At 56.4% G+C, this 47,043-nt stretch carries 45 protein-coding genes, 1 tRNA gene and 2 pseudogenes; 26 read left to right on the top strand and 22 right to left on the bottom strand.

Annotated features, from left to right (window positions below):
• The 6 genes from ACIP66_RS19330 to ACIP66_RS19305 form a co-directional block, all read left to right on the top strand.
• On the top strand, window positions 1–766 hold a 766-nt coding region (locus ACIP66_RS19330; RefSeq protein ID WP_400650040.1), incomplete at its 5' end, for an ABC transporter ATP-binding protein.
• Between the two features lie 13 nt (window positions 767–779).
• Window positions 780–1,529, top strand: coding sequence for an ABC transporter substrate-binding protein (locus ACIP66_RS19325; protein ID WP_053116574.1), 750 nt, complete (start codon window positions 780–782; stop codon window positions 1,527–1,529).
• 78 nt (window positions 1,530–1,607) lie between these two features.
• Window positions 1,608–2,300, top strand: coding sequence for an ABC transporter permease (locus ACIP66_RS19320; RefSeq protein ID WP_007909165.1), 693 nt, complete (start codon window positions 1,608–1,610; stop codon window positions 2,298–2,300).
• Window positions 2,301–2,990, top strand: a complete 690-nt coding sequence (locus ACIP66_RS19315) for an ABC transporter permease (RefSeq protein ID WP_159815479.1) — start codon at window positions 2,301–2,303, stop codon at window positions 2,988–2,990.
• Window positions 2,971–4,206 (top strand): methyltransferase, encoded by a 1,236-nt coding sequence (locus ACIP66_RS19310; RefSeq protein ID WP_400650035.1) that lies wholly within the window; start codon window positions 2,971–2,973, stop codon window positions 4,204–4,206. Before ACIP66_RS19315 ends, ACIP66_RS19310 begins: the two co-directional genes overlap by 20 nt.
• A gap of 520 nt (window positions 4,207–4,726) precedes the next feature.
• Window positions 4,727–4,802 (top strand) — tRNA-Thr (locus tag ACIP66_RS19305).
• Between the two features lie 91 nt (window positions 4,803–4,893).
• Here the strand turns inward: ACIP66_RS19305 and ACIP66_RS19300 are convergent.
• Complete coding sequence (locus ACIP66_RS19300; protein WP_400650032.1) at window positions 4,894–5,466, bottom strand: hypothetical protein; 573 nt, start codon at window positions 5,464–5,466, stop codon at window positions 4,894–4,896.
• On the bottom strand, window positions 5,453–6,088 hold the full coding sequence (locus ACIP66_RS19295; protein ID WP_400650030.1) for a tyrosine-type recombinase/integrase: 636 nt from the start codon (window positions 6,086–6,088) through the stop codon (window positions 5,453–5,455). The genes ACIP66_RS19300 and ACIP66_RS19295 overlap by 14 nt, the downstream gene beginning before the upstream one ends.
• A 1,221-nt stretch (window positions 6,089–7,309) precedes the next feature.
• Between ACIP66_RS19295 and ACIP66_RS19290 the strand changes: the two genes are divergently transcribed.
• The 3 genes from ACIP66_RS19290 to ACIP66_RS19280 are packed head-to-tail and all read left to right on the top strand — an operon-like array spanning window position 7,310 to window position 10,791.
• A complete protein-coding gene (locus tag ACIP66_RS19290) occupies window positions 7,310–8,644 on the top strand; it encodes an ATP-binding protein (RefSeq protein WP_400650027.1) in 1,335 nt (444 codons plus the stop codon).
• Window positions 8,644–9,600, top strand: coding sequence for an O-methyltransferase (locus ACIP66_RS19285; RefSeq protein WP_400650025.1), 957 nt, complete (start codon window positions 8,644–8,646; stop codon window positions 9,598–9,600). The genes ACIP66_RS19290 and ACIP66_RS19285 overlap by 1 nt, the downstream gene beginning before the upstream one ends.
• 57 nt (window positions 9,601–9,657) lie before the next feature.
• Window positions 9,658–10,791, top strand: coding sequence for a DNA cytosine methyltransferase (locus tag ACIP66_RS19280; RefSeq protein ID WP_400650023.1), 1,134 nt, complete (start codon window positions 9,658–9,660; stop codon window positions 10,789–10,791).
• 467 nt (window positions 10,792–11,258) lie between these two features.
• Here the strand turns inward: ACIP66_RS19280 and ACIP66_RS19275 are convergent.
• Window positions 11,259–11,399, bottom strand: a pseudogene (locus ACIP66_RS19275) (transcriptional regulator); the annotation flags it as partial.
• Window positions 11,400–11,420: 21 nt separating this feature from the next.
• Here ACIP66_RS19275 and ACIP66_RS19270 point away from each other — a divergent pair.
• A pseudogene (locus tag ACIP66_RS19270) lies at window positions 11,421–11,624 on the top strand (DUF3077 domain-containing protein); the annotation flags it as partial.
• A 44-nt stretch (window positions 11,625–11,668) separates the two neighbouring features.
• On the opposite strand, the gene ACIP66_RS19265 reads toward ACIP66_RS19270, so the two are convergent.
• From ACIP66_RS19265 to ACIP66_RS19255, 3 genes are all read right to left on the bottom strand, one after another.
• Window positions 11,669–12,334: an RES family NAD+ phosphorylase gene (locus ACIP66_RS19265; RefSeq protein WP_400650044.1), complete on the bottom strand. Its 666-nt coding sequence runs from the start codon at window positions 12,332–12,334 to the stop codon at window positions 11,669–11,671.
• Between the two features lie 11 nt (window positions 12,335–12,345).
• Complete coding sequence (locus tag ACIP66_RS19260; RefSeq protein ID WP_400650020.1) at window positions 12,346–12,753, bottom strand: antitoxin Xre-like helix-turn-helix domain-containing protein; 408 nt, start codon at window positions 12,751–12,753, stop codon at window positions 12,346–12,348.
• A gap of 255 nt (window positions 12,754–13,008) precedes the next feature.
• Window positions 13,009–13,572, bottom strand: coding sequence for a PBECR2 nuclease fold domain-containing protein (locus ACIP66_RS19255; protein WP_172680062.1), 564 nt, complete (start codon window positions 13,570–13,572; stop codon window positions 13,009–13,011).
• Between the two features lie 449 nt (window positions 13,573–14,021).
• Between ACIP66_RS19255 and ACIP66_RS19250 the strand changes: the two genes are divergently transcribed.
• Entirely contained in the window at window positions 14,022–14,948 is a 927-nt protein-coding gene (locus ACIP66_RS19250) for a LysR family transcriptional regulator (protein WP_400650016.1), read from the top strand.
• Here ACIP66_RS19250 and ACIP66_RS19245 read toward each other — a convergent pair.
• The 5 genes from ACIP66_RS19245 to ACIP66_RS19225 form a co-directional block, all read right to left on the bottom strand.
• The gene (locus ACIP66_RS19245; RefSeq protein ID WP_053116560.1) at window positions 14,865–15,182 is read right to left on the bottom strand and encodes an AzlD domain-containing protein; all 318 of its coding nucleotides are present in this window, start codon (window positions 15,180–15,182) and stop codon (window positions 14,865–14,867) included. The genes ACIP66_RS19250 and ACIP66_RS19245 overlap by 84 nt on opposite strands.
• On the bottom strand, window positions 15,161–15,877 hold the full coding sequence (locus tag ACIP66_RS19240) for an AzlC family ABC transporter permease (RefSeq protein WP_282356686.1): 717 nt from the start codon (window positions 15,875–15,877) through the stop codon (window positions 15,161–15,163). The genes ACIP66_RS19245 and ACIP66_RS19240 overlap by 22 nt, the downstream gene beginning before the upstream one ends.
• Entirely contained in the window at window positions 15,874–16,251 is a 378-nt protein-coding gene (locus ACIP66_RS19235; protein WP_053116558.1) for a GNAT family N-acetyltransferase, read from the bottom strand. The genes ACIP66_RS19240 and ACIP66_RS19235 overlap by 4 nt, the downstream gene beginning before the upstream one ends.
• A 79-nt stretch (window positions 16,252–16,330) precedes the next feature.
• The gene (locus tag ACIP66_RS19230; RefSeq protein WP_053116557.1) at window positions 16,331–17,077 is read right to left on the bottom strand and encodes a 2OG-Fe dioxygenase family protein; all 747 of its coding nucleotides are present in this window, start codon (window positions 17,075–17,077) and stop codon (window positions 16,331–16,333) included.
• Between the two features lie 232 nt (window positions 17,078–17,309).
• Entirely contained in the window at window positions 17,310–18,596 is a 1,287-nt protein-coding gene (locus tag ACIP66_RS19225) for an OprD family porin (RefSeq protein ID WP_053116556.1), read from the bottom strand.
• A gap of 508 nt (window positions 18,597–19,104) precedes the next feature.
• On the opposite strand from ACIP66_RS19225, the gene ACIP66_RS19220 reads away from it, so the two are divergent.
• Together ACIP66_RS19220 and ACIP66_RS19215 are read left to right on the top strand one after the other, a co-directional pair.
• Window positions 19,105–21,201, top strand: coding sequence for a TonB-dependent receptor (locus ACIP66_RS19220; RefSeq protein WP_400650011.1), 2,097 nt, complete (start codon window positions 19,105–19,107; stop codon window positions 21,199–21,201).
• A gap of 129 nt (window positions 21,202–21,330) precedes the next feature.
• Complete coding sequence (locus ACIP66_RS19215) at window positions 21,331–21,672, top strand: hypothetical protein (protein ID WP_400650008.1); 342 nt, start codon at window positions 21,331–21,333, stop codon at window positions 21,670–21,672.
• 187 nt (window positions 21,673–21,859) lie between these two features.
• On the opposite strand, the gene ACIP66_RS19210 is transcribed toward ACIP66_RS19215, so the two are convergent.
• From ACIP66_RS19210 to ACIP66_RS19195, 4 genes are all read right to left on the bottom strand, one after another.
• Window positions 21,860–22,072 carry a hypothetical protein gene (locus ACIP66_RS19210; RefSeq protein WP_053116553.1) on the bottom strand — a complete coding sequence of 71 codons (213 nt, stop codon included), beginning with the start codon at window positions 22,070–22,072 and terminating at the stop codon, window positions 21,860–21,862.
• A 247-nt stretch (window positions 22,073–22,319) separates the two neighbouring features.
• A complete protein-coding gene (aguA, locus tag ACIP66_RS19205) occupies window positions 22,320–23,426 on the bottom strand; it encodes an agmatine deiminase (RefSeq protein WP_400650005.1) in 1,107 nt (368 codons plus the stop codon).
• Window positions 23,427–23,431: 5 nt separating this feature from the next.
• Window positions 23,432–24,310 carry an N-carbamoylputrescine amidase gene (aguB, locus tag ACIP66_RS19200; protein ID WP_400650002.1) on the bottom strand — a complete coding sequence of 293 codons (879 nt, stop codon included), beginning with the start codon at window positions 24,308–24,310 and terminating at the stop codon, window positions 23,432–23,434.
• Between the two features lie 292 nt (window positions 24,311–24,602).
• Entirely contained in the window at window positions 24,603–27,515 is a 2,913-nt protein-coding gene (locus tag ACIP66_RS19195; protein ID WP_400649999.1) for an aminotransferase, read from the bottom strand.
• Window positions 27,516–27,684: 169 nt separating this feature from the next.
• Here ACIP66_RS19195 and rfbC point away from each other — a divergent pair, with 169 nt between their 5' ends.
• The 4 genes from rfbC to ACIP66_RS19175 are packed head-to-tail and all read left to right on the top strand — an operon-like array spanning window position 27,685 to window position 31,914.
• Entirely contained in the window at window positions 27,685–28,230 is a 546-nt protein-coding gene (gene rfbC, locus ACIP66_RS19190) for a dTDP-4-dehydrorhamnose 3,5-epimerase (RefSeq protein WP_400649996.1), read from the top strand.
• Window positions 28,231–28,271: 41 nt separating this feature from the next.
• Window positions 28,272–30,080 carry an ATP-binding protein gene (locus tag ACIP66_RS19185; protein WP_159812021.1) on the top strand — a complete coding sequence of 603 codons (1,809 nt, stop codon included), beginning with the start codon at window positions 28,272–28,274 and terminating at the stop codon, window positions 30,078–30,080.
• On the top strand, window positions 30,077–31,462 hold the full coding sequence (locus ACIP66_RS19180; protein ID WP_212544770.1) for a sigma-54 dependent transcriptional regulator: 1,386 nt from the start codon (window positions 30,077–30,079) through the stop codon (window positions 31,460–31,462). The genes ACIP66_RS19185 and ACIP66_RS19180 overlap by 4 nt, the downstream gene beginning before the upstream one ends.
• Window positions 31,459–31,914, top strand: a complete 456-nt coding sequence (locus ACIP66_RS19175; RefSeq protein ID WP_400649991.1) for a YiiD C-terminal domain-containing protein — start codon at window positions 31,459–31,461, stop codon at window positions 31,912–31,914. The genes ACIP66_RS19180 and ACIP66_RS19175 overlap by 4 nt, the downstream gene beginning before the upstream one ends.
• A gap of 75 nt (window positions 31,915–31,989) precedes the next feature.
• On the opposite strand, the gene cysQ is transcribed toward ACIP66_RS19175, so the two are convergent.
• Both cysQ and nudE read right to left on the bottom strand, forming a co-directional pair.
• Entirely contained in the window at window positions 31,990–32,817 is an 828-nt protein-coding gene (gene cysQ / locus ACIP66_RS19170) for a 3'(2'),5'-bisphosphate nucleotidase CysQ (RefSeq protein ID WP_400649988.1), read from the bottom strand.
• An 11-nt stretch (window positions 32,818–32,828) separates the two neighbouring features.
• Window positions 32,829–33,395, bottom strand: a complete 567-nt coding sequence (gene nudE, locus ACIP66_RS19165; RefSeq protein WP_053116546.1) for an ADP compounds hydrolase NudE — start codon at window positions 33,393–33,395, stop codon at window positions 32,829–32,831.
• 88 nt (window positions 33,396–33,483) lie between these two features.
• Between nudE and yrfG the strand changes: the two genes are divergently transcribed.
• On the top strand, window positions 33,484–34,146 hold the full coding sequence (gene yrfG / locus ACIP66_RS19160; protein WP_400649985.1) for a GMP/IMP nucleotidase: 663 nt from the start codon (window positions 33,484–33,486) through the stop codon (window positions 34,144–34,146).
• 106 nt (window positions 34,147–34,252) lie between these two features.
• Here the strand turns inward: yrfG and lysM are convergent, their stop codons facing one another.
• Entirely contained in the window at window positions 34,253–34,693 is a 441-nt protein-coding gene (lysM, locus tag ACIP66_RS19155) for a peptidoglycan-binding protein LysM (protein WP_053116544.1), read from the bottom strand.
• A gap of 208 nt (window positions 34,694–34,901) precedes the next feature.
• Here lysM and fdhD point away from each other — a divergent pair, with 208 nt between their 5' ends.
• From fdhD to ACIP66_RS19140, 3 genes are all read left to right on the top strand, one after another.
• Window positions 34,902–35,741 (top strand): formate dehydrogenase accessory sulfurtransferase FdhD, encoded by an 840-nt coding sequence (gene fdhD / locus ACIP66_RS19150; RefSeq protein WP_212549976.1) that lies wholly within the window; start codon window positions 34,902–34,904, stop codon window positions 35,739–35,741.
• Window positions 35,738–38,086, top strand: a complete 2,349-nt coding sequence (locus ACIP66_RS19145) for an FdhF/YdeP family oxidoreductase (protein WP_400649982.1) — start codon at window positions 35,738–35,740, stop codon at window positions 38,084–38,086. The genes fdhD and ACIP66_RS19145 overlap by 4 nt, the downstream gene beginning before the upstream one ends.
• Before the next feature lie 291 nt (window positions 38,087–38,377).
• Window positions 38,378–38,860: a glycine zipper domain-containing protein gene (locus ACIP66_RS19140; protein ID WP_053116541.1), complete on the top strand. Its 483-nt coding sequence runs from the start codon at window positions 38,378–38,380 to the stop codon at window positions 38,858–38,860.
• A 96-nt stretch (window positions 38,861–38,956) separates the two neighbouring features.
• On the opposite strand, the gene ACIP66_RS19135 is transcribed toward ACIP66_RS19140, so the two are convergent.
• The 3 genes from ACIP66_RS19135 to ACIP66_RS19125 form a co-directional block, all read right to left on the bottom strand.
• Complete coding sequence (locus tag ACIP66_RS19135; protein ID WP_400649979.1) at window positions 38,957–39,391, bottom strand: acyl-CoA thioesterase; 435 nt, start codon at window positions 39,389–39,391, stop codon at window positions 38,957–38,959.
• Between the two features lie 144 nt (window positions 39,392–39,535).
• The gene (locus ACIP66_RS19130) at window positions 39,536–40,762 is read right to left on the bottom strand and encodes a 3-hydroxyacyl-CoA dehydrogenase NAD-binding domain-containing protein (protein WP_400649976.1); all 1,227 of its coding nucleotides are present in this window, start codon (window positions 40,760–40,762) and stop codon (window positions 39,536–39,538) included.
• Between the two features lie 205 nt (window positions 40,763–40,967).
• On the bottom strand, window positions 40,968–42,896 hold the full coding sequence (locus tag ACIP66_RS19125) for an ATP-dependent DNA helicase RecQ (protein ID WP_400649974.1): 1,929 nt from the start codon (window positions 42,894–42,896) through the stop codon (window positions 40,968–40,970).
• A gap of 438 nt (window positions 42,897–43,334) precedes the next feature.
• Between ACIP66_RS19125 and ACIP66_RS19120 the strand changes: the two genes are divergently transcribed.
• The 5 genes from ACIP66_RS19120 to ACIP66_RS19100 all read left to right on the top strand — a co-directional run bounded on the left by ACIP66_RS19120 (window position 43,335) and on the right by ACIP66_RS19100 (window position 46,328).
• Window positions 43,335–43,595 carry a hypothetical protein gene (locus ACIP66_RS19120; protein WP_053116537.1) on the top strand — a complete coding sequence of 87 codons (261 nt, stop codon included), beginning with the start codon at window positions 43,335–43,337 and terminating at the stop codon, window positions 43,593–43,595.
• A gap of 105 nt (window positions 43,596–43,700) precedes the next feature.
• Entirely contained in the window at window positions 43,701–44,843 is a 1,143-nt protein-coding gene (locus tag ACIP66_RS19115; protein ID WP_400649971.1) for a hypothetical protein, read from the top strand.
• 347 nt (window positions 44,844–45,190) lie between these two features.
• Window positions 45,191–45,490, top strand: a complete 300-nt coding sequence (locus tag ACIP66_RS19110) for a hypothetical protein (RefSeq protein WP_400649968.1) — start codon at window positions 45,191–45,193, stop codon at window positions 45,488–45,490.
• A 122-nt stretch (window positions 45,491–45,612) separates the two neighbouring features.
• Window positions 45,613–46,056, top strand: coding sequence for a hypothetical protein (locus ACIP66_RS19105; protein ID WP_400649965.1), 444 nt, complete (start codon window positions 45,613–45,615; stop codon window positions 46,054–46,056).
• The gene (locus ACIP66_RS19100) at window positions 46,056–46,328 is read left to right on the top strand and encodes a type II toxin-antitoxin system RelE/ParE family toxin (protein ID WP_400649963.1); all 273 of its coding nucleotides are present in this window, start codon (window positions 46,056–46,058) and stop codon (window positions 46,326–46,328) included. Before ACIP66_RS19105 ends, ACIP66_RS19100 begins: the two co-directional genes overlap by 1 nt.
• 319 nt (window positions 46,329–46,647) lie before the next feature.
• Here ACIP66_RS19100 and ACIP66_RS19095 read toward each other — a convergent pair.
• A partial coding sequence (locus ACIP66_RS19095; RefSeq protein WP_400649962.1) for a phosphoenolpyruvate carboxykinase (ATP) occupies window positions 46,648–47,043 on the bottom strand: 396 nt, incomplete at its 5' end.

The raw sequence follows: 47,043 nt of genomic DNA, 5'->3' as shown, positions 1-47,043 counted from the left end.
GGCCACGCGCGCGCTTGAAATCCGCAACCTGCACCAACGCTACGGACAGCTTGAGGTGCTCCATGGCATCTCGCTGACCGCGCGCGACGGCGATGTGATCTCGATCCTCGGTTCCTCCGGTTCCGGCAAGTCCACGTTCCTGCGTTGCATCAACCTGCTGGAAAACCCGCACCAGGGCCAGATTCTGGTGGCCGGTGAAGAACTCAAGCTCAAGGCCGCCAAGAATGGCGAACTGGTTGCCGCCGACGGCAAACAGATCAATCGCCTGCGCTCCGAGATTGGTTTTGTGTTTCAAAACTTTAATCTGTGGCCGCACATGAGCATCCTCGACAACATCATCGAGGCCCCGCGTCGCGTGCTCGGTCAGAGCAAAGCTGAAGCGATCGAAGTCGCCGAAGCGCTGCTGGCCAAGGTCGGCATCTCCGACAAACGCCATGCATACCCGGCGCAATTGTCCGGCGGTCAGCAACAACGCGCGGCGATTGCCCGCACGCTGGCGATGCAACCGAAGGTGATCCTGTTCGACGAGCCCACCTCGGCGCTTGACCCGGAAATGGTTCAGGAAGTACTTAGTGTCATCCGCGCATTGGCCGAAGAAGGCCGCACCATGCTGCTGGTGACCCACGAAATGGGCTTCGCCCGTCAGGTCTCCAGCGAAGTGGTGTTCCTTCACCAAGGCCTTATAGAAGAGCAAGGATCGCCACAGCAGGTGTTCGAAAACCCGCTTTCGGCGCGCTGCAAACAATTCATGTCCAGCAACCGCTAACGGAGCAACATGCATGCAGAACTATAAAAAGGTCTTCCTGGCCGCCGCCGTCACCCTCGCGTTCAGCGCCGGTGCCATGGCTGAAACCCTGAAGATGGGCATCGAAGCGGCATACCCGCCGTTCAACAACAAAGACGCCAGCGGCAACGTGGTCGGCTTCGACAAAGACATCGGCGACGCCCTGTGCGCGAAGATGAAAGTCGAATGCAGCGTGGTCACGTCCGACTGGGACGGCATCATTCCGGCCCTGAACGCGAAGAAGTTCGACTTCCTGATCTCCTCGCTGTCGATCACCGAAGAGCGCAAAGGCGCGGTCGACTTCACCGACCCGTACTACTCGAACAAGCTGCAGTTCATCGCACCGAAAAACGTCGACTTCAAAACCGACAAGGACTCGCTGAAAGGCAAGACCATCGGTACTCAGCGTGCAACCCTGGCCGGTACCTGGCTGGAAGACACCTACGCTGATGACATCAAAGTCAGCCTCTACGACACCCAGGAAAACGCCTACCTCGACCTGACCTCCGGTCGTGTCGACGCGATCCTCGCCGACAAGTACGCCAACTATGACTGGCTGAAAAGCGACGCGGGCAAGAACTACGAGTTCAAAGGTGACCCGGTCGTAGAAAGCGACAAGATCGGCATCGCTGTACGTAAAGGCGATCCACTGCGTGAGAAGTTGAACGCTGCCCTGAAGGAAATCGTCGCCGACGGTACCTACAAGAAGATCAACGACAAGTACTTCCCGTTCAGCATCTACTGATCCTGACCTGTGGGACTGGCGCCGTGATGCAACGGCGCCGGCTCCCGACTTTGCCTGCCGCAATTTGAACAGAATTCCATGATTATCGACCTCTACGGATTCGGCCCGGCCCTCGCTGCCGGCGCGCTGATGACCGTCCAACTGGCCCTCACGGCCCTGTGCCTGGGACTGGTGCTCGGTCTGCTCGGCGCCTTGGCCAAGACTTCCCCGTACAAGCCGCTGCAATGGCTTGGCGGCACTTATTCGACCCTCGTGCGTGGCGTCCCGGAATTGCTCTGGGTACTGTTGATCTACTTCGGTACGGTCAACCTGATGCGCGCCCTCGGTGAGTTCTTCGGCAACCCCGACCTGCAACTCAACGCCTTCGCCGCCGGTGTGATCGCTCTGGGCCTGTGCTTCGGCGCTTACGCCACGGAAGTGTTCCGTGGTGCAATCCTCGCCATTCCCAAAGGCCACCGTGAGGCCGGCCAGGCCCTGGGCCTGTCGAAATGGCGGATCTTCACCCGGCTGATCATGCCGCAGATGTGGCGCATCGCCCTTCCCGGTCTGGGCAATCTGTTCATGATCCTGATGAAAGACACCGCGCTGGTCTCGGTGATCGGCCTGGAAGAAATCATGCGTCACGCGCAAATCGGCGTGACCGTGTCGAAACAACCGTTCACCTTCTATATGGTCGCCGCGATCATGTACCTGGGCCTGACCGTGCTGGCGATGACCGGCATGCACTTCCTGGAAAAACGCGCCGCTCGCGGCTTTGCGAGGAGCGCTTAAATGAACTGGGAAGTCATTATCAAGTGGCTGCCGAAACTGGCGCAGGGCGCGACCCTGACCCTGGAACTGGTGGCCATCGCTGTCATCGCCGGTTTGCTGCTGGCGATTCCGCTAGGCATCGCCCGCTCCTCCAAGCTCTGGTACGTGCGCTCGTTGCCTTACGCCTACATCTTCTTTTTCCGTGGCACGCCACTTTTGGTTCAGCTGTTTCTGGTTTATTACGGTTTGGCGCAGTTCGACGCGGTGCGTGCAAGTGCGTTGTGGCCGTACCTGCGCGATCCGTTCTGGTGTGCGACCGTGACCATGACCCTGCACACAGCGGCGTACATCGCCGAGATTCTGCGCGGAGCGATTCAGGCGATTCCTCCGGGCGAAATCGAAGCGGCGCGGGCCTTGGGCATGTCCAAACCGAAAGCGATGTTCTACATCATCCTCCCGCGTGCCGCGCGCATCGGCCTGCCGGCCTACAGCAACGAAGTGATCCTGATGCTCAAGGCCAGCGCGCTGGCCAGCACCGTGACCCTGCTGGAACTGACCGGCATGGCGCGCACGATCATCGCGCGCACCTATCTGCCGGTGGAGATCTTCTTCGCGGCGGGCGTGTTCTATCTGCTGATGGCTTACGTGCTCGTGCGCGGCTTCAAGCTGCTGGAGCGCTGGCTGCGCGTCGATGCCTGCCAAGGGCGTTGATTCTTCCTACGTGCTGACGGGCGAGGACTTACTCGCCCGCTTCACCGCGCTGGATGCTTTTTTGATTGAGCATCAGGCGCTGTGGAAACCTCGACCGTTCCCACATCTTTCGCTTGCTTGGGAAGCGTCCTACCCGGAACTGGCCTTGTGGCTGCGCGGGCGGTCGCTGGAAGAGGCGGAAAACGCTCACAACCAACCTGCTGATCTTGCTGATGTGCCGGAGCCTTTTGCTTCACTGGCCGCGTTGTCGGCTAAGTTGAGTGTGGTTGGCGAGTTGCCGAAACATGCGCTGGAAGCTGCGGGACATCGGTTGAATGTCGATGTACCGGGGCGCAAGTGGCAGCAGATCGAGGCGTTTGCCAGTCGTTTGTCCTTCGCTTCGCAGCCGACGCACTGGCTGGATTGGTGTTCGGGCAAGGGGCATTTGGGGCGGCGCTTGTTGGGCGCGGGGCAGCAACTGACTTGCGTTGAATATGATCCTCTATTGGTCGCCAGCGGTCAGGCGTTGAGTCAGCGCCATCACTTACATGCTTTGCATGTGGAGCAGGACGTACTGGCGACGAACGCCTCTGCGGTATTGAGCGCGAACCACACGCCCGTCGCCCTCCACGCCTGCGGTGATCTGCATGTGCGCTTGATGCAACTGGCCAGCACCGCAGGTTGCCAGCAAATGGCGATCGCGCCTTGCTGCTACAACCGCATAAGTCGCAGCGAATATCAGGCCTTGTCCTGCGCAGGATCAGCATCGTTCCTACAGCTTTCGCTGGAAGATCTCGCGCTGCCGATGAGCGAAACTGTCACCGCCGGAGCACGCGTCCGACGTCAGCGTGACACCTCGATGGCCCGTCGCCTCGCTTTCGACCTGCTGCAACGGCAAGTGCGCGGCGTTGATGAGTATTTGCCAACGCCATCGTTGCCCAGCGCTTGGCTGGACAAACCGTTCGCCGATTACTGCCGCGATCTGGCCGACCTCAAAGAGTTATCCACAGTCGGCACGCCAGATTGGGCCGCACTGGAAGCGGCGGGATGGCAACGATTGGCCGAAGTACGCAATCTGGAACTGCTGCGCGGATTATTCCGACGACCACTGGAGCTTTGGCTGAACCTCGATCGGGCACTTTTCCTCGCCGAACAGGGATACGTCGTACGCCTCGGCACTTTCTGCGAATCAGCGCTGACGCCGCGCAATTTTTTATTGTTGGCCGAACGCGAATAAACCATCGCCAGCCTGTGGATAACTCTGTTGATGGATTTTACTCGGATCCAATATCCACGCCTGTTTCGGCGCTGAAACAGCTGTGGTCATTTTTTGTTCACATACAGAAAAAACCAATAAAACAGGGATTTGCGAACAAAATGAGAACGCGTCCACAAAAAGAGGCCTAAGCGCGTTGTCAGGCCACTCAGTTGTGCATAAGCCGCCAATCAAAACGACATAACCGCCGAAAAACAGCAAAGCTCAGCGGCCTTATCACCCATGCCCAAGACTGAAAATGGGCTCCTCGATAATTAACGTCTGAGCCTGGCGAACGCGACGGCCAACAACATCTCGCCACCGCCCTACACCGCGCCGAACACGCCGAAGTGCAGCCATTCGCCCGGCGAAACGGTCACATCGGGCGGGCGGCCAAGCGCTGCGAAATGTACTGCGCAGGGCCTGATTTTCAGAGATGCAAAAATAGTCTGAATTCAGGGGTTTACAGAAATTATCCAGTCGCTATAATCGTCGCCCACACGCCGGTATAGCTCAGTTGGTAGAGCAACTGACTTGTAATCAGTAGGTCCCGGGTTCGACTCCTGGTGCCGGCACCATATTCAAAGCCCCGCAATGCGGGGCTTTGTCGTTTCTGGCCTTTGAAAGCAACTCACATCAAATCTGGAAAGTCCACAAAGTGTCCACACTTCATTTTTCCCTCGCTTTCCTGATGGCCCATTTGCCCCTCGTTTTATAGTCTATTAATTCACGTCCAGTTCGGAGTGCTTCTTCAAGGATATCTGCGACATCGGCGAAGTCCTGTGGATCTGATGATCCTCTATGCAGCAATCCGCCAGTGACGATGTCTGCCACCACACTATCTGCCATCTGATAAAAGCGGACTACGAGCCTCGCTTCACACTCAGACAAGCTTCCCAATTTCGAAACATTGGCTTGATACACAATGTCGTACGGGCCGGCAACGTTGACCGAAAACTCATAAGAGTGTTCAGCACGTTGTTCATCAGTCCAGCCAGTGAGCTCTTGCTGTGCTTCTCGAAGACTTTCTAGGTAACCTCGACGCTCTATAAGCTCCATCAGGATCGCCACTTCTACAAACAAAGCCGCGCGCACGCTCTTTCGCTCTCTTCGTACTTGGCTATACCAGACCCATATCGGCCCAGCAACGGCAGTGAAACCAGTCACCAGAGCGACGAATACGGCTGTCCAGTTTGTTTTGGCTACCGATTGAACTACAGGCGACCAATCAATTTCCCCCATCTCCCACTTCCCCCTTGCCAATTCCACCAAACGAAAGCGGATTCAGTCGAACAACCTCGGCTAAATGCCCAGGACTAAAATGCGCATACTTCATTGCCATAGCTAACGACGCATGACCCAAAACTCGCTGGAGCGTGAGAATGTCACCCCCATTCATCATGTAGTGACTTGCAAAGGTGTGTCTTAAAACGTGCGTCAACTGACCTGCAGGAAGATCAAGTTCTACCGCTTCGACCGACGCCCCAAATTTTTTATAGCAATCGCCGAAAGGTATCGAAGCTTTGATTTGCTTCTGCACCGGAGCGGAAATTGGAACTGTTCTATTTTTTGAAGACTTCGTACGGGCAAAGTGAACTCGACAATCGCGCACCTGGCGCGCTGCCAATCCCTCCGCCTCTGACCACCGTGCGCCTGTGGCCAAACACACCCGCGCCACGACTCCAGCAGCAATGGATCTGTTATCTAGATCTGCGAGTAGAGGGTTGATCTGGTCAGCGTTAAGATATGCCATCTCGGTCTCGTCGAACTTCAATCCTCGAACCTTGCCAAGCGGGTTTTCCCCACTCCACTCACCAAGGCGTTCAAGCTCATTGAACACGGCTCGTAGGTAGGCCAGTTCCATGGTTCAACGTATTGGGACTTGGGGGTCTCGCAGCTTCGCCTTTCTTGCGACCACTCCCAATTTTTTTCCTATTAAATTTCCCGGCAAGCCGATCGGTCCGGTACATCGGGAAATGCGCCGTGGTGAAATCCGTAGCGAGAGGGTCACCCATCCGCTCCGCCATGCTTAACAAGGCCCGTTGTCGTTCTTCACCTCGCTTGAGCGTCCGTCCATGGCTCTCAAACCAAAGTGTGATCAACGCTGAGAGCTTTCGCCCATCTCGCTTTGGCTTTTTCTCAAACGTACCGCGCGCGCCTTCTCCCAATATTTGATTTTGAAAGTAAAGCGCCTCGTTCTTTGTGCGAAATCTCTTCCGCACTCGGGGGCTTTCGCGTCCGCCTGGGCGACAATCGACCAAATATTTTCCGTCATCCAGCTTGGTGATCGACATAAGTCAGACCGGGCTCACTTGCTCACAAGCCACTGGAAACTCGTCACACATAAACCACAGCGTGTACTTCGTAAAGCGGGGATGGTTCGTGATTTTCAAGAGTGCCAACGAGCTCATTTACTTGCGCAGCCCCAGCTCATAGTTCTTGTAGCTTCCCAGATACACACCCACTTCATCTGCCATTTGACGCTGAGTCAGACGCTCTCACGTACGCATCAGCTTGAGTTTTTCACTGAGTTCCATTCCTGCCCCTTGACATGTACCCACAGCTTCCATGGTACTCGCAAAGTCCGGTCGGTCGGGGGGTAAAAAGACCAGGCGCCCCCACATGCGCTGCGGTGTTCGGCAGGATTTGGCGTTTTTCGTTTTTGAAGCATTTCGAAAGGAATTGAAAAGGCGCTTCATAGTCGACGCCAGCGCGAGCCGGCAGGGGGGAAAGAAAGAGGCCCGATTTAGAGCGGCAAAAAATCGAAAATCGTGGTTTTTACCGTGTTTTCTCCAATTTGAGCCCACCATTGTTTACGGGAATACCGCAACCAGTCCGAAGCGCGTTTGAGCCTTGAGCACCAAACGCAATGGGGGGTGCGGAGAAATCGCATCAAAAGCTTCGCCTTTCACTTTACTCGCAGGTCGATAAAAGCCTCGGAGCACCCCCACTCGCAACTCAAATGACTGAAAAGCTGGAAACCTGACATTTCACTCTGGCACTATGCAATCACCGGCGCTCTTAAAAAAAGGGCGCGCAATTTCTGCATTCGTGAAACATCAAGATTACGCTGAGGGAGTTATTTATGGCGCAGTGGACGGCAAAGGCAGATCCGACCAAAGATTTTTTTATCGATATGATCACGCGTGATATCGGGCTTGATGAATGCATATTCGATCTTTTGGACAACAGCATCGATGGCGCTTCTCGGCACGCCCAGCATCTAAACCGTGATGACTTGGCCGGCTATTTTGCTGACATTCTTTTAAGCGAAACGGAGTTTGAAATAAAAGATAACTGCGGCGGCATGACTTTGTTAGACGCCCGAGAATATGCATTTCACTTTGGCCGTAGAGCAGACGCACCAAAAGACGCTGAGAATTCCATTGGTCTATATGGCATCGGAATGAAACGCGCCATATTCAAAATTGGAAAAGAGATCGTAATCAAGAGCGCTACAAAAAAAGCTCCTCATGAAGCTTTTCAGGTAGATATTGATGTAGCAGCTTGGGCAGCCAGTCGCGAATGGGAATTCCAGCTAGATCAAATTGATCCGGGTGAATTTGTCGGAACTGAAATATCAGTGAAATCCCTACGAAAAGCTACCGCATCAGAGTTTTCGGATCAAATATTTGTCAACAAACTCCGAAAAGATGTCGGAAAATATTACTCATTTTTCTTGCAGCACGGTTTTGAAATTAAAATTAACGGCATCCCCGTGAAACAGCATGTATATGGTGTTCGTGACGGGGAAGACATCGCCCCATATACTCACGAATATACTGATCCAGAAACCGGGGTTAACGTTCGGATAATTTCTGGAGTGGCAGGTACGCCTCCTGAAGATTCAGGCGACCCGACGAGCCTAACTAAAGACACGGAAAGCTGGGGCTGGTACGTTGTATGTAATGATCGGGTTGTACTGGCAGGGGACAAAACAGAAAAAACAATCTGGGGGGATGGCTTTCCCGGATGGCACCCCCAGTACAATGGTTTTGTAGGGCTTGTATTCTTCTCATCAGATAAGCCAGGTGAGCTGCCTTGGACAACTACCAAGAGGCAGATCGATGAGACCTTACCAGTTTTCCGTCGTGCTACTTCCTTTATGAAAGATGCGACTCGTAAATATCTAGATTATACAAATACAAGAAAAACGAATTTGGAAAAAGCTAGGACAGTAGAATCAAATGCCACAATAAGACCGATTGCCGATATAAAAATCAGCTCCGACGCACCAGTTCTAATGAAGTTACCCGTTTTTGATTCTGCTCCAAAAATCAAAATGGGGACGGTAGCCTTTCAGCAGCCACTTTCAGTTCTGAACAAGGTAGCCCAATCTTTGGGCAACAGCCAGATGAGTTACAAACAGATCGGCCTAAAAACGTTTGAATATTATGTCGAGAATGAGGTTGGCGAGTAATGGCCTCATTTGAAGCAATCAACTATTCTCTCCGGCCCAACAAGTGCGTAGAGCGAAAAATAATATTTGAAACACTGGCAGGCCTTTCGAGCAGTTTTGATTTTTCAAAGTACCAATATTTGGGCATGGGCTCAATGTGGTTCGTTGACTTTGTCTTGGCACATAAAAGCCTTGGAATTGAAGAATTAGTTTCCTTTGAACTTGCGCAGTATTCACCACGGGCAATATTCAATAGGCCTTATAAAAACATTAAAGTTTTCGCTGGGCCAGCCTCTGAAGGGATAGAAATTACAGACTGGGCAAAACCATCTATCGTATGGCTTGATTACGACTGCGGCCCCGAAAACTCGGCAGTTTTCGAAGATAGCGCCACAGTAGCTTCCAAAATATCTCCCGGCTCAATTCTTATGGTCACCGCAAATGCCCATATGGGGAGGATACCTAACAAGGATGCGGATGAAAATCCTTTAAATAGGCATGAAGGCCTTGAACTTCTCTTGGGTGATGCAGCTCCGAGTTCAGAAGAGTTCAAGCACATCAATCAGAAAAATTATCACAACGTGTTGGCGACATGTCTAACAAGACATATAGAAAGGGCACACAGACGGTCGGGCCGTGGAGGAAAATTTGTATCTTTCTTAAATTATTACTACAAAGACAACGCACCCATGATTACAGTTGGCGGAATGTTTGTAGATGAAGAGTCTGATACAAAGCTAAAAGAAAACCGGTGCTTTCTAAACTCCGAATATATTGGCCCAGCCCTATACCCAATCCAAGTCCCTCCACTAACTCACCGCGAAAGAATTTCTTTAGATGCTCTATTACCATCCACCGAAAGACTGGATGAAGCAGAAGTTATGAAACGACTTGGCTTTAAACTCGATCAAAGCCAACTTGATGACTATGCAAAATTTTACAAACTCTACCCATCATATGGAGAGGTCGTTCTTTAACAGCCCTTCTTTTTTCGGGTGCAATACTATATAATCGACCGCTTTAACATGTTGTAGGTGAATAATTTGAGCAGGCCAACCTTCGTTGATTTATTTAGTGGGTGCGGAGGGTTTGGCCTGGGCGCTGAATTGGCAGGATTCAAAAACATTGCATCAGTAGATATCGATCCTAATCTACAGTACTCATATAAGCTAAATTTCCCCAATTCTAAAGTTCACTTAGCAGACGTTGCACGCCTGGACTCAAAATTCTGGAAATCTGCTATTGGTGACATCTGTCCTGATTTAGTAATTGGCGGCCCTCCATGCCAAGGCTTCAGTCGAATCGGATTGAGAAAGCCAGAGGATCCAAGAAACAACTTAATCGACCACTTCTTCCGCCAAGTCATGATCCTTCGTCCCAAGCTATTCGTCATGGAAAATGTCGAAGGTATACTTGACGTTCAAAACAGATGCGTACTAGAAGAAGCAATCAGTGTTGTCTCTGGCGATTATAATATTCTCGGCCCTTTCAAGATTAATGCATTAGATTGCGGCGCAGCCACTTCAAGAAAGCGAGTTATCGTTATTGGCTGCCTGAATGAATTTTCTCTATCATCCATCCAAGATCGTTTAGTTTCACCTACGGTGCACCCTATAACTGTGGCTGAAGCGATAGGTGATTTACCATCTCCAAATCTGCCACTGTTTAAAAGTGATTATGGCTATGACTGGTGGAAATATGCTAGCAATGCAACACCTAGTAAATATGCCAAAGAACTAAAAAAAATATACTCAAATGTAGGCGCTCAATTTTCCACCGAAATGCTCAAGTCCGGTCTTATTACGGGGCTTATGAAAACCAAGCATACGGAAACAGTAATTGCTCGATTTGCTGATACTACCCCTGGCTCTATCGATAAGATTAGCCGGTACCCTAGATTATCTTGGGAAGGACATTGTCCAACCTTAAGAGCCGGGACAGGTAGTGATAAAGGTAGTTTCCAAGCAATGAGACCAATCCACCCGCAAGAAGCACGCGTAATTACAGTTAGAGAGGCCGCAAGATTACAAGGCTTCCCCGATTGGTTTGTTTTTCATCCGACCATTTGGCATTCATTTCGGATGATTGGTAACAGTGTCTCACCAATTATGTCGAAGTATTTGCTAACCCTTGCTCGAGAAGTATTTGATCTCAAGGCTGCAGCCTAACTTGTCGCCTTAAGGCTTGCACCATTACGAAACCACGATAACTGTCATTTTCAGCAAAAAATCGAACTTGTCTCGTTATTGATCAAATGAAAAATGTGTCCACTAAGTGTCCACACCCGAAATCAATATACATCGCACATTTTGCGAAATACCCAATAATCACGGGCAAAATCACCAAATACCCCAGAACCATTGGCCCTCATTTCGGACTTGTAATCAGTAGATTACGGGGTCGACTCCTGGTGCCGGCACCATACAAAACAAAGCCCCTGCAGAAATGCAGGGGCTTTGTTGTTTCTGAGATGTTTATATTTTTGGCAGCGTTTCTGCTTCAGCTCAAATTTCCGTCTTTATGCCAAATTATGAACTGGCAATAATTATGGCGTACCCATAAAAAGATGTAATCGGATGAGCAGCATTTCTCGTTGCCCTGAACTGGCGGGTTCAATGGAAATCAGGCTTTCCGATCCAATATCGCTTGATGCCTCGACACTTTGTTTCTCCGCCGCAGAGAACGGCATCAGCGTAACGCGCGCGGCCTCACCGGCCTTCATCTGACATACAGACTCCAGTAAGTCCTGCTGGAATTGCTCCAGTTCATCGACCATCGCTGATCTACTCGTTTTGCCAATCGCGGTGTGCCGGTGATCACCGCCCTCTCCCACGCCTCACACTTGCTGCACATTTCACGACTGCTCACTGCGGACTCCTCAGTCGGGCGCGATCCTGATCTTCACGCCTATGCCTCGCAATATTTGCAGGAATTGAGCAAGGCGCTGATCGATGATGTTGTGAAAGTAATGGATGCGTCGCCGGACAAGCCGTTGATGTAAATCAGCCACGTGAAGCGCTCGCTGATGCGAGGGCTTTTTGCGTTTCAGACCTGACTGATCTCGAACACAAACGAAATCTTCTGCTGACTCGCACTCCACACATAGCGTAAATGCTTGCCCTGCTTCGGAATCGATAGCGCTGGCGGCCGAAACGTGGCGACGCATTCATGGCCCGGCGATCGAACGCTGTTATAGAGCAGTCCCCATGACTCGGTTTCGCGCAGTTGCCGGGCGAAAACCTGAGACGGCCCATAAGCCTCAGGATCCGGATTGTGCAGCTCAGGGTGATCGTGACGAATGTCGTGTAACGGTTTAACCACCCGATTGACGTAAGTCCGCATGGTCAACTCAAGATCCGATTCCTGAGTCGCCGCAAGAAATCGTTCCTGGTGATAACAGGTTTCGGAGATGGCCGCGGCTTGGCTGCTCGCAGCGTAGTAAACGCCGAAGGTGCCGTCGCAGAAACGGCTGCGTTTGCCGATATGAGTAAACGCAGCCATCACCGGAGTCGATCCGGGGCCGGAGAGTCGATCTTCGGGACGCACTCGGGCGATAACCCCGGCCTGCTCGATCAGACGATCATTGGTCAGCGCTTCAATTGCGTAGGCAACTTCCAGATCTTCGGGATCGAGCACGTCTTCGAACAGCGCAATCGGCGGGAAGCTGCTGTTGACGATCCGATAGGCTCGCGGCCACGGCACATCAACCAAATCGGGCGCCTTCAACCGCGCACCCCATCGAGGTAGCGGCGCACATCGGCGATATCGACCACGCGTCCGGCGAGCATGTAATCCAGCGCCGTTTGGCCATTGAACGGTGCGGCAGTGTTAGGGCTGCTGACCCAGGTGTACGCGCGCTCACGGCTATTGCTGAAGATGATGCTCAGCGCCTTGTGAATGCCCATCAGGTAGGAGATGCGCTCAAGGGTGTCGTTCGGCAGACGGATATTTGGCAGGTGTTTGTATTTATAGAACGTGGTGTTGCCGACGCCGCCCAGCAATGTGCGTTGCTGCTCGGCGCTGCAGCCCCAGCGCTCCATGAGGTTGAAGAAGAACTTCAACGCGACGCGACCGGCTTCGGGGGCGTCGAGTTGTTCGCTTGGAGTGATGGCTGGAGGTGAAGTAGGCATCAGATCGTTACCAACTCGTTATGTGATACATCAAGATTAGTACACATATGAACCAAACAAATAAAGCGCTTCATATGCGGACTCCTATTGCCTATTTTTCGTTTGACTTGCCAATACGCCTGACAGAGAATCGGCCCCAAGAGCGCGAAACCGACTGCCTTCAGGTGGCAATAGTCGGCGTTAGGAACCCCGTTGATAACCTGAATATCAGCGCTCGGGTGAGACCTCTTCTCCCCTGCTTGAGGGAGCACAATATCAAGCACCTACTTCAGAAAAAGCAGCCTCTTCAGGCTGCTTTTTTTGTTTGGCGGTTTGGAAACGCTGATACACCAGTATTCCATGGCGATGCTTATTCAACGCTTTCTTGTCGCAGTTCATGAAATTCCAGAGAGCGTGTCCATAGTCAGCGTGGATCACCACAAGCATCTGATATTTCGTGTCGTACGCACCGATGAACGCCAGTCGTATCGAACCGTCATCGTAGGAAATTTGCCAGATTTCCAAGGGATTCTGAATGGTATCCAATGCAAACTCGGTGAAGCGCTCTCGCGCATTGGGCCTTTTTTCGACGATATGTAGTAGGTATTCGCGTCTGACAGTGACCGCGACGTAAGGCGTTTGTATCACGGAGTAACTCTTGCCTTCCGACAACCCAAACCCCAACGCAACCTGCTCCCAAGCCAATTCCAAACTTGTCGCACCAGGAATTTCTCGAGCATTCGAATTCAATAACCTCACTTCGATATCGCGTATGTCCGGTAAGCCAAGGGCTATCCAATTGGTTTGATTGGGAGTAGCGCGCTTTCCTGGCAAATTCATTGGTACCCACCCAGTCGCGCCTTGGCTAGGCGGAAATATCCTTAACTGCAATGGATTCGGCCTTAACAAAATCCTCAAAGTAACAAGTCCATATTTCGCTGGTTTTTGGCGGTGGGGTAAATCAGCCACATCCTCATTTGCAATCGGACACTTCTGGTATATGGAAGGATTGCTGCCGAGCGAAGGTGGGAAAAATCGCCACAGCTCTTAGATTCCAAACGAAAAAAAGTGCCCGGATCTTTCGATCCGGGCACTTTTTTTGACCCCCATCACCCCCCTTCCCCCAAAAACCCCGATCCTGTGTCAGCCTCCAGCCATCGGCGGGGACATCAATTCGCTACTAAACCCGCGACAACTATGCTCAGGTACAGGAATATACCCAGCATATGGCCGCCGAACCGGCAGTCTCGTAAACAACAATACCCAGCCCACTTTAGAGGGCATTACCCATGGATAGCAGAACCTTACGCAACCTCATGCGCATCGTGCAGACCGGCTCGTTGTCGGCCGCAGCCGAGCATTCGTGCCTGACTGTGCAGGCGCTGGCCGCGCAGTTGAACAAGGTCGAAGAGCAGTTCGGTTTCCGCTTGTTTCGTCGTTCCAACAAAGGGCTGACGCTGACGCCGCAAGGCACTGAGCTGACGCCGTATTTGGACAAAGTGCTGATTGCCACGCGACAGATGGAAGAAAAGGTCGAGGCGCTGAAGGTGCCGGGCCAGCGAACGTTGAAGGTGGCGTTGAACAACACGTTGTCGACTGACTTCAATCGGCGAATGATCGGGCGCCTGATTGAGGTGTTTCCCGATTATCAGATGGAATTCAGCTACGCCGAGTCGATGGAAAATCTCAGCAAGCTGAAGAACGAAGACTTTGACCTCGCGGTGCTGATCGGCCCGCAGCGTCCGGGTTTGCCGAGCATTGTCTTGCCCGAAGTGCAGGTGCAGGTGGTCGGCGCGCATTGCGGGCAGGAGAACGATCCGCTGACGTTGCTGGGCAACAAGTTTCAGGTACGTCCTGCAGAAGATTGTCCGTATTCCCACAGCTTTTTGCGTTTTCTCGACGCCGGGCTGGGCAATCACGAGAACGGTCAGCGCATGGTCTATTCATGCAGCGAGACGCTGACGTTGTCGTTGATCACGCAGATGGACGCGGTCGGCATGGTCTCGCGTGAGGCTGCGCAGAAAAACGGCCTGACGATTTTCCCGGGTTTCGAGGACTTCCTCGAAGTGCGCCTTGCGGTGAACAACTCGGAGTTGTCGCGCCAGGCGCTCAGCGATGTTGTCGATCTGCCGTTACATGAACGAGCCGAGCGCAATGTACGCAGCCGTCCCAACCGCCACACTGAGAAAGAGGTTTTTGCTGAAATACGCACATAGCAACGTCGGAATCGCGGCATAGAATTCCGGGCGGTCGAGCTGTATGTGCTGATCCTTGATCAACAAGGGAGTCAGGCTGATCGCAGCGACGATCGCCACCGGCAGGTATTCCAGCGCCCGCGCGACAAATGGCGGCCAGTGCTCGGTGTTGATTTGCAGCGGCAAGGCGCGCGGCAGGAAGGTCACGGCCATCATCAGCACAACGACCAGAATCAGGAACGTTTGGTCAGGCATACACCCACTCCGCAGCCCACAAACGTGGCGATAAACACATTAAACGGCGAGCTGCCGACCAGGCTCAGGGCGCCCATGCAGATCACCGCAGCCGCAGCGGCGATCAGTTTGTTGCGCGTGTTGCACAGCGACACCAGCACGTAGAGCATCATCGCCGTCAGTGCGTAGTCGAGCTGATATTTGATCAGGTGCGCCGCGTACTGTGCGCAAACTGCGCCGAGCAATCCGCCGAGCACCCACGAGGTGTGGCAGAACAGGTTGAAACCGATCAGATAGCGCACGTTGACCGGCGCGCCGGTGCCGAGTTTCACACTGTGGAAGGCGAAGGATTCATCGGTCAGGCCACCGGCGTAAGCCCAACGCTCCATGCGGCTCAAACCGAGCGCGCGCAGGGCTTTGGCCATATAGACCGACATCAACATGTGCCGCGCGTTGATCAAAAAAGTAGTCAGCACAATGGTGGTCAGCGACGCGCCGCTGGAGATCAGCGCCAGCGCGGCGAATTGCGAAGCGCCGGCATAGACGAACAGGCACATCGCCACCGGCAGCCACATCGGCAACCCGGCGTTGACGGCCATCAGCCCGAACACGAACGACACCGTGAAATACCCGGCGACGACCGGGCTGGCTTCGGCAAATGTGCGCGATGGCTGATGGCTGACCATCAGCGGCGCACTGCCGGACCGTTCATTCATAGATCCCTCTCAAATGTCCGTTCGCCATGGGGCTCGCAAAAACCCTGGGCAGTCCAAAAACGCTTGCCCGCGAGGTTAGCATCGTCGACGAACAGAAACATCCGCAACACGCCGACACGCTTCATGTCGGACGACGCCGCTTCAACCAGACGCTGACCGACACCCTGGCTGCGATAGCGCGGGCTGACGGCCAGATGATTGATCGTGCCGCGACTGCCGAGCATGCCGCCAAGCACCGCGCCGACGATTTCGCCGGCGACGTCGAAGGCGAGATACGACGTGGTGGTTTTCTGAATCAGCACGCCGCGCAGGCACTTGGCGTCCTGCCATTCGCAGAAAGACACTTCGTCGAACTGGCGGAAGAAGCGCTCCATGCGCTGCGCATCCTTGGCCGTGGCGCGTCGCAGCACCACAGGCGTCGAGCACTCGACGCCATCGATTGGGGTGATCTGATTAGCGAACAATGTCGAAAGCGGTCCCGGGCCGCGAGAAAGAAATCGCCAGAATCTGCCGATATGCCATGGCATGGGTGTGCGTGTTGCGCGCAGGCGTCACGTAGTGGCGCATGTCGCGGTCGAGGAAGTAAGTGGTGTCGAGAATTTCCTTGTAAGTGGTCGACGCCAGTTGATGCTCGTGGATGTCGTACAGACGACTCTCGGCACCCTCGACGTTGTTGCGGCCCCAGAAGTGCACACCGCTGAACGGGTAACCGTCGCAGTGAATCCCTTCCGGAGTAATTTCCAGTTGTTTGCCGGGTTTGATCTCGATACGGATCTGATGGATCTGGCACTGCCAGATTTCATCGTGCAGCTCTTCCGGCAGCACGCTTTTGTACACTTCAAAATCGGTGTCGATCAGGCTGCGCATCACCGGCGAAGAAATCACTTCATCGGAGAAGTCCTGGAAGTGTCGTACCAGGCCGCCGACGTAAGCGTTGTTCTCTTTCGACTGCACGTATGCGCGATGCTCAAGTTGCGTCAGCTCGCGGGTTTTCGGGTTGTACTCGAAGTCGCTGTAACGACGGTAACGCATGCCGGCTTCGGCCTGACCGTAATAGCTGTCAGGCTCCATGTTTTCCCAACTTTTGGTCAGTCTGACGAAGTCGGCAAAATGACCGTAGAGATTGAAGTCACCACCCTGGACGTTGACAAATTTGTCGCGCCGTAGCGATTCGCCCACTTCTCTGTTCAAAACGATCATTACCCAATTCTCCACTGCGTTGAGCGGCCTAATCTATTAGGTGGAGAATTTGCGTCCATGAGAAAGAATTTCAGGCATTTAAAGCCCTGTTTGAAACGAAGTTTGCAGCGACTTAAAAACTACTTTTACATGACAAAAACATGGTTTTTTTCTGGTTTTCATCAAAAATCCGTCGAAAAAAAACCCCGAACGAATCGGGGTTTTTCTCAAGTTTCTTACATTCGATCGATCATCAGAAGATGTTGATCGGGTAATCCACGAACACACGCAGCTCGTTGCCGCTGACGTTGTACTCGCTGGACTTCTGCGACACGCGCAGGATCGAGCTGCGCAGTTTCACGCTCAGGTCTTTGGCCGGGCCACTTTGCACGACGTACTTGAACTGGTTGAAGATCTCGCGCTCGGTGCCGCCTTCGCTGGTGGACGTAGTGATGTTGTCGCCACGTACGTAAGCAACGTTGTAGCTCAGACCCGGCACGCCGAAAGCGCTGAAGTCGAGGCCGTAGCCCAACTGCCAGCTGCGTTCGTCTTCAGCGTTGAAGTCAGACCAGTAGGAGTTGGCCAGGTAGATGGTGTTGCCACCGTCGCCGACACGACCCTGATCTTTCTGATAGCCGCCGTAGGCGTAGCCCAGGTTGCTGTCGCCAGTGGAACGCTGGTGCGCCACGGTGAACGAGTGCGGGCCGGTGACGAAAGTCGCGGCCAGGCTCCAGATCTTGTTGTCGTCGCCGGTTGCACCGCTTTCGCGGACGTAGGAATTGTCCAGCTTGGTGCGGTAGCCGTTGAAGTCCAGGGTCAGCGATTGATCCTTGTCGATCGGGAACACGTAGTTGGCGTTCACGTATTGCTTCTTCAGCACGTCTTCAACGTCGGAAGCGTACAGCGCCGCTTTGAACTGTTCGGTGAACTGATAGCTACCGCCCAATACGTTGATCGACTTCAATCCACCGCTGTCACGGCCTTCAGCGCTCTTGCGCGATTCGGCGGTGAAACGACCGGCGTTCAGCTCCAGGCCTTTGATCTCTTTGGAAGTGATCAGAGTACCGGTGTAGCTTTCCGGCAGCAGACGCGAGTTGTCGTAGTTCAGCACCGGCAGGGCCGGCATCTGGTCACCGTACGTCAGGGTGGTGCTGGACAGACGGAATTTTACCGCTGCGCCGCCCTTGGACAGGTCGTCGGCCGGAGCGCCGCTGGCGCCCTTCTTGAAGAAGTCGATACCGCCGGCGCCGCTGCGATCTTCGCTGCGTTCCAGGTTCAGTGCGTACAGACCGAAAGCGTCGACACCGACACCGATGGTGCCTTGGGTGAAGCCGGAGGAGAACGTACCGATGGCCGCTTGGCCCCATTCGGATTTGTCGTCGTTACCGTCTTTGTAGTCACGATTGATGTAAGCGTTGCGCAGCAGCACTTTGAGGCTGCTGTCTTCTTGAAAACCCTTGGACTCGGCCTGGTCGTTAGCCATGGCCTGTGTGGCGCTCAACATCCCCAGAGCGATCAGGCTGATTCGCTTGTTCAACATTTTATTTTCCTTATTACGGGTTGAAACGCGCTGTGTCGAACGGCTGAAACGGCGCTTTTGCACTCTTTTTTCATCCCGAAACAAAAAGACCCGCCCACGACCAAGTCGTGGCGGGCCTTCTTATTATTTTGAGTCATGGCGGTTGGCCACAGGCGTTGGGCCGAATCGTAGCCGCGCCCGGAACAATGTGTCAATTTCAAGAATCGTCTTTAAATAGGCGAAATTCGTCTAAGAAACGTAAATTTTGTGATGGCCGGTTGCAAGGAATCGGTAACAACCAGTGATTTTGACGCAGCGCAGAGGAAGATTTTTCAGCGATTTATCGTGCGCGTGATCGCTCTCACGAGCCACTCAATTTCGCTGACCGAGCGGGCTGTACGGGCTGAGACACAATCCGAAACAATCCGGCAGCGGAACTTCTCAGGAATAATTAACGAAAGTAAATAGCAAGCATTATCATCCGAGCCCTACATGCTTCAGCCTAAAAATCCTACGGATGTTTTCTTCAATGCCTGCCCCTTTTCGCCTGACGTCCTACAGCTTTGGCCTTTCTGCCCTGCTGTCTGCCGGTTTTTCCTACGCTGCTCCTACAACACTGCCTGAAACATCGATCAGCGCTGCCGAAGCCGAAGACGATGATCCGCGCGTAAAGGTCAGCAACACCGCGACTCGCACCTCGACGCCGGTGCGCTACGTGCCGCAGGCCATCGATTCAATCAAGACCGCCAATGTGGCGAACTACGGCACCAACGACATTGGCGATGCGTTGAGCGGTATTCCCAACGTCAGCAGCGGCGCCGACACGCGTTTCGACAGCCTGCGCATCCGGGGTTTCGATGCGAGCAACGACTTTTATCTGGACGGCATCCGCGACGACAGCCAGTACAAGCGCGACATGCACAACATCGAACGCGTCGAAGTGCTTAAGGGCCCGGCCGCTGTGTTGTATGGCCGTGGCAGCCAGGGCGGCATCGTCAACCGCGTGAGCAAGATGCCGGAATTCGGCCGTCGCTCGACGATTGAAGCCCAGGGCAGCAGCGAAGACTTGCGTAGCCTGTACGCCGACCTCAGCACCGATCCGAGCGAGAACATCAGCCTGCGCCTGAACATGGGCAACATGGATGAAAACAGCTTCCGCGATGGCGTCAGTGGCAATCGCCAGTTGTTCGCGCCGTCGATGAGCTGGCAACTGAGCCCCGATCTGAATTGGTTGGTGCAGTATGAATACAGCCGCTACAACCGCACGCCGGATCGCGGTATTCCAGGGGTCAACGGTCGTCCGGCCGATGTCGGGCGCGACACCACTTATGGCAACGATCACGATTTCATCGACGACAAAACCCAGTCGTTGCGCTCGAAGCTCACTTACGAAATCAACGAAAACTGGCAACTGCGCCAGACCCTCGGCGTGTTCAAACTCGACAGTGATTTCGACAACACCTACCTCACCGGTTATGTCCCGGCGACCAACAAGGTCACGCGTCAGCACTGGCAGCAGGATCTGACCACCCGCAACATCTATAACAACATTGAGCTGGAAGGCGGTTTCGACACCTTTGGTCTGGAGCATCGTCTGCTGACCGGGATCGAGATCGGCAGTCAACGCCGCGACCCGAAGCTGTACAACGCGGCGACCACGGGCCCCGGCAGCTCGCCAGTGCCAGCGCTGGATCTGTACAACCCCAATCGCGATTTGCGCCACACCGGGCGCATGCAGGTATTCAGCGACACTCACACCGAGGTCGAAAGCCGCGCCCTGTACGTGCAGGATCAATTGCGCCTGAACGATCAATGGCAGGTGCTCGCCGGTTTGCGTTACGACACCTTCGACATCGAGTCGACCAACCAGTTGAAAAACATCAGCGAAGACCGCGACAGCCACAGCACCAGCCCGCGCGTGGGCCTGGTCTGGACGTCGCTGCACAATCACTCGTTCTATGCCTCATGGACTAAAACGTTCTCACCAGTGGGCGGCGGTCTGATCGGCATCACCCCGGGTGCGGCGGGCAACTCCAATGACCTGAGCCCGGAGCTGACCAAGCAGAAAGAAATTGGCGTGAAGAGCGACTGGCTTGATGATCGCCTGAGCACCACGCTGGCGATCTACGACCTTGAGCTCTACAACCGCCGCACCGCAGATCCAAACGATCCGACCGTAACCGTGCTGACCGGCGTGCAACGTTCACGCGGGATTGAACTGACCGGCACCGGCAAAATTGCCGGTAACTGGTACGTGCGCGGAGGCGTCGGCGTGCAGGACGCGACGATCGAGAAGGATAACAATGGCCTGGAAGGCAAACGCATCAACAACGTCGCCAAGCACAACGGCAGCCTGTTCCTGACCTGGAAACCGGAGATGGGCTGGTATGGCGAAACGGGACTGACGCTGGTTGGTCAGCGCTATGCCGATAACCTCAATACAACTGTGCTGCCGGGTTATGGACGTTGGGATGCGCTGGTCGGTTATCGGATGAAAGATTGGGATTTGCGCGGGGCGCTGAACAATATTACTGATCGCGAGTACTACTCGTCGGCGACCAGTGCTGCGCAGATTCAGCCGGGGGCGCCGCGAAGTGTGGTGATGACGGGGACTTATTCGTTTTGATTTCATCGATATTGCAATACGAGCTTAACCAGATAAACCGCTCATCCGGACTGTCACATTTTACAGGTGTACGAAGATTGCTGCGGTGATACAAGAGACAACTCTTTGTTAACCATCGGGAGCACGTTCATGCTGGTTACTATGAAAAATGAAAACGAATATGGTGGTTGGACTTCGCCGCAAGCTGACGGAATTTATAAATTTCCCGTGAAGCTAGAGGGGTTTTGTAATATCAGACCCTGGGAAAAACTCATCATTAAATTTTGGCGACGTGGACTTGCCTATGATGAAATATCACTGACTTTCTCATTGGCGGATGAAGTGCGCAGGGAAATAAGCCACTCGACGTCAAAATTGCTACCTGGCCCCTCAGCCATATCGGCCTATCTCTACTTTAATGCTATAGGTGATTCTCTTCCTAATATCGAAGAGTTCTATGTTCTCACCCCGGCAGAGGATCCTGTCAGCTAGAAGAATTCGAGTCTGATGGTATTGATAACTGGGACCTATTCATGGTGATCACTTTCCTCGCGGTAGCGCTCGGAAAGTTCATATGTAAGATGCCTGATAGACCGCCATCACGAGCACATTCACTTGTATCGCCATAAAAAAAGCGCCGCCATCCCGGCAGCGCTTTCACCCATCCCTGTTGTTCTTCTTATCCTTCCAGCACATCCCACAACGCTTCCAGTTCGTCCTCGCTGAACAGGTCAGCGGGGTAGCGCTCGATCATCATCCGGCGCGGATCAGGAACCCTGATCTGACGCGTTCCATTGGATTTCAACCAGTGCGCAACGCGGTGGAGCGATTCGCCGTTAACGGCCATGGGATGCAAAGTCCGCTCGCTGATTACGTTCACTTCGGCGTTCATTTCAGCGCTCTCTCCCCGTTCGTGAGCGGCTACGTTATCCAAGGTTTATGACAGAACGATTGACGTTCTTTTCCCCCTCCCTAGTGCCCCCAGACGAATACAAGAGCTATGCCAATGTTTCGCATTTGTCGACAAGTGGATACAAAAAAGCCCGCCGTCCTTTCGGGCTGCGGGCCTGTGTTCATACATAGCGAGCTAATCATTGCCCGGCTGATTTGGTAATCAACTCAAGCTGTTACGACTCAACTCACTCTTTGTGCGGCGCGGGTTGCTGTTGGGTAAGGCAGTGGATGTTGCCGCCGCCCAGTAACAGTTCGCGGCCCGGCACCATGACCACTTCGTGCTGCGGGAACAGGTTCTGCAGGATTTCCAGAGCAGGCGCGTCCATCGAGTCGTCGAAGCTCGGCGCGATGATGCCGCCGTTGACGATCAGGAAGTTCACGTAAGAACCGGCCAGACGCACCGACGGATTACGCTCCTGCGTACCGTCGACCGGATCGACACCAGCGCACTCTTCTTCGGTCGCATACAGCGGCCCCGGGATCGGCATTTTGTGCACCGTGAACGGGCGACCCTTGGCGTCAGTGCTGCTTTGCAGGACTTTCATCGCTGCCTGGCAGCGCGGGTAGTTCGGATCCTGCGGATCATCTGTCCACGCCAGCAGCACTTCACCCGGACGCACGTAGCAGCAGAAGTTATCCACATGGCCGTCGGTTTCGTCGTTGAACAAACCGTCCGGCAGCCAGATGATTTTATCCACAGACAGATTGGCGCTGAGCACTGCTTCGATCTCTTCGCGGCCCAGGTTCGGGTTGCGATTGCGGTTCAGCAGGCATTCTTCGGTGGTGATCAGCGTGCCTTCGCCGTCGACGTGAATCGAACCGCCTTCGAGCACAAAACCTTCAGTGCGATAGCGTGGGCTGCGTTCGATCTCGAGGATCTTGCCGCCGACCTGCGAGTCGCGATTCCACGGCGAATACAGACCGCCATCGAAACCGCCCCAAGCGTTGAAGTCCCAGTTCACACCGCGCACTTCACCGCTGTTATTGATGACGAAGGTCGGGCCGCTGTCGCGTACCCAGGCGTCATCGCTGGACATCTCGACCACGCGGATATTCGGCACGTCCAGGCGGGCGCGGGCGTTTTCGTATTGGCCGGCGGAAACGGCAACAGTCACCGGTTCGAAACGCGCGATGGCTTTGGCCACCGCTGCGTGCGCGGCTTGCGCCGGTTTGCCACCCAGACGCCAGTTGTCCGGGCGCTCGGGCCAGATCATCCAGGTCTGCGTTTGCGGCGCCCACTCGGCCGGCATGTGAAAGCCGTCGGCGCGCGGGGTACTTTTCAATGTGGTCATCGGGATCAGGACTCCAGGGAACCGTCGAGGGTTTTCAACGCGCCGTACAGGTTCGGACGGCGGTCACGGAATGAACCCCACGCGCTGCGAATGTGTTCGAGCTCGTCGAGGTTGAAAGTGTGCACAAGAATACCTTCTTCGGTTTTATTCAGCTCCTGCACTTTTTCGCCGAACTGGTTGGCGATGAACGACGAGCCGTAGAACGTGATGTCGTAGCCGTCCTGTTCTTCGTTGCCGATGCGGTTGCTGGCAATCAGCGGCATCAGGTTGGCGCCGGCATGGCCCTGTTGCACACGCTGCCAGTGATCGCGCGACGAAATAGTCTTGTCGTGCGGCTCGCTACCAATTGCCGTTGGATAGAAGAGGATTTCCGCGCCTTGCAGGGCCATGCTCCGCGCGGCTTCCGGGAACCACTGATCCCAGCAGATGCCCACGCCGATTTTCGCGTAACGGGTATTCCACACTTTGAAACCGGTGTCGCCCGGGTTGAAGTAATACTTCTCGTGATAGCCCGGGCCGTCCGGAATGTGGCTTTTACGATAAATCCCGAGGTTGCTGCCGTCGGCGTCGATGATCGCGATGCTATTGAAACGCGCGCGGCCGGCCAGCTCGTAGAAGCTGATCGGCAGCACCACTTGCAGCTCTTTGGCGATTTTCTGGAAATGTTTGATCGCGACGTTTTCTTCCACCGTCGTTGCCAGTTGCAGATAGTCCGGGTTCGGCTTCTGGCAGAAGTACGGCGCCTCGAACAGCTCCTGAATCAGGATGATCTGCGCACCTTTGGCGGCGGCTTCGCGTACCAGCCTTTCAGCGATTTCGAGGTTGGCTTCCAGCTCCCACGAACAGGCCATCTGAGTGGCGGCAACGGTAACGATACGGCTCATGAATCATCTCCGGGCAAGTGCTTTGACGGTCGACAATTCGACCGAAAAGAAAACGCGCGCACCGGACAGCGAGACGCCATGCCGGAGCAATGGCGACTTTATAGCCGATAAATATCGGCTTTAGAAGCTACTAAAATGCATTTCGTCTAATTCAACGCATTAAAGACCGATACAAATCGAATTAACAACGAAACCCTGTAGGAGCTGCCGAAGGCTGCGATCTTTTGATTTTGCTCTTAAAAATCAAGATCAAAAGATCGCAGCCTTCGGCAGCTCCTACATGGGGTGAGTGTCAGAGTCCTTCGGTGAGCACCTGATCAAGCATGTCGACGAAGAAGTCGACACTGCGACGCGACGTCACCATCGGTGGTTTGATCTTGAGGATGTTCAGATCATCCCCCGTCGGCTGCATGAAAATCCCCAGCTCGCGCAGGCGATCGCACAACAACGCAGTCTCTTCAGTCGCCGCTTCCAGCGTCTCGCGGTTACGGATCAGCTCAAGCCCCAGATAAAACCCGGAACCGTGCACCGCGCCCACCAGCGGATGTTTATCGATCAACGCTTCGAGCCGCGCCTTGAAGTGGCCACCGACCACCTGCGCATTCTCCCAGAGTTTTTCTTCTTCCATGACATCGAGCACCGCCATGCCGATCTGGCAACTGACCGGACTGCCGCCCGCCGACGAGAAGAAATAACCTTCGGCCTCCAGCGCCTCGGCAATCTCCCGGCGAGTAATCACCGCACCGAGTGGCTGGCCGTTGCCCATGCCTTTGGCCATGGTGATGATGTCCGGCACCACGCCCTGCTCTTCAACGCCCCAGAAAAATTTACCCATACGCCCATAACCGACCTGCACTTCGTCGGCGATGCACACCCCGCCCTGCGCGCGCACCAAGGCATAAACCTGTTTCAGATAACCCGGCGGCAGCGAGATACCGCCAGCATTGCCGTATACCGGTTCGCAGATAAACCCGGCCAATTGGCGCTTCTGCTCGGCGAGTTTTTCCAGGTGATGCTCAACGCTGCGCACATAATCCGGTGCCGAATCGACGCCACGGAACTCACCGCGATACATGTTTGGCGCAGGCACCGGATGCACCCAGTCCGGGCGGCTTTCCAGGGCTTTCGGGTTATCGGCAATCGACGTCGACACCGCATCGGCGCCGACCGTCCAGCCGTGATAAGCCTCCAGCACGCTGATCATGTCGCGACCGCCGCTGTAAGCCCACGCCAGACGGATCGCCAAGTCATTCGCCTCGCTGCCGCTGTTAACCAGAAACACTCGATCCATGCCTTCCGGTGCCAGCTTCAGCAAGCGCTCGGAAAACTCGGCGACTGCCGCATAGTTGAAACGCGAGTTGGTATTGAGCAGCGACCACTGACGCGCCGCGACGGCGGCCATGCGCGGATGACCGTGACCGAGCACCGCGACGTTGTTGAGCATGTCCAGATAGGAGCGGCCCTGCATGTCGATCAGGTGATTGCGCCAGCCACGTTCGATGCGCGGCGGGTCGACGTAATAATGTTTTTGCGTGCGGGCGAAACTGGCGTCACGGCGTTCAAGCAGGGTTTTGCCATCCAGCTCCGGCTCGGCATCGCAGGCCAGCCCCAGCAGCGCGGCTGGCGACGGACACAATGCCTGCCAGGCCGCCGCGTGGGTTGGCGTGCAGAACAGCGGCGCTTCCAGCTGCGCGCCATGGCAAAGCTGAACCAACAGCGGGCCACTGACCGAGCCCAGCACCTGACCTTTGACCAGCGCCGCGCCGCTGTGCACCGAAGGTGTCACGCCCCACAGACGTACACTGAGTTGCGGGCCATCGAGGCGCAACGCGCCGTCCGCCGCTTGATGCAGCACGCCGGCAAACGGTGCTTCGACGGTGGTACCGATGGGCACGCGCAATTCGACGTGCAGCGGGAAGGTGTCTGGTTCGTCCGCACTGTCAGGGCGCGTGCGCGACAAACGGTACTGACCATAACGGCTCGCCGCCAGACCATGCGCCGCAGCGGCTTCGGTCAGCAGGCGCTGATCGATACCTTCCTGCTCCCAGTTGCCCGCCTCGAAATGCGCGCTCAAGACGCCAAGATCGATCAAGGCAAATTCGCGCCCGACCAGACTCGGCAGCAACGGGGCAAAACCTTCGCTATTGATGGCCGGCAGGGAATGACCGACCGCCGTCAGAATCGCCGCCTCCATCAGCGCCAGCGGCACCGATGTCGCCACGCGGAAAATTTCCCACTCGTGGGTGAGGTTGTCGCGGCTGTAGGTGTTGGCCGGATCGATACTGACCTGCTGCTCGCCACTTAATACCAGCACCGCGGCCCGCGCGACGATCAGCGGCCACAGTGCCTGCAACTCTTCGTGTTGCAACGAATTGACCGCGTGATAGGCCTGCACTGCCGGCAGAATCACAAACGGATCGCCGCCGGCGTGATGCAGCAATGCAGCGCAGGTCACCGACAAATCGGTGATGCGCCAGGTGCGCACCAGGTCGCCGAAATCGATGACGCCCTGCAATTGCCAATGGCGCTGCGCATCGCGCTGCCACACCGCGTTGTCGTCGGTGATGTCCATGTGAATCGCCTGCACCGGCAGCTTCTCGAGCAGCGGCTGCAAGCGGCGCTCAGCCTGTTCGGCTGCGTCAGCGATCAATGCGCGTTGACGCTGATCCTTGATCACCGGCAGCAAATGGCTGATCAACGCGCTGGCGTGGCGCGCATCCCACTGCAACGTGCGCTCAAGGCCCGGATGATCAAAGCCTGCGAGCGCCAAATCCATCTCACCGCAAAGCCGACCAAACCCGGCCACTACTTCTGTGCCCAAATGGTCGAGATCGGTCAGCGGCTGGCCTTCGATGTAATCGAGCAAGCGCACGTGCACCGATTCGCCAGCGGATTCCAAGGTCAACAAATCCTGACCATTGTTGGCGACGATAACGCTGGGCACCCTGACTGCGGAATGTTCGGCGAGGTACTTGAGGCCGGCGTGCTGGGCTTGCAGCTCCACCAGCGAATAGTCGCCACGGCAGATTTTCAGCACAAAGCGGCCGCGCTCACTGTCGACCCGGAAGTTGAGATCCTGCTGGCTGCCCAAGGCTTTTAACCGGCCACTGATCCCGTAATGTTCCGCGAGCCATTGCAGGGCTTGCGCCTCAGAAACCTGAGGGCTGGGCAAACTGGCGCGGTGAAACAACGTGGCAAGTGGCATGCAAAAAACCCCTGAAATTTTATTAGGCGCCTATATCGCCATTGCTGCAGAGGATGCGCAAGCCTTTCCAGTTGTTACAACGTGCTCAGTATTTACATGCCAGCACTCGCGCCGTCGGGCACTTTGCGCAAGAATGTCGACCATTCACACCCATCACTGGAAAATTCACATGAATGTCATCACCACCGATCTGCCCGGTGTTCTGATCATCGAACCCAAGGTTTTTGGTGACGAGCGCGGCTTCTTCTACGAGAGCTTCAATGCGAAGGCGTTCCAGGACGCAACCGGTCTGGACACACAATTTGTCCAGGATAACCACTCGCGCTCGCAGAAAGGCGTACTTCGGGGTCTGCATTACCAACTGGAAAACACCCAGGGCAAACTGGTTCGCGTCACCGTCGGGGAAGTGCTGGACGTGGCTGTGGACATCCGCCGCAGCTCGCCGAACTTCGGCAAATCTGTCGCGGTACGCCTGTCCGCCGACAATCACCGTCAACTGTGGGTACCGGAAGGTTTCGCCCATGGTTTCGTGGTACTGAGCGAGTTCGCTGAATTCCTCTACAAGACCACCAATTACTACACTCCGTCGGCCGAGCGCAGCATTCGCTGGGACGACCCGGAGCTGGGTATTGATTGGCAGTTGAATGAAGAGCCGAAACTTTCGGCCAAAGATCAGGCTGCAGCTTTCCTCAAGGACGCTGACGTCTTCGCCTGAGCCTAGGCATAATGCGCCTGTTCCCCACAGGCGCATTCGGCATGAAACCAACCCTTCCCCGCAGACCCCGCTGGCGCAGCCTCGCGTTGCTGGCGCTGTGTCTGGCGCCGCTGTTGTGGCCGCTGGAACATCTTGCCGAGCGGTATTACCGCAGTGAACTGGCCGGCCAGAATCGTCAGACCCTCGACCTCTACGTCGCCAACCTGTTGGGCACCCTGCACCGCTACGAAGTGTTGCCGCAGATCCTCGGTGATCTGCCCGCGCTGCGCTCTGTCCTCGGCGCGCCGGACGATGGCGTCACCCAAGGCAACGCCAATCGCCTGCTGAAAAATATCGCCGCGCAAACCGGCGCCGAGGTCATGTACCTGATGGACACCAGCGGGCAGACGCTAGCGGCCTCCAACTGGGATAAGCACGACAGTTTTGTCGGCCGTAATTTCTCCTTCCGTCCGTATTTCAGTGAAGCGATGGCCGGGCGTCTGGGGCGCTTTTTCGGGCTCGGTACCACGTCAGCCAAACGCGGTTACTTCTTCGCCGCCGCCGTGCGCAACGGCGAGAAAATCATCGGCGTATTGGTGATCAAGGTCGATCTCGATCACACCGAAAGTCTTTGGGGCAAAACTCCGGAACAACTGCTGGTGACCGACCACAACGGCGTGGTCATTCTCACCTCGCGGCCGGAATGGCGTTTCCGCTCGACCCGCGAGTTGAGTGAAGCTGAACGCTCTGCGATCACAGCGATCCAGCCTTATCCAACCCGCGAGCCTCGACCGCTGAATCTCAGCCCCACTGCCTGGCTGATCCAGACCCACGACATCGCCGAAACCGGCTGGAGTGTCAGCATCCTTGCCCCGCGCACGCTGATCGATCGCCCGGTGCGCACGGTCGTGGCCATCGGTGGCGCCACGTTGCTGGTGGTGATGTTGTTGCTCGGTTTGATGATGCAGCGTCGCCGTCATTATCTGGAGCGCATCGCTTTCGAGGCCAAGGCGCGCCGCGAACTCGAAGGTCGTGTTGCCGAACGTACCAGCGATCTCGAAGGCCTCAACCGGCGCCTGAAACAGGAAGTGCTGGAGCGCGAGCAGGCACAGCAAGAGCTGGTGCGCGCGCAGGACGATCTGGTGCAGGCCGGCAAACTGTCGGCGCTGGGGACCATGTCGGCAAGCATCAGCCACGAACTCAATCAGCCGCTGGCGGCGATCCGCAGCTACGCGGAAAACGCCGAAGTGCTGCTCGATCATCAGCGCACCGACGACGCGCGCGGCAACCTCAAATTGATCAGCGAACTGACCGGGCGCATGGCCTCGATTATCGCCCACCTGCGCGCCTTCGCCCGCCGCGACCGTCATGCTCCGGAAAGCGTGGCCCTGCAACCGGCGCTGGACGATGCGCTGGCACTGCTGGCCAAACGTCGGCGCAGCATGGAAGTCGAGCTGATCCGCGATTTGCCCGCCGCCACGTTATGGGTCGAAGCCGGGGAAACCCGTCTGCGCCAAGTACTCGGCAATCTATTGGCCAACGCCCTCGACGCGCTCACCGAAAAAGGCCCGCCGCGCAAATTGTGGCTGAGTGCCGAATCCACCGCCGAGGGCGTCAATCTGTACATTCGCGACAACGGCCCGGGCTTTTGCATGGAAGCCCTCGGCCGCGCCAGCGAGCCGTTCTATACCACCAAGACCCGCACGCAGGGGCTTGGTCTGGGTTTGGCCATTTGCGAAACCCTGATGCGCGCCTTCGGCGGTGAACTGTCGTTCGCCAACCACAAGCAAGGCGGCGCCTTGATCACCCTGCGGCTGCGCGCCGGTGCGCCCGGGGTCAGCCTGCAACCGTCCGAGGATCGAAGTGCATGACCATCGACAATCGCATTCAGGTGGTGTTGATCGACGACGATCCGCACCTGCGTCAGGCCCTCGGCCAGACTCTGGATCTGGCCGGCCTGAAAATCCTGCCGCTGTCCGAAGCCAAAGGCCTCGCCGCACAACTTGAGCGTGACTGGCCCGGCGTGGTGGTCAGCGACATTCGCATGCCGGGCATGGACGGGCTGGAACTGCTCAGCGAACTGCATGCGCAGGATCCTGAGCTGCCGGTGCTGTTGATCACCGGCCACGGCGATGTGCCGCTGGCGGTGCAAGCGATGCGCGCCGGCGCTTACGACTTTCTCGAAAAACCTTTCGCCAGCGATGCGCTGCTCGACAGCGTGCGCCGCGCGTTAGCCCTGCGCCGATTGGTGCTGGACAACCGCAGCCTGCGTCTGGCCCTCAGCGATCGCAATGAGTTGAGCGCGCGACTGGTCGGCCAATCGGCGCCGATGCTGCGCCTGCGTGAGCAGATTGGCGCACTGGCGGCGACCAAGGCTGACGTGCTGATCCTCGGTGAAACCGGCGCCGGCAAAGAGGTCGTCGCCCGCGCGCTGCATGACTTGTCGAGCCGACGCAACGGGCCGTTTGTGGCGATCAACGCCGGCGCATTGGCTGAGTCCGTGGTCGAAAGCGAACTGTTCGGCCACGAACCGGGCGCCTTCACTGGCGCGCAGAAACGCCGGATCGGCAAGTTCGAATTCGCCAATGGCGGCACGCTGTTTCTCGATGAAATCGAAAGCATGAGCATGGACGTGCAGGTGAAATTGCTGCGCATGCTCCAAGAGCGTGTGGTCGAGCGACTCGGTGGCAATCAGCTGATCCCGCTGGACATCCGCGTCATCGCCGCGACCAAGGAAGACCTGCGTCAGGCGGCCGATCAGGGGCGTTTCCGCGCCGACTTGTACTACCGCCTCAACGTCGCGCCGCTGCGCATTCCGCCGCTGCGCGAACGTGGCGAAGATGCGCTGATGCTGTTCCAGCATTACGCCGACGAAGCCAGTGCCCGCCACGGTTTGCCGCCGCATGAATTGCAACCGGCACAACGTGCTTTGCTGCTGCGCCACACCTGGCCGGGCAACGTGCGTGAACTGCAAAACGCCGCCGAACGCTTTGCCCTCGGTCTGGAACTGGCGCTGGATAACAGTGCTGTTGAAGGTGTCGACGGTGTGACCGTTGCAGTTGTCGAAGGCGGGCTAAGCGAACAAGTTGAACACTTCGAAAAATCGCTGATTGCCGCCGAACTGGCGCGCTCGCACAGTTCGGTGCGCAGCCTCGCCGAAGCACTGGGTGTTCCGCGCAAGACCTTGCACGACAAATTGCGCAAGCACGGTCTGAACTTCGGCGACAGCAGTCACGGGGATGAAAACGAATGAGCACAGACAGTCACTATCTGGAGTCGGTGCTTCATCACGACATTCCGCTGACCCGCGACATGGGCCTGCGGGTGCTCGACTGGCGCGAGCTGCAATTGAGCTTGTATTTGCCGCTCGATCCCAACGTCAACCACAAGAGCACCATGTTCGGCGGCAGTCTCTATTGCGGCGCGGTGCTGGCGGGTTGGGGCTGGTTGCATTTACGTTTGAAAGAAGAAGGGATCACCGACGGGCACATCGTGATTCAGGAAGGGCAGATCAATTATCCGCTGCCGGTGACGGGCGATGCCACGGCGATTTGCCCGGCGCCTGATGAGCGGGTGTGGAAGAAGTTTTTGGCGATGTATCAGCGGTATGGGCGGGCGCGGTTGGTGTTGCAGACGCGGATCGTCAATGTCGGGAGTGAAGTCGATGCGGTGACGTTTAGCGGGCAATACGTGTTGCACCGTTAAAGCAAAAGATCGCAGCCTGCGGCAGCTCCTACGCCGATCCCTGTAGGAGCTGCCGCAGGCTGCGATCTTTTGATCCTAAACCCGAGCCAACTCCAACAACCTCGCCCGCCATGCAGCCTTCGCCGGCAGCGCTAAAAAGAATTCGTTCAACAGCGATTCCCGCGCCGGATAACAAAACGCCTCACCGCGTAAATCCAGTACCTCGCCGCCCGCCCCTTCCAGCACACCCTGGGCCGCCGCCGTGTCCCACTGAGAAGTCGGCGCCAGTCGCGGATAGCAATCGGCAGCCCCTTCCGCCAGCAGGCAAAACTTCAGCGAGCTGCCGATGTTCGCCAATTGCAGTTCACCGAGGCTGGCGCTCAAGCCCGCCAGCAAACGCTCTTGCTCAGGACTGGAATGCCGACGACTGGCCACCACCGTGAACGCCTCACCCGGCCCAGGCACATCCCGCACCTGAATCGAAACCGGTGCGCCACCCTTGTCGCAACGCCACGCGCCAAGCCCCGCGCCACCGACGTAAAAGCGACCGTTGGTCGGCATCGACACCACGCCAAACACCACCCGCCCGTTCTCGATCAGCGCAATGTTGACGGTAAATTCTTCACTGCCGCTGATGAACTCCTTGGTGCCATCCAACGGATCCACCAACCACCAGCGCGTCCATCCGGCGCGTACGTTTTGAGGAATGTTCGCGTCTTCTTCAGACAGCACCGGAATACTCGGATCCAGCGCGGTCAGCCCGGCCAGAATCAAATGGTGCGCCGCCAGATCCGCCGCCGTCACCGGTGAATCATCAGATTTAGCCGTCACTTCAACGCCTGCGCGCCAGAACGGCAAAATCGCTTCGCCGGCCTGCAATGCCAGTTCAACCACTGGCGCCATCAACGGATGGGGGAAACTCATCGACAGGTCACTCACGACTGAAAGAACCCACGCTGCGTCAGCAAGTCACGGGTCAGATAAAGCGCCGCCAATGCGCGGCCTTCGGAGAATTGCGGATTTTGCGCCAGCGCCGACAGATCACGCAGATTGACCTTGTCGACCCGCATCGGCTCGGGCTCGTCGCCCTCCAGCCGCTCTTCGTAGAGATCGGTGGCCAGCACCACCTGAATCTTCTGGCTCATGTAACCGGGCGACAGCGACAGCTCGGTCAGATGTTCCAGTTGCCGCGCGCCAAACCCGGCTTCTTCCTTGAGCTCACGTTCAGCCGCCGCCAGCACATCTTCGCCCGGCTCGATCAAACCTTTGGGCAGCGACAATTCGTACTCATCGGTACCGCCGCAGTATTCCTCGATCAGCACCGCGTGCTCGGCATCGAGCATTGCCACGATCATTACCGCGCCATAGCCGGCGCCCTTGCCGACCAGCCGCTCATAGGTGCGCTCCACGCCATTGGAAAAACGCAGCTTGAGTTCTTCGACGCAAAACAGACGACTGGTGGCGACGATCTCGCGGGCGAGTACGGTAGGTTTCTGGCGCATGCAAAGCTCCTTGGCGTGAACGCGCTACTATAACGCGGCTTTCCCGATTGTTTACGTCGGATATCTTTCTACCGCTCGAGACGTTGCCATGCCCTCTTTACCCTGGTCCGACATCGATACCGTCCTGCTGGACATGGACGGCACGCTGCTGGATCTGCACTTCGACAACCATTTCTGGCTGGAACACCTGCCCCAGCGCTACGCCGAACTGCACGGGGTCAGCCGCGCGATGGCCGAGATGGAATTGCAGCCGCTGTTCGAACGCAATGCAGGTCAGTTGCAGTGGTATTGCCTGGATTTCTGGAGCAGCGAGCTGAAGCTGTCAGTGCGTGAGTTGAAACAGGAAACTGCGCACCTGATCGCCCTGCGCCCCGATGCGGATACTTTTCTGGAAGCGATAAAACGCGCCGGGAAACGGGTGATCATGATCACCAACGCGCACCGTGACTCACTGTCGCTGAAGCTGGAACGGATTGAACTGGCGCCGTACTTCGAGCGACTGATCAGCTCGCATGATTACGGTTTCCCCAAGGAAAACCCGCAGTTCTGGGACGCGTTGCAGGCAGATATCGGTTTTGATCCGGCACGCAGTCTGTTTATCGACGACACCTTGCCGATTCTGCGCAGTGCGCGGGATTTTGGGGTGGGGCATTTGCTGGCAGTCAAACAACCCGACAGCCGCAAAGGCCCGAAAGACACGGCCGAATTCGCGGCAGTCGAAGACTACTACGACCTGATCTCAGGCTTGTGACCCCACTGTAGGAGCTGCCGCAGGCTGCGATCTTTTGACTGTGATTTGTAAAAAAAAACAAGATCAAAAGATCGCAGCCTGCGGCAGCTCCTACAGGGTTTGCGGATTACTCAGGAATACGCAGTGTCTGACCCGGATAGATTTTGTTCACATCCTTGAGCATCGGTTTGTTGGCATCGAAAATCTTTTGATACTTGTTGGCATCACCGTACACACGCAACGAGATCGCGCTAAGGGTGTCACCCGACTTGACCACAACAAACTGCGCAGCCGTCACAACCGGGCCGCTCACGGTGATCTGATCATCAACACTGCCAACCCCGGCAATATTGCCAACGGCGAGCAGGATTTTCTCTTTCTCTTCCTGACTTGCCACTTCACCGGTCACGGTGACTTTGTCGCCATCCACCGTTGCCTGCACATTCGGATTGCCCAGCCCGACCTTATTGATGTGATCCTTCAATTGCTCACTGGCATTGGCGTTGCCGGGGGTCAGCAGATCCAGCAGCTTCTCTCCCGCTTCTTTCACAAAGCTCAAAAGACTCATAGCGCACACTCCTTGATTTGGGTTCCAGATGCCCAAGCCTAGACCACGTCAGGCAAACCCGGTTCCGAGCCGACCAATGACTCTGTAACCGTATGCGTACGCAAAAGCTCCCTTGATCGACGCCATCTATCAATACATCGACAGTAGCGATTAGACGCGACAACTTGACGCGCCTAGTCTTAACGTTGATCAAACCGTCGGTGATGCCATGAACGCCAAGCGCCCAACTTGCGCGGCGCCTGCACTCGAAACGCCCGCGCCTGCCGCCAGCCAGACCTACAGTTACAGCGATCTTCCCCGCGAAGAGTCGGCGAGCACTGCTCTCGCCGAGGAAGTCGCGTTGGCGATCGCCTACAACGGCATCAGCCAAGCCGTGATGCTGGTGACGCCGACTGACCTCGAAGACTTCATCGTCGGCTTCAGCCTCGGCAGCGGCATCATCGAAGACGCGACCGACATCTATGACCTGCAACTGACCGGCGCCGGCTCGGCGCAATACGCGCAAGTGACCATCGCCAACCGCGCCTTCTGGAACCTCAAGCAGCAACGTCGGCAAATGGCTGGCACCAGTGGCTGCGGATTGTGTGGCGTCGAAGCGGTGGAACAAGCGTTGCCCGATCTGAAAGTGCTACCCGGCGCGCCGTTGCCACCGATTGAATGGCTTGATGGTTTGCGTCAGCGCATCAGTGCGTTTCAGCCTTTGGGTCAGTACTGCGGCGCGGTACACGCGGCAGTGTTCATGAACGCCAGCGGCGAACTGCTGCTCGGTCGCGAAGATATTGGCCGTCACAACGCGCTCGACAAACTGATCGGCGGACTGATCCGCCAGAAGATATCCACCGAAGGCGGACTGGCAATTGTCACTAGCCGTTGCAGCCTCGAATTGATCCAGAAAGTGTTGCGCGCCGGCATCCAGACCCTGGTCAGCCTGTCCGCGCCCACGGGCCTCGCCGTGCAATGGGCCCGTCGACACAACCTCAATCTCATCCACCTGCCGCAGAAAAATGCGCCGCGGGTGTATAGCCCCGCGATGGAGAATCAAGCGTGAGCCAACATCATCAAGCCGACCAGAAACCCGTCCCGCGCTACAAGCCTTACAAAGGCGCAGCCGGCGGCTGGGGAGCGCTGATCAGTGTGGCCCAGGCCTGGTTGACCAGCGACAACGCCCTGAAAAACCTGCGCATGATGCTCAAGACCAACCAGAACGGCGGCTTCGACTGCCCGGGTTGCGCGTGGGGCGATTCGCCGGAAAGCGGCATGGTCAAGTTCTGCGAGAACGGCGCGAAAGCGGTGAACTGGGAAGCGACCAAGCGCCGCGTCGACGCCAAGTTCTTCGCCAAGCACAGCGTCACATCGTTGCTGGAGCAGAGCGACTACTGGCTCGAGTATCAGGGCCGCCTGACCGAGCCGATGGTCTACGACGCCGAAACTGATCGCTACAAACCGATCAGTTGGGACAACGCCTACGCGCTGATTGCCAAACACCTGCAAAGTATGCCGAGCCCGGATCTGGCCGAGTTCTACACCTCGGGTCGTGCCAGCAACGAAGCGGCTTATTTGTACCAGTTGTTCGTGCGCGCCTTCGGTACCAACAATTTCCCTGACTGCTCGAACATGTGCCACGAGGCCAGCGGTGTGGCGTTGGCGCAAAGTGTCGGCGTCGGCAAAGGCACCGTGACCTTCGATGATTTCGAACACGCCGATGCGATTTTCGTCTGGGGCCAGAACCCCGGCACCAATCATCCACGCATGCTCGAACCGTTGCGTGAAGCGGTGAAACGCGGCGCGCAAGTGGTGTGCATCAACCCGCTGAAAGAGCGCGGACTGGAGCGTTTCCAGCACCCGCAGCACCCGATCGAAATGCTCACCAACGGCGACAAGCCGACCAACACCGCCTACTTCCGTCCGGCACTCGGCGGCGACATGGCGCTGTTGCGCGGCATGGCCAAATTCCTCCTGCAATGGGAACGCGATGCGCAGAAGGCTGGCGCGCCAGCGGTGTTCGACCACGACTTCCTCAATGAACACAGCACCAACGTGCTGGAGTATCTCGGGGTCGTGGATGACACGCCGTGGGAACAAATCGTCGAACAGTCCGGCCTGACCCTCGTGGACATCGAGCAAGCCGCGCGCATGTACGCCAAAGGCAAAAACGTAATCATGTGTTGGGCGATGGGCATCACCCAGCACCGCCATTCGGTGCCGACCATTCAGGAAATCGCCAACCTGATGCTGCTGCGCGGCAACATCGGCAAACCGGGCGCCGGCCTGTGCCCGGTGCGCGGTCACAGTAACGTGCAGGGCGACCGCACGATGGGCATCAACGAGCGTCCGCCGGTGGCGTTCCTCGATTCGCTGGAGCGTCGTTTCCAGTTCAAGGTGCCGCGTCATAACGGCCACAACGTGGTCGAGGCGATCCATGCGATGGCCGAAGGTCGCGCAAAAGTATTCATCGGTCTGGGCGGCAACTTCGCTCAAGCGACGCCGGACAGCCCGCGCACTTTCGAAGCGCTGAGCAATTGCGACCTGACCGTGCAGATCAGCACCAAGCTCAACCGCAGCCACTTGGCTCACGGTAAAGATGCGCTGATCCTGCCGTGCCTCGGTCGCACCGACATCGACATCCAGACTGAAGGCCCGCAAGCGGTCACCGTGGAAGACTCGTTCAGCATGGTTCACGCCTCCAACGGCCAGTTGCAGCCGCTGTCGAACCTGATGCGCTCGGAGCCGTCGATCATCGCCGGCATCGCCGCCGCTACGCTGGGCAGCAAACCGGTGGACTGGAACTGGCTGGTGGCCGATTACGCGCGCATTCGCGACCTGATCGCCGACACCATTCCGGGCTTCAAGGAATTCAACGAGAAGGTGAAGAACCCGGGCGGTTTCTACCTTGGCAACAGCGCCGGTGCGCGCAAGTGGAACACGCCGTCGGGCCGCGCCAATTTCCGCGCGAACCTGCTGCCGAAAGATCTGGTGCACGAACGCACTCGTGCCACCGGGCAACTGCCGGATCTGATCCTGCAATCGATGCGTTCCCACGATCAATACAACACGACGATTTATGGGCTCGATGACCGTTATCGCGGGGTGAAGGGCCAGCGCGATGTGTTGTTTGCCAACGAGGCGGACATCATTCGCCTGGGCTTCCGTCCGGGGCAGAAGGCTGACATCGTGTCGCTGTGGGACGACGGTCGTGAGCGTCGGGTGAAAGGCTTTACCTTGCTGGCGTTTGATATTCCGGCGGGGCAGGCAGCGGCTTATTATCCGGAGGTGAATCCGCTGGTGCCGCTGGAGAGCACCGGGGATGGCAGCCATACGCCGACGTCGAAGTTCATTGCGATCCGGTTGGAAGCGGCGAGTGAGACGGGGTTGATCATGGCCAAGTCGGCTTAACACAAGATCAAAAGATCGCAGCCTTCGGCAGCTCCTACAGGGATCGGTGTAGGAGCTGCCGAAGGCTGCGATCTTTTCGTTTTTTGCCTTTCGAACGCCCACAAAAAAGGCCGCTTTTTTACAAAAGCGGCCTGTCCGAAGTAGTTAAAGACCGGCAAAAAACAGATAAGTTCCGTATATAAAACAGTAACTTGCGAAATTGTATACAAGTCGTGCTATTCGTCGGATTTCGATTGTCACGCTTGTTACACAGCCTCAGGATCGGCGCCGTCATCCCTTTGAGGCTCCTCTATGAAGTTCTCCCAGATTCTCTTGTTGTCCCTTGGCCTGGTCAGTGGTTTTGCGTCGGCAGGCGGCACCACCGAAGCAGGTGTTGGCGGCGCATTGGGCGGGGTTCTTGGCTCGGTCGTCGGTCAGTCTTTAGGCGGCAATACAGGTTCCACCATTGGCGCAGCCTTGGGCGGCGCGGGTGGTAGCGCAGTCGGCGCCGACAAACGCAGCCGTGGCGAAGCAGCCATTGGCGGTGCGTTGGGCGCTGCTGGCGGTAACGTGGTCGGTCGCAGCCTCGGCGGCAGCACTGGCAGCCTGATCGGTTCGGCCGCAGGTGGCGGTGCCGGTGGTGCGTTGGGTAACTACATGGGCAACAAGAGCGATGACGACGATCGTCATTACGATCGCGGTCGTGATAACCGTCGCTACTACCGCGACGACCACCGTGGTCGCGGTCATGCCTACGGTCACCGCAAGCATCACAAGTATTATCGTCACCGCTGATTGCTGATTGACGGCACGTAGATCAAAAGATCGCAGCCTGCGGCAGCTCCTACACAAATCAATGTAGGAACTGCCGCAGGCTGCGATCTTTTTGCTTTATCCCACCACCAGACGTTCCAGCGCCTGACGCAATTCGCTCGGAATCGGCACCGGCTGATTGCTCGCCCGATCCACAAACACATGAACGAATCGCCCGGCCGCACAGGCCTCGCTTTCACCGACCTTGAACACCGCCAGTTCGTACTGCACCGAACTGTTGCCCAACTTGCCGACTCGCAATCCGATCTCGATCAGATCCGGGAACGCGATCGAGGCGAAGTAATCGCATGCCGAACTGACCACGAAACCCACCACTTCCCCGTCATGGATATCCAGACCACCGACCTGGATCAGGTAAGTGTTCACGGCTGTGTCGAAGAAGCTGTAGTAGGTGACGTTGTTGACGTGACCGTAGGCGTCGTTGTCGTGCCAGCGTGTGGTGATGGGCTGGAGGTGCGGGTAGTCGGTGCGTTGGGGCATCGGGTTGGACATCGGTAATGATCCATTTAGTTTGGTCAGCAGTTTAAAGCGAACTACGCGTAGCCCCCATCGCGAGCAGGCTCACTCCTACATTGGAATGCGTTCCCTGTAGGAGTGAGCCTGCTCGCGATAGCGGTGGCCGATGCAGAGTATCTCTCACTGGTCAGCAAACCCCTTCCCCTGCGCCACCAACTCACCAATCAACCGCGCCGGTTTCCACTGATCGCCCTGCCGCGTCTCCAGCGCCAACAGCCGCTGATGAATATCCGCCAGCCCCTGCTGATCCGCCCACGCCATCGGCCCGCCCTTGTCCGCCGGGAAGCCGTAGCCATTCAAATACACCAGATCAATGTCATGGGCAGACTCGGCAATACCTTCCTGGAGAATCTTCGCCCCTTCGTTGACCAATGCCAGCAGGGAGCGCTCGAGAATCTCCTCCGGGCCGATCTCACGGCGCTGAAAGCCCAAGCCTTCGCTGACCTGCAACACCAGCGCATCGACCTCAGGATCATGCTCAGCCTGACGACTGCCCGGCTCGTAATGGTAATAACCGTTGCCGGACTTCTGCCCGAATCGACCCATTTCGCACAAGCGATTATCCACCTGCACCTCTGGCGCATCCTGGCCCTTGCCGGCCAACTCGCGCGCGCGCCATTCCAGATCGATACCGACCACGTCGTACATGCGAAACGGCCCCATGGCGAAACCGAAACCTTGCAACGCTGCATCGACCTGCTGTGGATAAGCGCCTTCAAGCAACATCTTGCGCGCCTCCAACACGTACGGATGCAGCATGCGGTTGCCGATAAAACCATGGCAGTTGCCCGAGACCACGCTGACTTTGCCCATGCGCTTGCCCAAAGCCAGTGCGGCGTCCAGAGCTGCTGGTGAGGTCTGCGCGCCGCGAACGATTTCCAGCAGTTTCATGATGTGCGCCGGGCTGAAGAAATGCAGGCCCAGCACTTGTTCCGGACGTTTTGTCGCCGCCGCAATCGCATCGATATCCAGTGCCGATGTATTGCTCGCCAATAGCGCTTCAGGCTTCAGCAAGCCATCCAGCTCACGGAAGATCTTCTGCTTCAGTTCAAGATTCTCGTACACCGCTTCGATCACCAGATCGACATTGCGAATCGCCGCGTAATCCGCCGCCGCACTGACCCGGGCGATACGCGCATCAGCCTCGGCCTGATCAATGCGCCCCTGCCGCACATTGTGTGCATAGGTGTCGGCAACGGTGGCGAGTGCCTGCTCAAGCATCTGTGGGTTGTTATCTACCCACTGTACTGTCACGCCGGCATTGGCCAGGCACATGACGATGCCACGGCCCATGGTGCCCGCGCCGATCACGGCGGCCTGCTGAATATCGAAGGATGTCTGGCTCATATTGTTCTCTTGTTGGCGATCCAAAGACTGGTCTCACCATAGTCAGCCAACGACGTTTTTTGAAGTTTATTACCGTGATGATCGACATTCAGCGGATGGATAGAGCCCTTGTCTTGATCATGTAGGAGCTGCCGAAGGCTGCGATCTTTTGATCTTGAAAAAATCAACATCAAAAGATCGCAGCCTTCGGCAGCTCCTACAAGGGTTAGAGGTGATCTTGCGCCCAGCTGCGCACCTCGGCGTAGGGGTATTCCTCCAGCGCCGCATACCCGGGAATCGCCCGCGCCTTGAGCTTGGTAAACAGCGGCACGCTGATCCCGCACAAAAACCGTGTCAGCCGCTCCGCCGTCGGAACGCTGCCCGTGTGTTGTTCATGCCTGTGGATAAAATCACCACACAGCGCCGCGAAGTTTTTATCCACAAGAGGCGGCAATTCCGGCGGCGCCGGCAAGCGTGCAACCTGCCCATGACACACCGAACAATGCCCACAACGCTCGGGCGCATCGTGGTCACCGAAGTACTCGGCCAGTCGATAACCCAAACACCGCTCGGTGGCGAAAACCTCAAGCATCGCGTGAATCCGCGCCACTTCGGTCTGTTCATGTCGAGTGAAGTAATCGTGCAACTCGCCACTCAACACGTCACTGTCAAAGTCGCTGTGCAGCAGGCTGTAGACCTCGGTCATCTGCTTGCTTTCAAGCTCGACCCAGCCCTTCTCCTGAAAATAATCCAGCGCCGTCACCACGCGATTACGCTCGGCTGAATACTGTTCGTACATCGCGTCGAAACTCACTGTCGCCCATGTTCGTGCGCGATTGGAGGTCTGAATAATCGCCGCGACAAAATCCCTGCGCTCACCCTCGAAACGCGAGAGCAATGCGTCCGGTTCCACCAGGTATTTGAAGCGGTACTCGGCGTAATAGGCGTAGCGCGGCGCGATCAAGCCACGCAGCTCCAGTTGCACCAATAATGTCTTCAGCGGCAACGAACGAATGTTGCTTTGATCCGCCAACGGCCCGAGCAAAAACTCCCACTGCCCGTCCGGCACCGAAGCCTTCAGTTCGTCGAGCACATAACGAATGCCTTCACGCTCCGGTGTGTCGCCGTAGACAAAGTTTTCCAGCACGTTGAGGCTGTCGCGGTTGGCCAGCACCAGACAGTCCGAGGGCTGCCCGTCTCGCCCGGCGCGGCCGATTTCCTGACTGTAGTTTTCGATGGATTTGGGCAGGTCGAAGTGCACCACATTGCGTATATCACTCTTATCGATGCCCATGCCGAACGCGATGGTCGCGACGATGCAATTGGACTGCCCGGCCATGAAACGTTTCTGGATGCCTTCACGCTTATCGTGGGGCAAACCGGCGTGATACGCCTCGGCCTGAATGCCGTTGCGTTCAAGGTGTTCGGCGATGTGTTCAGCGGTTTTCTGCAAGGTCACGTAGACGATGCTGGGCTGCCCCGGGCGCTCGCTCATCCACTCCACCAGACGCCGACGTTTGTCCTGACCGCGCACCGGTTCCACCAACAGATTGAGGTTGGGCCGGTAGAAACCGGTGGTCACCACATCCTCTGGAGCGATGGCGAATTTGCTCTGCATATCGACGATGACTTTCGGCGTCGCGGTGGCTGTCAGCAGTAAGGTTTGCGGGATGTTGAACTGCCGTTGATAGTCCGGCAGCTTGAGGTAGTCGGGACGGAAATTGTGGCCCCACTCGGAGATACAGTGCGCCTCGTCCACCACCAGTAGCGAGATCGGCACCTGCTGCAAAAAGTTGCGGAAACGCTCGTTTTTCAAACGCTCCACCGAGATCATCAGGATCTTCAGTTCACCCGATCGGGCACGCGCCATCACGTCATTGGCGTCTTCGCGGCTCTGCGCAGAATCAATGCTGCCCGCTGAAATGCCGTGGCGTTGCAGGAACGCCAATTGATCCTGCATCAGCGCCAGCAATGGCGAGACCACCAGCGTCAGGTGCGGCAGCAACAACGCCGATATTTGATAGCAAAGGGACTTGCCGGAGCCGGTGGGAAAAATCGCCGCCGCCGAGCGCCCGGCCAGCACTGCGCTGATCGCGGCCTCTTGTCCGGGACGAAACTGTGGATAACCAAAAACCTGTTCCAGGGTGTTGTGCATTCGCTGTCACTCCTTTGACCGCTGCCGTGCCAACAGCCTAGCGGGCAATCGCAGCGAGTCGAGAAAAGGTCGGGGCCAAATCGATTCGGAATGATACAGCGGTCACGCAAATTCTGTGGGAGCAGCCTGCACGCCCGCCGTTTTCCCTTTAAGCGCGTGTCAGACGTTTGCAAACGCCCTACAGATTCTGTCGCGCACCGGGCCGCCGTGTACGGCGAATTACCTGACAAGCAGGTAGGAATTTTCCGCGTAGAGGTTTTGCCGCGAATATGCCGAAAAATCACGTAGGGAAAATCCGTAAAACCCGGAAAAACCCCTACAAACACTGTCCATTGCGGCCGTCTTGTCCCGCTGCGCAACGCCCTTCTATAGTGACCGGCGCGGCTGAAAGCACTCTGTCGGCCGACCCGAGCGTCTTCGAACAGGACAAGCCTCACCATGATCGACCGTTACCAGCCACTCAAAACCTGCTACAGCGAAAAACCCGTGATGCTGATCGACACCGCCGCCAGTCACAGCGATCTGCTCGATGCCGCCGACCAACGCTTGCGCGCCGCCAGTGATCTGCTGGAAACACTTTACTGTATGTGTTTCAAACAGGCCGACGCGAAAGATATTCCGCACATAGTCAATGCGCTTTATTTATTGGTGCAAGATGGCTGCGACCTGCTGCAAGTTGCCAAGCTGCAACTTAAATAACTCGTCCTCAATAAAAAACCACAAACCCGGATACAACCCAGCGCTTTATTAATGAGTGGGACGCACACTAACTTGTTGGCTCTTATCACCAACAAGGCCAACATCATGACAGTCGTCACTATATTTTTTTGCGGCACAGGTTCTAACAAGTTCGATACCCAACATGAAAACTTCTGGGACGGCGAACTGGTTTCCACCCTCGCCTCTCACCATACAGGCCGCGAGTTCGCTGAATGGATCGTCGTCGACGGCCCCGGCAGCGGCAACCTGCAGGCCGATGATCTATTCACCGAAAACAAGGACTACGGCCTCAGCGGCACACTGTTCGGCAAAGGCTGGGAAGAAAACGTGCAACACGCCATGAACATCATCAAGGGCCAATGTGAATGGCAACGTGAACAACTGACCGAATCCGAATACAACCGACTTAAAGCCGCCGGCATTCCCATTGAAGATGTAAAAGTGGAAGGCTCGTGGTTCTGGCGTAAATATAACTACGGCGACCGCAGCGTCACCCAACAGAAGTTACAGGAACAAATCATCAAGACTTTCCGTAGAGATGGCGTTATTCCGACCACGGTTAACCTGGTAGGCTGGAGTCGTGGCGGCATTAGTTGCCACATGCTGGCCAACGCGATGCTCAAGGACAGCGCACTGCAAAACATTCCGGTGAACATCTTTGCGATTGACCCGGTGCCGGGCATCGCCAACTTTCAGGAGCAACGGGTCAAACTCGGCAACAACGTCAAAGAGTACGTCGGCGTCTACGCCCGCGACGAGCGCTCCAAAGGTTTCAGCTGCGTGATCCCGCAGACCGCCACCGGCACCAAAACCTCCATTTATCCAATGGCCGGTCGCCATGCCACCCTCGCGGGCAACGCCACTTCCACTGGCGGCGTGCCGACCAATGCCAGCGACCTGAAAGTGCTGACCGAACCCGGCCGCATCGTTCGCCACCTGGCTGAGATCTGCCTGAAGCGCTGGGGCTCAACACTCGACAAAACCCTCAACCTGACCCAGACCGACCTGGAAAACCTCACCAATGGCATCGCCCGCGACGAGGCCAGATATCAATTAATGCACAACTATTCCTACACCTACTTCACCGAACTGGATCAGGGCGAACGTTATGTTTCCCTCGGCAGCAAAGGCGTGCCGTTCTCGACTGTGAAAGGCCCGATTTACCAACCGGCTACTGGGTTGGCGACGAGTTTGCTGGATATTTCTGCGTATGTGCATTTGCGTTGAAAAACGTTGAAGGATCGGTAGGAACGTCCGATGCAATCTTCGTCCAGTTCCTACAAGGACAGACCGCTTCGTCGACTATCGGGATTTGAGGGCGCGAATCTATAGTTGTGACTGTCGCTGCCAACCAGCGACTCGGGCTTGGTCACCCGAATGGATCGTGCGTACGCATGCGCTGTATGCTGCCGGCACTCAATTGCCTGCAGTTTATGGTGACTGTGTTTGGGACACCTTCGGGTGTGCCGGGTATGTGCACGATCCTCACCGGTTGACCAACCCGAACACAGTCGCCTCCTGTCGCTTGGTCACGATGTGGTGGCTTCTCCCGGAAGCAATTGAGGATCAATAAAATGCAAACATGGAATCAATTCACCACCGACCGCTACCGAACACTCGAATCCAATCTCACTGACACCAACCCACTGATCATCGACACAGAAGCCAACCCCCAAGACATCCTCGAATGCGCCGTCCAACGCTTACGCGCATCAAGCGACCTGCTACGCACCCTCTACTGCCTCAACTTCAAACAAGCCGATGTCGAAGACATCCCCCACATCACCCACGCCCTCTATCTGCTGACGCAGGATGGTTGTGATCTGCTGCAAGTTGCCCAGCAGCAAATGCTCAACTGGAAAGCTCCGGCTTAAAAATCCCCCACACCAGAGAGCATGAATGCTCGAAAACCAACGTCCAAAGCAGGAGTTGAATTTTGCAAACTACTATTGATTGCGTACGATGGGAGCCACTGTTCAATCAAGGGCTCATCTTCATGACCACTGAAACTATCGATCACAGCACCCTCGCTCGCTTGATTGAAAACGGGTCAGTCAGCAGCACAAATATCGTCGCTCAACCGGGTGGCTGGTCGATTCAAATTTTGCAGGGAAGAAAAGAATGCTCGCTGGCAGCACAGCGTAGTGGTCAGGTACGACTGTTCAAGCGGCTTGAAACGCTGGTGAGCTATTTGCAAGGACTGGGCATCAGCCACTTCCATGTAGATGCCTCTAGTTATGACCCGCAGCAACTGAAAACCTACGCTCGGCCTGATCGTGCCGAAGCAATGAAACAGGCCCACGAGGCGGCTGCTTATGAGGAATGGTTCAAGCGTCAGGTGCAACTCAGCATTGATGACCCAAGGCCGAGCATCAGCGATGAAGACAGTCGCCGAATATTTGCAGCCAAACGCGATGCTCTCCGTCAACGAGCGCGCTGATGAAGTTGGTCTGGCGCCCCGAGGCGCATGACGACCGAGACCGAATCATGGATCGCATTAGTCAGGACAACCCTGTTGCAGCGGCCGATCTCGACGAAATATTCGAATCAAAAGGGGAAGTCGCTCGACAGCGCCCGACCTTGTACAGAAAGGGCAGGGTTGAAGGCACACGAGAAATCGTTGCAGCTTCTAATTACATCATCGTCTACATGATTAAAGATGAATGCGTGCAAGTTCTGCGAATAATGCATGCCCGGCAGCAGTGGCCCTGACCAATCAAAAAGAGCCGATAAGACCCCAACTGCCAGATCAACCAAACACTTGCAATTATTCTGCTCCAGCGATTCCTCAAGCAACAAATCCGCGAGAGAACTAAAACGCGAGATCCAAAAAGTTAAAAAAATTCCGACGTCAAAGACGAGTGTTCTTGATGGGGCACTCGTTAGCGAGGATCGTCTAGAAGCCTTCCCGCTGAATACTCATTCACTGTCTGCACTGCTGATGAAAAATCGACAACGAACCCCATGATGAAAAGCCGACCAAAAAAAAGCCGCCCCAAAGGGCGGCTTTTTCATTCACATCAAACCAATCTTACAACTTCGGCCCGGCAGCCTTGATCGCGTCGCTCACTTCGAACTTCTTGAAGTTCTCGATGAACAGACCGGCCAGTGCTTTGGCAGCCTCGTCGTACGCAGCCTTGTCAGCCCAGGTGTTGCGTGGGTTGAGCAGGTTGGTTTCAACGCCCGGTACGGCCAGTGGCACGTCGAGGTTGATGGTGTCGAGGTGTTCGGTGTCAGCACCGATCAGCGCGCCGCTCTGGATCGCTGCGATCACCGCGCGGGTGGTCGGGATGTTGAAGCGTTTGCCGACGCCGTAGCCGCCGCCGGTCCAACCGGTGTTGACCAGGTAAACCTTGGAACCGAAACCGCGGATGCGCTTGATCAGCAGCTCTGCGTATTCGCCAGCCGGACGCGGGAAGAACGGCGC

The organism is Pseudomonas sp. NPDC088429, assembly GCF_044753305.1.
Lineage (GTDB): Bacteria > Pseudomonadota > Gammaproteobacteria > Pseudomonadales > Pseudomonadaceae > Aquipseudomonas > Aquipseudomonas rustica.
Note: the sequence above shows the minus strand (reverse complement) of the source record. Positions and strands in the feature narration are given on the sequence as shown.

What these genes read in the sequence shown, in the direction of transcription:
- ACIP66_RS19235 (WP_053116558.1), bottom strand. Translation starts at nt 16,251, where the DNA reads ATGGAGCGCTTCTTCCGCCAGTTCGACGAAGTGTCTTTCTGCGAATGG.
- ACIP66_RS19240 (WP_282356686.1), bottom strand. Translation starts at nt 15,877, where the DNA reads ATGAATGAACGGTCCGGCAGTGCGCCGCTGATGGTCAGCCATCAGCCA.
- ACIP66_RS19120 (WP_053116537.1), top strand. Translation starts at nt 43,335, where the DNA reads ATGATCGACCGTTACCAGCCACTCAAAACCTGCTACAGCGAAAAACCC.
- ACIP66_RS19290 (WP_400650027.1), top strand. Translation starts at nt 7,310, where the DNA reads ATGGCGCAGTGGACGGCAAAGGCAGATCCGACCAAAGATTTTTTTATC.
- ACIP66_RS19250 (WP_400650016.1), top strand. Translation starts at nt 14,022, where the DNA reads ATGGATAGCAGAACCTTACGCAACCTCATGCGCATCGTGCAGACCGGC.
- ACIP66_RS19125 (WP_400649974.1), bottom strand. Translation starts at nt 42,896, where the DNA reads ATGCACAACACCCTGGAACAGGTTTTTGGTTATCCACAGTTTCGTCCC.
- ACIP66_RS19255 (WP_172680062.1), bottom strand. Translation starts at nt 13,572, where the DNA reads ATGAATTTGCCAGGAAAGCGCGCTACTCCCAATCAAACCAATTGGATA.
- ACIP66_RS19220 (WP_400650011.1), top strand. Translation starts at nt 19,105, where the DNA reads ATGCCTGCCCCTTTTCGCCTGACGTCCTACAGCTTTGGCCTTTCTGCC.
- ACIP66_RS19285 (WP_400650025.1), top strand. Translation starts at nt 8,644, where the DNA reads ATGGCCTCATTTGAAGCAATCAACTATTCTCTCCGGCCCAACAAGTGC.
- ACIP66_RS19295 (WP_400650030.1), bottom strand. Translation starts at nt 6,088, where the DNA reads ATGGAACTGGCCTACCTACGAGCCGTGTTCAATGAGCTTGAACGCCTT.
- ACIP66_RS19110 (WP_400649968.1), top strand. Translation starts at nt 45,191, where the DNA reads ATGCAAACATGGAATCAATTCACCACCGACCGCTACCGAACACTCGAA.
- ACIP66_RS19215 (WP_400650008.1), top strand. Translation starts at nt 21,331, where the DNA reads ATGCTGGTTACTATGAAAAATGAAAACGAATATGGTGGTTGGACTTCG.
- yrfG (WP_400649985.1), top strand. Translation starts at nt 33,484, where the DNA reads ATGCCCTCTTTACCCTGGTCCGACATCGATACCGTCCTGCTGGACATG.
- ACIP66_RS19325 (WP_053116574.1), top strand. Translation starts at nt 780, where the DNA reads ATGCAGAACTATAAAAAGGTCTTCCTGGCCGCCGCCGTCACCCTCGCG.
- rfbC (WP_400649996.1), top strand. Translation starts at nt 27,685, where the DNA reads ATGAATGTCATCACCACCGATCTGCCCGGTGTTCTGATCATCGAACCC.
- ACIP66_RS19100 (WP_400649963.1), top strand. Translation starts at nt 46,056, where the DNA reads ATGAAGTTGGTCTGGCGCCCCGAGGCGCATGACGACCGAGACCGAATC.
- ACIP66_RS19210 (WP_053116553.1), bottom strand. Translation starts at nt 22,072, where the DNA reads ATGAACGCCGAAGTGAACGTAATCAGCGAGCGGACTTTGCATCCCATG.
- ACIP66_RS19130 (WP_400649976.1), bottom strand. Translation starts at nt 40,762, where the DNA reads ATGAGCCAGACATCCTTCGATATTCAGCAGGCCGCCGTGATCGGCGCG.
- ACIP66_RS19115 (WP_400649971.1), top strand. Translation starts at nt 43,701, where the DNA reads ATGACAGTCGTCACTATATTTTTTTGCGGCACAGGTTCTAACAAGTTC.
- ACIP66_RS19105 (WP_400649965.1), top strand. Translation starts at nt 45,613, where the DNA reads ATGACCACTGAAACTATCGATCACAGCACCCTCGCTCGCTTGATTGAA.
- ACIP66_RS19260 (WP_400650020.1), bottom strand. Translation starts at nt 12,753, where the DNA reads ATGCCTACTTCACCTCCAGCCATCACTCCAAGCGAACAACTCGACGCC.
- ACIP66_RS19180 (WP_212544770.1), top strand. Translation starts at nt 30,077, where the DNA reads ATGACCATCGACAATCGCATTCAGGTGGTGTTGATCGACGACGATCCG.
- ACIP66_RS19315 (WP_159815479.1), top strand. Translation starts at nt 2,301, where the DNA reads ATGAACTGGGAAGTCATTATCAAGTGGCTGCCGAAACTGGCGCAGGGC.
- ACIP66_RS19245 (WP_053116560.1), bottom strand. Translation starts at nt 15,182, where the DNA reads ATGCCTGACCAAACGTTCCTGATTCTGGTCGTTGTGCTGATGATGGCC.
- aguB (WP_400650002.1), bottom strand. Translation starts at nt 24,310, where the DNA reads ATGAGCCGTATCGTTACCGTTGCCGCCACTCAGATGGCCTGTTCGTGG.
- ACIP66_RS19300 (WP_400650032.1), bottom strand. Translation starts at nt 5,466, where the DNA reads ATGGGGGAAATTGATTGGTCGCCTGTAGTTCAATCGGTAGCCAAAACA.
- ACIP66_RS19320 (WP_007909165.1), top strand. Translation starts at nt 1,608, where the DNA reads ATGATTATCGACCTCTACGGATTCGGCCCGGCCCTCGCTGCCGGCGCG.
- fdhD (WP_212549976.1), top strand. Translation starts at nt 34,902, where the DNA reads ATGAACGCCAAGCGCCCAACTTGCGCGGCGCCTGCACTCGAAACGCCC.
- ACIP66_RS19175 (WP_400649991.1), top strand. Translation starts at nt 31,459, where the DNA reads ATGAGCACAGACAGTCACTATCTGGAGTCGGTGCTTCATCACGACATT.
- ACIP66_RS19310 (WP_400650035.1), top strand. Translation starts at nt 2,971, where the DNA reads ATGCCTGCCAAGGGCGTTGATTCTTCCTACGTGCTGACGGGCGAGGAC.
- cysQ (WP_400649988.1), bottom strand. Translation starts at nt 32,817, where the DNA reads ATGAGTTTCCCCCATCCGTTGATGGCGCCAGTGGTTGAACTGGCATTG.
- ACIP66_RS19195 (WP_400649999.1), bottom strand. Translation starts at nt 27,515, where the DNA reads ATGCCACTTGCCACGTTGTTTCACCGCGCCAGTTTGCCCAGCCCTCAG.
- aguA (WP_400650005.1), bottom strand. Translation starts at nt 23,426, where the DNA reads ATGACCACATTGAAAAGTACCCCGCGCGCCGACGGCTTTCACATGCCG.
- ACIP66_RS19140 (WP_053116541.1), top strand. Translation starts at nt 38,378, where the DNA reads ATGAAGTTCTCCCAGATTCTCTTGTTGTCCCTTGGCCTGGTCAGTGGT.
- ACIP66_RS19225 (WP_053116556.1), bottom strand. Translation starts at nt 18,596, where the DNA reads ATGTTGAACAAGCGAATCAGCCTGATCGCTCTGGGGATGTTGAGCGCC.
- ACIP66_RS19135 (WP_400649979.1), bottom strand. Translation starts at nt 39,391, where the DNA reads ATGTCCAACCCGATGCCCCAACGCACCGACTACCCGCACCTCCAGCCC.
- lysM (WP_053116544.1), bottom strand. Translation starts at nt 34,693, where the DNA reads ATGAGTCTTTTGAGCTTTGTGAAAGAAGCGGGAGAGAAGCTGCTGGAT.
- ACIP66_RS19230 (WP_053116557.1), bottom strand. Translation starts at nt 17,077, where the DNA reads ATGATCGTTTTGAACAGAGAAGTGGGCGAATCGCTACGGCGCGACAAA.
- nudE (WP_053116546.1), bottom strand. Translation starts at nt 33,395, where the DNA reads ATGCGCCAGAAACCTACCGTACTCGCCCGCGAGATCGTCGCCACCAGT.
- ACIP66_RS19185 (WP_159812021.1), top strand. Translation starts at nt 28,272, where the DNA reads ATGAAACCAACCCTTCCCCGCAGACCCCGCTGGCGCAGCCTCGCGTTG.